This window comes from Flavobacterium sp. ACN2, assembly GCF_002303885.1.
GTDB lineage: Bacteria > Bacteroidota > Bacteroidia > Flavobacteriales > Flavobacteriaceae > Flavobacterium.
Genome location: NZ_MRCM01000002.1, coordinates 57,672 through 115,342, shown reverse-complemented (window position 1 = coordinate 115,342; position 57,671 = coordinate 57,672). Strand labels below are relative to the sequence as shown.

The following is a 57,671-nucleotide window of genomic DNA, read 5'->3' as shown; positions in this document are numbered from 1 at the left end:
ATTTTTGTGCAAGTTTTAAAAGAGGGTATAGGTTTTTACTGGATTTACTACAGAAAAAATCATACCAAAAATTAGTAGACAATTATTTATACTATATGAAAAAGGTGGGTAACCATAATTCGATCTCAAGAAAATTGCTGTTTGGCTTATCGCTAACGTTAATTTTCTCCCTAACTTCATTTGCTCAAGAAGCTGCTGCTCCGGCGGCGCCTGAGGCTGCTGCGGCTGCTCCAGCTGCAGGAGGCGGTGATCCAGCAAAAGGGAAAGAACTTTTTAATGCAAATTGCGCTGCATGTCACAAATTAGATGCTAAATCAACAGGTCCGGCCTTACGTGGAGTTGCTGATAAACATGATAAAGCTTGGCTTTACAAGTGGGTGCATAACAGTTCTGACATGATTAAGTCAGGTGATCCTGTTGCTGTTAAACTTTTTGAGGAAAATAATAAAGCGGTAATGACTTCTTTTCCTCAATTATCTGAAGGTGATATTGATAATATTATAGCTTATACTTCTCAGCCTAAAGCTGAACCAGCTGCGACTGTGGGAGGTGCTGCGACTCCTCCTGGAACAAATGTTCAGGATGGCGCTATTTCAAATAACATTATTTTAGGGGCTCTTGCTCTTGTAATGGCTATTTTAGTTGTGATGTTGTTTATGGTAAACAAGGTTTTAACTAAAGTTGCAAACAAAAACGGTATTGAAATTGCTCCAAAAGAAGCAAGACTTCCAATTTGGAAAGCTTTCGTTAAAAACCAATTTTTGGTTTTAGTAACTTCAATCTTCTTGCTTTTGGCTAGTGGTTATTTTGTTTACGGATACTTAATGCAAGTAGGTGTAGATCAGAATTATGAGCCAATTCAGCCAATTCACTACTCTCACAAGATTCACGCTGGTGATAACGAAATCAATTGTAAATATTGCCACTCTGCTGCTCGTGTAAGCAAAACAGCTGGTATACCTTCATTAAATGTTTGTATGAACTGTCATAAAAATATTTCTGAGGTTGCTGAAACAACTGCGACTCCTGAGTACAGTAAAGCATTCTACGATGCTCAAATTCAAAAATTATATGATGCTGTTGGGTGGGATAAGACGAAACAAGCTTATACTGGAAAAACACAGCCTGTAAAATGGGTTCGTATTCATAACTTACCTGACTTTGTTTACTTCAACCACTCTCAACACGTTTCTGTTGCAGGTATTGAATGTCAAACTTGTCACGGTCCAGTACAAGAATTTGAAATCATGAAGCAGTACTCTAAATTAACAATGGGATGGTGTGTTGATTGCCATAGAAAAACTGATGTTAAGATGGAAGGTAACGCTTACTATGACAAAATTCATGCTGAACTTTCTAAAAAATACGGTGTAGAGAAATTAACTGCAGCGCAAATGGGAGGTTTAGAGTGTGGTAAATGCCACTATTAATCGATTTATTAAGATTTTAATATATATATACAATGTCATCAAACAAAAAATACTGGAAAAGTGTTGAAGAGCTAGAAAATAGCTCTATTGTTGAGGCGCTTAGAAATAACGAATTTGTTGAAGAGATTCCTACTGATGAGTTTTTGGGTAACGCTGAGGCTTTATCTACATCTGGGACTTCACGTCGTGACTTTTTAAAGTACGTAGGGTTTAGTACAGCGGCTGTAACATTAGCTGCTTGCGAAGGTCCTGTTCACAAGTCTATCCCTTATGTATTACAACCAGAACAAATCATTCCTGGTGTTGCAGATTATTATGCAACTACAGTTTTTGACGGATTCGATTTTGCTAATCTTTTGGTGAAAACTCGTGAGGGTCGTCCAATTAAAATTGAAAACAATACAATTGCAGGAGCTAAATTTTCTGCGAATGCTAGAATTCATGCATCTATCTTAGGGCTTTATGACAGTACTCGTTTGAAAGAGCCAAAAGTAGATGGTAAAGATTCTTCTTGGTCAGCTGTTGATTTAAAAATTAAATCAAGTTTGGCAGATGCAAAAACTAAAGGTGGGCAGGTAGTATTATTGACTAATACTTTAGCTAGTCCATCTACAGAGAAATTAATTGCTGAGTTTATTGCAAAAAATCCAAACGCTAAGCACGTTGTGTATGATGCAGTTTCTTCATCTGAGGCTTTAGATGCTTTTGAATCTGCTTATGGTCAAAGAGCTTTAGTTGATTATGATTTTTCAAAAGCTTCTTTAATCGTTTCTGTTGGTGCTGATTTCTTAGGAGACTGGCAAGGTGGAGGATATGATACAGGATATGCACAAGGACGTATTCCTCAAAACGGAAAAATGTCTCGTCATTTTCAGTTTGAATCAAACATGACATTATCTGGAGCTGCTGCTGATAAGCGTGTTCCGATGACTGTAGCTGCTCAAAAGCAAGCTTTAGTTCAAATTTATAATATTGTTGTAGGTGCTTCTATTCCTGTGGCTTTAGAAGGAAACTTTAAAACTGAAGTAGTAAAAGCTGCGCAACAGCTTAAAGCTGCTGGTTCAAAAGGAGTTTTAGTATCTGGAATCGAAGATAAAAATGCTCAATTATTAGTTTTAGCTATCAATCAAATATTGGCTAGTGAAGCTTTTAGTACTGCTGGAGCGAGACAAATTAGAAAAGGTTCTAATGTTGCAGTTGCACAGTTGATTAAAGATTTGAATGCTGGAAGTGTTCATACTTTAATTATGAGTGGAGTTAATCCTGTTTACACTTTAGCTGATTCAGCTTCTTTTGTATCTGGATTGAAAAAAGTTAAAACGTCTGTTGCTTTTTCATTAAAAGAAGACGAAACTGCATCAATTGTTTCAATTGCTGCGCCAGCTCCTCACTACTTAGAATCTTGGGGAGATCTTGAGCTTACAAGCGGAACATATAGCTTAACTCAGCCAACAATTCGCCCAATCTTTAATACAAAACAATTTCAAGATGTTTTATTGTCAGTAAATGGTACTGCTGGTACTTTTTATGACTACTTAAAAACAAATTCTGGAGCTTACACTGCAGGAGCTTCTTGGAATAAAGTATTGCATGATGGTGTAGCTATTCTTGGAACTTCAGCTTTGTCTGGAGGTGCTATTGATGCTGCTACTGCTGCAAATGCTGTTGCAAGATCTAAATCTGCTGGTGATTTTGAATTAGTATTATATACTAAAACAGGATTAGGGGATGGGCAACACGCTAATAACCCATGGTTACAAGAGTTCCCAGATCCAATTACAAGAGTTTCTTGGGATAACTATGTTACAGTATCTAATGCTGATGCTAAGAAACTTGGTTTATCAAACGAAATTGTTGCAAACGGAGGTTTAAATGGTAGTTATGCTACTATTACGGTTGATGGAGTTAAATTGGAAAATGTTCCAGTTATCGTTCAGCCAGGTCAAGCAGTTGGTACTTTAGGTCTAGCTCTTGGATACGGACGTAAAGCAGCTCTAAAAGAAGAAATGCAAGTAGGTTTAAATGCTTACGCTTTATATAAAGGTTTCAATAATGTTCAATCAGTATCTATTGCTAAAGCTGGTGGTGTACATGAGTTTGCTTGTGTTCAAGGTCAGAAAACTTTAATGGGTAGAGGAGATATTATTAAAGAAACTACTTTAGAAATATTCAATACTAAAGATGCTGAACATTGGAATGAAAAACCAATGGTATCTTTAGATCACCAAGAAGTTGAGGCTACTACTGTAGATCTTTGGGAATCATTTGATCGTACAACAGGGCACCACTTCAACCTTTCAATTGACTTAAATGCTTGTACTGGTTGTGGAGCTTGCGTTATTGCTTGTCACGCAGAAAACAACGTTCCAGTTGTTGGTAAAGCAGAGGTAAGAAGAAGCCGTGATATGCACTGGTTACGTATCGATAGATATTATTCTTCTGAAAGCACTTTTGAAGGTGATAACGAAAGAAAAGAAGGAATTGCTGGTTTATCTAGTTCATTATCTACATTTAATGAAATGGAAAAAGCAGGAGATAATCCTCAAGTAGCATTCCAACCTGTAATGTGTCAACACTGTAACCACGCACCTTGTGAAACAGTTTGTCCGGTTGCAGCAACTTCTCACGGTCGTGAGGGGCAAAACCATATGGCTTACAACAGATGTGTTGGTACTCGTTACTGTGCTAACAACTGTCCATATAAAGTACGTCGTTTTAACTGGTTCTTATACAACAAAAACAGCGAGTTCGATTATCATATGAACGATGATTTAGGCCGTATGGTATTAAATCCTGACGTTAACGTACGTTCTCGTGGTGTTATGGAGAAATGTTCTATGTGTATCCAAATGACACAAGCTACTAAATTAAAAGCTAAAAACGAAGGCCGTCCAGTAAGAGATGGTGAATTCCAAACAGCTTGTTCTAGTGCTTGTTCTTCAGGAGCGATGATATTTGGTGATGTAAATGATAAAGAAAGTAAAGTTGCTAAATTAGCTGCTGACGAAAGATCATACCACTTATTAGAGCATGTAGGTACAAAACCTAATGTGGTTTACCATGTTAAAGTTAGAAATACTTAGTAAAATTATTAATTAAGAAACAATATAAAGGATTATGTCGTCTCACTACGAAGCACCCATTAGAAAACCTTTAGTTATTGGTGATAAATCTTATCACGATGTAACTGTAGATGTAGCTGCACCTGTTGAGGGGCCTGCAAACAAGCAATGGTGGATTGTATTTTCAATCGCATTAATAGCCTTCCTTTGGGGGTTAGGTTGTATAATTTACACCGTATCTACCGGTATCGGAACATGGGGATTAAATAAAACAGTTGGCTGGGCTTGGGATATTACTAACTTCGTTTGGTGGGTTGGTATTGGTCACGCTGGAACATTAATTTCTGCGGTATTATTACTTTTCCGTCAACGTTGGAGAATGGCCATCAACCGTTCTGCTGAAGCTATGACTATCTTCTCTGTAGTACAAGCAGGTTTATTTCCAATTATTCACATGGGACGTCCATGGTTAGCATACTGGGTATTACCTATTCCAAACCAATTTGGATCTTTGTGGGTAAACTTTAACTCACCTTTACTTTGGGACGTATTCGCGATTTCAACGTATCTTTCAGTATCATTAGTTTTCTGGTGGACTGGTTTGTTGCCTGACTTTGCAATGCTTCGTGATAGAGCTATTACTCCATTTAACAAAAGAGTATATTCTATCTTAAGTTTTGGTTGGAGCGGTAGAGCAAAAGACTGGCAGCGTTTTGAAGAAGTATCTTTAGTATTAGCTGGTTTAGCTACTCCACTTGTACTTTCTGTACACACAATTGTATCTATGGACTTTGCTACTTCTGTAATTCCAGGATGGCATACAACAATTTTCCCTCCATACTTCGTTGCTGGAGCGGTTTTCTCAGGATTCGCAATGGTAAATACATTGTTGATCGTTATGAGAAAAGTATCTAACCTTGAAGCATACATCACATTACAGCATATCGAGTTAATGAACATCATTATCATGATTACTGGATCTATCGTAGGTGTGGCTTATATCACTGAGTTATTCGTAGCTTGGTATTCTGGTGTAGAGTATGAGCAATATGCATTCTTAAACAGAGCTACTGGACCTTACTGGTGGGCATATTGGTCGATGATGACATGTAACGTGTTCTCTCCTCAGTTTATGTGGTTCAAAAAATTAAGAACAAGTATCATGTTCTCATTCATTATTTCGATTGTAGTAAACATCGGTATGTGGTTTGAAAGATTCGTAATTATTGTTACTTCTTTACATAGAGATTACCTTCCATCTTCTTGGACAATGTTCTCACCAACATTTGTTGATATTGGAATTTTCATTGGAACAATTGGTTTCTTCTTTGTATTGTTTTTATTATACTCTAGAACATTCCCTGTAATTGCTCAGGCAGAGGTTAAAACAATTTTGAAAGGAACAGGAGATAATTATATTAGAGAAAGAGCAAACAGTAAAGATTCACATCATGAGTAATAAAGTTATATACGCCATTTATAATGACGATGACGTTTTGATGAATGCAGTAAAGAAAACTAGAGCTGCTCATCATCATATTGAAGAGGTTTTTACTCCATTCCCGGTTCACGGATTGGATAAAGCCATGGGATTAGCACCAACAAGATTAGCAATATGTGCTTTTTTATATGGTTGTGTTGGTATTTCTGTTGCAACAACTATGATGAGTTATATCATGATTCATGACTGGCCACAGGATATTGGAGGTAAACCAAGTTTTAGTTTCATCCAAAACATGCCTTCTTTCGTGCCAATTATGTTTGAAATGACTGTGTTTTTTGCAGCTCACTTAATGGTAATCACTTTTTATATGAGAAGTAGATTATGGCCATTTAAAGAAGCTGAAAACCCAGACGTAAGAACAACTGATGACCACTTTTTAATGGAGGTTGCTGTAAATGATAACGAAGCTGAACTAGTTTCTTTCTTTGAAGGAACTGGAGCTGTTGAAGTTAAAGTAATAGAAAAGAATTAATTGTAGCTATGAAAAGGATATATAAAATAACACTTTTAGTTGGTATAACTATTTTAGTTTCATCTTGCCACAATAATTCGGCACCGAACTATCAGTATTTCCCTAATATGTATGAATCTGTTGCTTACGAGCCATATTCAGAAGCAAAAATATTTAAGGGAGGAAAAGAAGGACAGCTTCCTGTTGAAGGAACTGTCAATAGAGGTTTTGAACCTTATGAATATGAAAACTCAACTGCTGGTTATGAATTAGCAAAAGCTAATTTAAAATCACCTTTGACAGAAGAAGAGAAAAACTCTGGAAAAGGTAAAGAGCTTTTTGATATTTATTGTATCAGCTGCCATGGTGCAACTGGTAACGGTAAAGGTAAATTGGTTGAAAGAGAGAAATTTCTTGGAGTACCTAGCTATAAAGACAGAGAGATCACTGAAGGAAGTATCTTTCATGTTGAGACTTATGGTTTAAATGCAATGGGTTCACATGCAAATCAATTAAGTGCTCACGAACGTTGGTTAGTTGCTGACTATGTTCTGAAACTAAGAAGCCAATTATAATTGTTGAACAAACTGATCGTAATAGATATGTATACATTTTCAAGTAAATTAAAAACTTTTTCTATCATCTTAATGGCCGTTGGTTTATTAGGAATTGGGTATGGTTTTTTAAGCGCACCAAAAGATATTCAAGAAGTTGAAAAAATACTTGCTGCAGATGAACATGGTTCTCATGGCGCTGCGCATGAAGAAAAAGCGGAGGCATCTCACAAAGAAGCAGGTCATCATGAGGCTGCTGAAGTTGCACATGACTCTCACAAAGGAGCTGAGCATGCAGAAGTTTCTGGTGCAAATGAGCACGAAAAACATTTAGAGCACGTATTGCACCAATTGCAAAATAAGCCTTGGTCTGCTGTATATGTGGCTTGTATTTTCTTTTTACTTCTTTCAATGGGGGTTTTAGCTTTCTATGCAATTCAACAAGTTGCTCAAGCAGGTTGGTCTCCAGTTTTGTTTAGAGTTATGCAAGGTATAACAGCTTATTTGCCAGCTGGTTCTATAATCTTCTTTATACTTTTAGTATTATGTGGATTACATTTTAATCATATCTTCGTATGGTTAGGAGAAGGAGTAACTGATCCTAAAAGCCCAAATTACGATGCTATCATTGCTGGAAAATCAGGATATTTAAACTTTCCTTTCTGGATTGCTAGAGCATTTATCTTTTTATTAGGATGGAATATCTACCGTCATATTTCTAGAAAAAACTGTTTGGCACAAGATGAAGCAAATGATGATCTTTACTACAAAAAGAATTTCAAAGCGTCTGCTGGATTCTTAGTATTCTTTATAGTTTCTGAGTCTATTATGTCTTGGGACTGGATTATGTCTTTTGATCCACATTGGTTTAGTACTTTATTTGGATGGTATGTATTTGCTTCTTTCTTTGTAAGTGGTATTACAGCTATTGCATTAGTAACTATCTATTTAAAATCTAAAGGATATTTGGAGTATGTAAATACAAGTCATATCCATGATTTAGCTAAGTTCATGTTTGGTATTAGTGTATTCTGGACTTATTTATGGTTCTCTCAATTCATGTTGATTTGGTACGCTAACATTCCAGAAGAGGTAACTTATTTTGTAACAAGAATTCAGTTATATAACCTTCCTTTCTTTGGAGCGGTTGTTATGAACTTTGTTTTCCCATTATTAATATTAATCAATACTGACTTTAAACGTCTTAACTGGGTTATTGTTATGGCTGGTGTTGTGATATTATTAGGTCATTATGTTGATTTCTTTAATATGATCATGCCTGGTACAGTAGGAGACAAATGGTTTATTGGAGTTCCTGAAATTGCGTCGATTCTTTTCTTCTTAGGTCTATTTATATTTGTTGTATTTACTGCATTAACTAAATCTCCTTTGCTTGCAAAAAGAAATCCTTTCATCGAAGAAAGTAAACATTTTCATTATTAATATTTAAAGAAGTAAACAGATGACAAGTTTGTTGGTAATTATAGTTTTAGTTTTATTAGCAGTTGCATTATGGCAATTGACCAAGATATTTGATCTTACACAGGTTGGAGCATCTTCGGACGATTCTCAAGTTGCATCAGATAATGATAATAATATTCAAGGGTATGTTATGTTTGGCTTCTTGGCATTCATATACATATTTACGATTTACGGTTTACTAAAATGGGGAGGTTTAGCACTTCACACTCCTGCTTCGGAGCATGGACTTTTAGTGGATAATTTAATGAATATTACTTGGGTTTTAATTTTTTTAGTTCAATTTATTACACAAGGTTTATTATACTGGTTTTCTTTTAAAAATAGAGGACATAAGGATAAAAAAGCATTATTTTTTGCTGATAGTAATAAATTAGAAGCGATCTGGAGTATTATTCCATCTGTAGTTTTAGCTTGTTTAATTCTTTATGGATTGTACGCTTGGAATAACATTATGTTCGTTGATAAAGATGAAGATGTAATCGAAATCGAATTATATGCTCAACAGTTTAAATGGACTGCAAGATATGCTGGACAGGATAATGTTTTAGGAAAAGCTAACGTGCGTTTAATCGAAGGAATCAATACATTAGGAGTTGATATGTCAGATCCAAATGCTCAAGATGATATCGTAGTTTCAGAATTGCACATTCCTAAAGGTAAAAAAGTTCACTTTAAAATGCGTTCTCAGGATGTATTGCACTCAGCTTACTTTCCTCACTTTAGAGCACAAATGAACTGTGTTCCAGGTATGGTTACTGAATTTGCTTTCGTTCCAACATATACTACTTCGGAATATAGAGAATTACCATTTATGGTTGAAAAAGTTGCTAACATTAACAAACTTAGAGCTGAAAAAAGCATTGAGTTAGTTGCAAAAGGTGGTACAGCTTTAGATCCTTATACATTTGATTACCTATTATTGTGTAATAAAATTTGTGGAGCATCTCACTATAATATGCAAATGAAAGTTGTTGTAGATTCTCCAGAAGACTATAAAAAATGGTTAAGTGAGAAAACTACTTTGGCTCAGGATATTGCTGCTGCAAAAGCGGCTGAAAAACCAGCTGAAGGAACTGCTCCAACTGCAGATTCTACTGCAAAAGTAATTGACACTGTTAAAGCTGTTGTTGATACTGTTAAAGCAGCTGTAGCTAAAGTTGCATTGAAATAATATTATTTAGAAAATTTAAAGTACACATATATGTCAGCAGAAGCGCACGATCACGATCACGGACACGATCACGAGCACGAACATCATCATAAAGACACGTTCATTACTAAATATATTTTTAGTATTGATCACAAAATGATTGCTAAACAATACTTGATTACTGGTATTATTATGGGAATCATTGGTATTGCAATGTCCTTGCTTTTTAGAATGCAATTGGCGTGGCCAGAAGAGTCTTTTAAGATATTTAATGTTTTATTAGGAGATAAATTTGCACCTGATGGTGTAATGGCAAATGATATTTATTTAGCTTTAGTGACAATTCACGGTACCATCATGGTATTCTTTGTACTGACGGCTGGTTTAAGTGGAACTTTTAGTAATTTACTTATTCCACTTCAAATTGGAGCAAGAGATATGGCATCTGGATTTATGAATATGATTTCATACTGGTTGTTTTTCTTATCAGCTGTTGTAATGTTATGTTCTTTATTTGTTGAAGCTGGTCCAGCATCTGCAGGATGGACAATTTATCCACCTTTGAGTGCATTGCCACAAGCAATTCCAGGATCAGGAACAGGTATGACATTATGGTTAGTATCTATGGCTATTTTCATCGCATCTTCTTTGATGGGATCTTTAAATTACATTGTTACTGTACTTAACTTAAGAACTAAAGGAATGTCTATGACTAGACTTCCTCTTACAATCTGGACATTTTTCGTAACAGCTATTATTGGTGTTATTTCATTCCCAGTATTATTGTCTGCTGCTTTATTATTGATTTTCGATAGAAGTTTTGGTACTTCATTCTTCTTGTCTGATATCTATATTGCAGGAGAGGTTTTACATTACCAAGGAGGTTCTCCAGTATTGTTTGAGCACTTATTCTGGTTCTTAGGTCACCCTGAGGTTTACATCGTAATCTTACCAGCGATGGGTCTTGTTTCTGAAATTATGGCTACAAATTCTCGTAAACCAATTTTTGGATACAGAGCGATGATTATGTCAGTTCTTGCAATTGCATTCTTATCTACAATTGTTTGGGGTCACCACATGTTTATTTCAGGTATGAATCCTTTCTTAGGATCTGTATTTACCTTTACAACTTTATTGATTGCAATTCCTTCTGCTGTAAAAGCATTTAACTGGATTACAACTTTATGGAAAGGTAACTTACAATTTAACCCTGCAATGTTATTCTCTATTGGAATGGTTTCTACTTTCATCACTGGAGGTTTAACAGGAATCATTTTAGGAGATAGTACTTTAGATATTAACGTTCACGATACTTACTTCGTAATTGCTCACTTTCACTTAGTAATGGGTATCTCTGCACTTTACGGAATGTTTGCTGGTATTTACCACTGGTTCCCTAAAATGTACGGAAGAATGTTAAACAAAAACTTAGGTTATATTCACTTCTGGATTACTGCTGTTTGTGCTTATGGAGTTTTCTTCCCAATGCACTTTATCGGATTAGCTGGTTTACCAAGACGTTACTATACAAATACTAACTTCCCATTATTTGATGATTTACAAAATGTGAATGTTTTAATTACAACATTTGCTCTTGTAGGAGGTGCATTCCAGTTAGTATTCTTATACAACTTCTTTAGCAGTATTTTCTACGGTAAGAAAGCGGTTCAAAACCCATGGAAATCTACAACTTTAGAGTGGACTACTCCAGTTGAACATATCCACGGAAACTGGCCAGGAGAAATTCCTCACGTATATCGTTGGCCGTATGACTACAGTAACCCTAATCATGATGTAGATTTTGTTCCTCAAAATGTACCAATGAAAGAAGGTGAAGAAGTTTTACACCACTAAAAATAATCAAAGGCTGTCAGAAATGACAGCCTTTTTTGTTTAGTTAAAGTTTTAATCGTTCAGTATTGCTATTTTACAAACTGATTACTTTGTATATCTTTGTGGGATGAATGAAAATCTAGATCCTACTACTAAAGGATATAACTCAGAAGAGTTAGATCTTGAAAAAAGATTGCGTCCGCTGTCATTTGATGATTTTGCCGGACAAGATCAAGTTTTGGAAAATTTGAAAGTCTTTGTTGCCGCTGCTAATCAGCGTGGTGAAGCGCTTGATCATGCGCTTTTTCATGGACCTCCTGGTTTAGGAAAAACTACTTTGGCAAATATATTGGCTAACGAACTGCAAGTTGGTATCAAAATTACTTCAGGACCAGTTTTGGATAAACCTGGAGACTTGGCTGGTTTGCTAACGAATTTAGACGAAAGAGATGTTTTATTTATTGATGAAATTCATCGATTAAGTCCAGTTGTTGAAGAATACCTGTATTCTGCAATGGAAGATTTCAAGATTGATATTATGATTGAATCGGGACCAAATGCTAGAACAGTGCAAATCAATCTGAATCCCTTTACTTTAATCGGAGCAACAACGAGATCTGGATTATTAACGGCTCCAATGCGTGCGCGTTTTGGAATATCTTCGCGTTTGCAATATTATACTACAGAACTTTTGACAACAATTGTTGAAAGAAGTGCCTCTATTCTAAAAATGCCTATTGATTTGGAAGCAGCAATTGAAATTGCTGGAAGAAGCCGCGGAACTCCTCGTATTGCAAATGCATTATTAAGACGTGTTCGTGATTTTGCTCAAATTAAAGGAAATGGTAGAATTGATATCGAAATTTCAAGATATGCTTTAAAAGCCTTAAATGTAGATGCTCATGGTCTAGATGAAATGGACAATAAAATATTATTAACTATTATCAATAAATTTAAAGGTGGTCCAGTAGGGCTTTCAACTTTGGCTACAGCTGTTAGTGAAAGCAGTGAAACTATAGAAGAAGTTTACGAGCCTTTCTTAATTCAGGAAGGATTTATCATGCGAACGCCTCGAGGCAGAGAAGTTACAGATAAAGCATATAAGCATCTTGGGAAAATAAACACAAATATACAAGGAGGTTTGTTTTAATTGTATGTCCGACAAGTTTAAATATAATTATCCTCAGAAACTATCTTTACTTAGATTTTTCAAGGATGCTGAAGGTGTTCGTAGAAATCCGATTCCCTTTCATAAAAGATATTTTGAGAAATTCGGAGATTCTTTTTCTATACGAATTGGCTTTTCTAAGTATATAATCTTGTCGCGAGATAATGAAATTGCACAGCATATTTTAGTTAAGAATCAAAAGAATTATAATAAATCTAAATTTCAATCGGTTTATCTTTCCAAATATTTAGGAAAGGGACTTTTAACTAGTGATGGTGATTTTTGGTTAAAACAGAGACGACTTATTCAGCCGGCTTTTCATAAACAAAAAATGAATCAGCTGGTTGATAATATGAATGGGACTATTGCTTCAGAAGTAAATAATTTAGTTGAAGAAAGACCAATAGATCTTTTTCCGGTTATGAGTAATCTTGCGTTTAATGTTGTCGCAAAATCTTTATTTCAGCTTTCAAATGCTGAGGATAAATTTCATCGCATTAAATTTATTATAGAAGAAGTGCAAAACTTCTTGATTAAGGAAATCAGACTTCCGCATAAAGCTTGGTGGTTTTCAGTGAGTGGCCAGGTCAAGAAACATCTTAAGTTAGCGGAGGAAAATAATGCTATTATTAAGGAAATCATCGAGGAAAGAAAAGCTTCGAATGAGGAAATTAATGATTTATTGAACATGCTTCTAGAAACCAGATATGAAGATACGGGAGAAAGCATGTCTATTGAACAATTGATTGATGAAATTAAAGTTCTTTTTATTGCGGGACATGAAACTACGGCAAACGCATTAACTTTTACACTTTATCTTTTAGGAAGAAATCCGGAAGTCCAACAAAAGGTTTTTAAGGAAATCATTGAGGTTGAATCGCAAACAAGCAATAGTATCGAACAGCTTCAAAAAATGGTCTATACGAATGCCGTTTTGAACGAGTCTATGCGTTTATATCCGCCAGCTTGGATTACTGACAGACAAAATCTTGAGGACGATGCTTTGGCTGAATTTAAAATTAAAAAAGACACTTTAATTGGAGTTTCTTTTTACGAATTGCACCGTAATCCAAAATATTGGAATAATCCTAATGAATTCATTCCAGAACGATTTCTTGGAGAACAAAAAAAGGTATCAATGCAATATTTTTATCCTTTTGGAGCTGGTCCGAGAATGTGTATCGGAACTGGATTTGCCATTTATGAAATGTGTTTAACGATATCTCAGATTGTTAAAAAATATACTATTAAAGCCGACAATGATATCGTTCAGTTTAACCCATTAATTACTTTAAAACCTATTAACGTTGAAGTTTCATTTTCTAAACGATGAGTATCAATTCTAAAGAAATATATTCAAAATTTATAAAAGAAGAAGCCAAAAGACTTGGGTTTATTTCTTGTGGAATTTCTAAGGCTGGTTTTTTAGAACAGGAAGCTCCTCGACTTGAAAATTGGTTAAAGAACAATCGAAACGGTCAAATGGCTTATATGGAAAACCATTTTGATAAGCGTCTCGATCCAACTTTGTTGGTTGATAATGGAAAAAGTGTTGTGTCGCTTTTGCTTAATTATTACCCAGATTCTAAGCAAAACGATGAAAGTTTTAAGATTTCTAAATATGCTTACGGACAAGATTATCATTTTGTAATAAAGGATAAGTTAAAGGAGTTTTTACACTCAATCCAAGAAAATATTGGAGAAGTGTCAGGACGAGCTTTTGTCGATTCGGCACCTGTTTTAGATAAAGCGTGGGCTGCCAAAAGTGGGTTGGGCTGGATTGGAAAAAACAGTAACCTGATTACTCAAAAAGTTGGTTCTTTTTACTTCATTGCTGAACTTATTATTGATTTAGAATTAGAATATGATTATGCAGTCACAGACCACTGTGGTTCTTGTACGGCTTGTATAGATGCCTGTCCCACACAGGCAATTGTAGCACCTTATATTGTAGATGGAAGTAAATGTATTTCTTATTACACCATCGAATTAAAAGAAAATCTTCCTGAAGAAATGAAGGGGAAATTTGATGAATGGATGTTTGGCTGTGATACCTGTCAAGATGTTTGTCCATGGAACCGATTTTCCAAACCCCATTCAGAACCTTTATTTAATCCTAATCCAGAGTTGCTTTCCTTTGCTAAAAAAGACTGGATAGAGATTACAGAAGAAACCTTTAAGCTAGTTTTTAAAAACTCTCCTATTAAAAGAACCAAATTTGATGGTTTAAAACGTAATATTAAATTTTTACAGTAACAACTAAATGTGGATTGTTATTTTATCTTTTTGATTATCAGTTTTTTATTTTAAAAGGCTCTTTCTCCTTTGTACTATTTTTTTTCCTACGTTTTTTTGCCTATTTATCAATAAATTCTGTAGGAATTGAATATCTCTTCAATTATTTAAGAAAATTCCGCTGTTTTATTATCAAATATTTATAGAAATTAGATTTTCAATAGATGAACAATTGTTAAAAAATGTTGTTTAACGACTTTATGTGCACTTTGTCGGAATAATGTTGATTGATTTCATTCCTCGATATACTTTCGCACTTTCCAAATCTACTTAATTTAAAACCAGTGAGACTTTTATAGTCTTAAATTACTATATGACAATGGTCTGCATAATGTCTTTTTTATATGTATATCTTGAAAAAGCTGTTCTAAGTTTTTTTAAATCCATTTTATATTTTTTCTCGTATCTCATCAATATGCTAAAAACAATCATCTGTTTTTTAGTATCCGAAATTTCTGTTCCACAAACTCAAGTTGTCTATGCGTAACTCTACTTTTTGTAAGTCTGGATTTTACAGGCTAATTCTTTTGATTTTATTCTTTCTATTAACAAGTTATCATGCTTCTGCTCAGTTTTTTACTAAACATTACATAGCACCAGCACCTTGGCAGTATTTTAGTAATGCAAATGAAATTATAATTGCGACTAATTCTGCTGCTCCTGTAACCTTTACTATAACAAAAAGTGATGGAAGTGCTGTGGCTTTCACAAAACCTGATGGTACAGCTGCAGGTGCTCTAACGACAGTAAAGGGAAGTCCTGCTGTTTATAGATTTGTGGGAAATCCAAATAGTGCTGCTTTAGGTTATAATGTAGCAGGTACAATCTATAATGATAGAGGGATAATAGTTACCAGTACAGGGGGGGCTGTTTCTGTAAATTTAAGAAATATTGCGTCTGATGCCATAGGAGATGGTGGAGATAACTATATAAAAGGAAATGCTTCATTAACTAGTTTTGGGGATGCTGGTATTGGTGTGGAATTTAGAGTTGGATATTATCGTAATGTTGGATCAAGTGATAAAGATCGACCTTTCTATAGTGTTATGGCAATTAATAATAACACACAAGTAAAAGTAAATGGAAGTGTAGTAACAACATTAGGAGCAGGGCAAAGTTATTTATTTAATGCTGCAATTGGCTCTTTAGTGGAAACATCAGGGCGCGTTGTAATGAATACAGGAGTGCGAATAGACACTCCAGTTGCATGCGGGGATGGAACTTTTGATCAATTACCTCCAATATCTGTTTTAGGTACAGAATATTTCCTTGAAAGAGGGAAAGGCAATGACACTGCGGAGCAAACTACAGTTGTAGTGACGAAAGATAATACAGTACTGACAATAACCACTTATGGAACTAATGGGAGTGTGGTAGGTTCACCAGTAGTTACTTCGCCATTAAATGCGGGACAGTTTTACACTTTTAAAAATGGTGTTTCGGGCACGGCACTTACATCATCAAGAATTTCTGCAACTAATAATGTTGCGGTTTATTCTGGTACAGCTGATGGTTGCGAGGTTGATATTTCGACAATTGCACCAGTTTCGGCTTGTGGGGGATCTAATTTTATTGAAACTTCGACTTTTAAAGGATATAATAGAGAATCATTAGATTATTTTGGTTATGTATTATTAAGAAGTGCTACAGATTTGGTGATGCTAAATTCTGCGAATCTAGAAGAAACTATGAAGACTAGTAGACGTCAATTAGGGACTACAGGTTGGTATATAATTGATTTTAATAGAGATAAAATAGGAAATCCTAATACAATTTCTCTTAGTAGTGATTCAAAACTTACGGTTTCTATAGCGCAACAAGGTAACGGTTATTCGATGGCTGCATTTTTTTCAAATTTTGCACAACAGCCATCAGCTCCTAAAGAAACTTATATTGGCGGAAGTAGTTGTTTAAAACAATCAGCAACATTAACCACAGATGCCAACTTTGCACCATATGTATGGCGTTATAATGGAACAGTTATTCCAGGAGAAGCTTCAAATACTATAACAGTTACCAAGACAGGCTCATACACAGTAACATCAACATTATCTTGTGGTGTTAGTTCACAATCAACTCCTATTGCGGTTACACTTTGTAGTGATGTTGCTGTAGAAAATACAGTTAATGTTTCTCGTCAATGTGTAGGATCAAATGTTGTTTTCACATTAACTGCTAAAAATTTAGGACCTTCCAATGCGGAAGGTGTTTCGGTAACAGACAAATTGCCTTCAGGATATACATATGTTTCTTCTACAGCCCCAACAGGAACTTCTTATGATAACTCTACTGGGATATGGACGATTTCTAGTTTAGATAGTGGCGCAAGTGCTGTATTGACAATAACTGCTACGGTTAAAGATACAGGAACTTATTCTAATACTGCGACTATTACATCATCTAATGTGGATGATCCTACGGGCAATAATACTGCTACAGCTTCAATAACACCAAATGCTTTACCAGTTGCAGCTACCCTCGGTACAAATAGTCCAGTCTGCTCTGGATCAAATGCTGTTTTTACAATATCAGGAACATCGGGAAATGTTGTTACTTATACAGGAGCGGCTTCTGGAACGGCTACAATAGGATCTGATGGAAAAGCTACAGTTACAGTATCAAATGTAACTTCAAATGGCACCTTAAATTTAACTAATGTAAGTAATGGAACCTGTAGTCGAGCATTAACAGTTAGTGCTACAGTAACAGTAAATTCTGTGCCTGCGACGCCAACAATTTCTGTTGCTGCAACAGGGACAACATTCTGTTCAGGAGGCAGTGTTGTACTAACATCATCTGCAGGATCTGGAAACCAGTGGTATAAAGATGGAGTTGCGATTCCAAGTGCAACGAGTAAAACCTACAGTGCAACAGCGAGCGGTTCATATACAGTTACAACCAATAACGGAAACTGCACAAGTGCAGTTTCTGCAGGCACAACGGTAACGGTAAATTCATTACCAGTTGCTTTATCGTTAACTGGAAGTACAATTTGTGTTTCGCCAGGAGGAAATGGTACAATTTCTTCCTCAACTTCGGTGAGCGGAGTTAATTATCAATTATATGATTCTAGTAATACAGCGATTCAATCAGCAAAAGCTGGAAATGGGTCTGCATTAGAATGGACCAATCTGTCTGCAGCAAATGGATATTATGTGATTGCTACCAATGCATCGAGCTGTACTTCAAAGAGTAATGTAGTTAACATAACAACTAATCCTAATCCAACTATTTCAATTGGAGGTACGTTAACAGCTTGCTTAACAACTACTTTGACCACAACAACAAACGCGAGTTCACCTAATTATGTTTGGTATAAAAATAATGTCGTGATTTCTGATGAAACATCATCTTCATTAGTGGTAAATTCAGATGGAGATTATAAAGTGAAAGTTAAAAATACAGTAACAGGTTGCGAACAGACTTCTGCTGCTTCTACAGTAAAAGTTAGTGATACAGAAAAACCTGTAAAACCAACATTGGCAGATATTACAGGAGAATGTTCTGCAACAGCAACTGTTCCGACAACCACAGACAACTGTGCAGGAACAGTGACTGGAACAACAGCAGATCCATTGACATATAATGCTCAGGGAACTTATACGATCAACTGGAGTTTTAGCGACGGGAACGGAAACGTAGAAACGGCGACTCAAAAAGTAATCATTAAAGACACTCAGAAACCTGTAAAGCCAACATTGGCGGATATTACAGGAGAATGTTCAGCAACTGCAACTGCTCCGACAACAACTGATAATTGCAAAGGAACAGTTACGGGAACAACAACAGATCCATTGACATATAATGCTCAGGGAACTTATACGATTAATTGGAGTTTTAGCGATGGAAACGGAAACGTAGAAACTGCGACTCAAAAAGTAATTATTAAAGACACTCAGAAACCTGTAAAACCTGTTTTAGCAGATATTACAGCAGAATGTTCGGTGACAGTAACGGCTCCGACAACAACTGATAATTGCAAAGGAACAGTTACGGGAACAACAACAGATCCTTTGACATATAATGCTCAGGGAACTTATACCATTAACTGGAGTTTTAGCGACGAAAATGGAAACGTAGAAACTGCGACTCAAAAAGTTATTATTAAAGATACCCAGAAGCCGTCAATCACTTGTCCGTTGGGAGTTTCAGTTTCAGCAGATGCGAATTCATGCACTGCAACTGGAGTTGCTTTAGGTGCTCCGACAGTATCGGATAATTGCTCTGGAACTGTAACAGTGACAAATGATGCACCTTCAAGTTTTCCAATCGGAAACACAACGGTGACATGGACAGCAACAGATGCAGGAGGAAATACAGAGACTTGCACGCAAATCGTTAACGTAATTGGTGAAATTACAGCAAATGATGATAGTGTTTCTTCATCAAATGGAGTAGCTGGAGGAGTTGTTATTACTAATGTTTTTGATAATGATGTTTTAAATTGTAATAAAGTAAATAGAGGAGATATTGATGTTACAGTAAATGGTACTGTACCTTCAGTGTTAATTTTTAATACTGCAAATGGTGCTCTTTCAGTAAAACCGAATACACCAACAGGTACTTATACTTTTGATTATTCAATTTGTGAAATTGCTAATAGTGGAAATTGCAATACAGCTACAGTTAAAGTTGAAATTGTAAATGATTTAGTAGCCGTTAAAGATGATTTCGGAACAAAAACTTCTGGATCAGCAGCTGCAGTTATTGGCAATGTTAAATCAAATGACACTTTAGACGGAGCATCTGTTACGTCTGCAAATACGGTTGTTACAATTGGCAGCGACGGACCATTAAGCGTTGATGCAAACGGAGACGTTACTCTGGCAGCAAAAACGCCAAGCGGAAGCTACAGCATTACATACGAGATCTGCGAGAAAAACGCAAATCCTTCAAACTGCAAGACAGCAACAGCAGAGGTTAAAGTTGAAAATGGCTTAATTGCGGTTAAAGATGATTTCGGAACAAAAACTTCTGGATCAACAGCTGCAATTGTCGGAAATGTTAAATCAAACGACACTTTAGACGGAGCATCTGTTACGTCTGTAAATACTGTTGTTACAATTGACAGCAACGTAGCATTGAGCGTTGATGCAAATGGAGATGTTACTCTTGCGGCAAACACGCCAAGCGGAAGCTACAGCATTACATACGAAATCTGCGAGAAGGGTGCGAATCCATCAAACTGCAAGACAGCTACAGCAGAGGTTAAAGTTGAAAATGGTTTAATTGCAGTTAAAGATGATTTTGGAACAAAAACTTCTGGATCTACAGCTGCAATTGTCGGAAATGTTAAATCAAATGACACTTTAGACGGAGCGTCTGTTACATCTGCAAACACGGTTATTGCAATTGACAGCGACGGACCATTAAGCGTTGATGCAAACGGAGACGTTACTCTGGCAGCAAACACGCCAAGCGGAACGTACAGCATTACATACGAAATCTGCGAGAAAGATGCGAATCCTTCAAACTGCAAGACAGCGATTGCAGAAGTTAAAGTTGAAAATGGTTTAATTGCGGTTAAAGATGACTTCGGAACAAACACTTCTGGATCTACAGCTGCAGTTATTGGCAATGTTAAATCAAACGACACTTTAGACGGAGCATCTGTTACGTCTGCAAACACGGTTGTTACAATTGACAGCGACGGACCATTAAGCGTTGATGCAAACGGAGACGTTACTCTGGCAGCCAACACGCCAAGCGGAACCTACAGCATTACATACGAAATCTGCGAGAAATCTGCTAATCCATCGAACTGCAAGACAGCTACAGCAGAGGTTAAAGTTGAAAATACAATTGACGCAGTACTAGATATTATTACTCCAATTAATGGAAACATTGGCGGAACAACAGTATCTCTAATAGGAAACGATACGCTAAATGGAGAAAAAGCAGTAATTGGAATCAATTCAGGAGAAGTTACAATAAGTATTGTAGGCACTTTACCATCAGGATTGACATTAAATACAAATGGAACTATTACAGTAGCTTCAGGAACTCCAAAAGGAGATTATAAAGTAGAATATACAATATGTGAAGTAGGTGCAGTCCCTGCAAACTGCGACTCGGTAACTATAACTGTACCAGTTACAGCAGGAAATCTTGTGGCAAATGCTGATGAAATTCTATCAGTTTTAGGATCGAATGTTCCTCAGACATTAGGAAAAAATGTATTTGACAATGACACTAAAAATGCACAGCGATTAGACCCAGCAGATGTTACGCTGAAAACTACAGCGGCAGATCCAAAAGGATATCTGACTGTAGATGCAGACGGAAAAATTATTTTAGGCGCAAATCCTCCGGCAGGAGATTATGAGCTAACGTATGAAATCTGCGAGAAATTAAATCTGGACAACTGCAGTTCAAACACTGTGAAGGTAACAGTTGGATTGCCAGTAATTGATGCAGTTGAAGACGTGATCGCTTCGATAAACGGAAATATCGGCGGAAAAACGATTTCATTAACTGCAAACGATAAATTAAACGGAAATCCAATCACAGTTGGAACGGCAGCAGGAGAAGTTAAGTTTGAAATTATCGGAACGCTTCCAACAGGATTGACGCTGAATTCAGATTACACCATAACTGTTGCGCCGAATACTCCAAAAGGAGATTACAAAGTAGAATATAAAATCTGCGAAAACACGAATCCACTAAACTGCGACTCGGTTACTATTACCGTACCGGTAACAGCAGGAAATCTTGTGGCAAATGCTGATGAAATTCTATCAGTTTTAGGATCGAATGTTCCTCAGACATTAGGGAAAAATATATATGACAATGACACTAAAAACGCGCAGCCATTAGATCCTTCAGATGTTACGCTGAAAACTACAGCGGCAGATCCGAAAGGATATCTGACTGTAGATGCAGACGGAAAAATTATCTTGGGAGCAAATCCTCCAGCAGGAGATTATGAACTGACATATGAAATCTGCGAGAAATTAAATCTAGACAACTGCAGTTCAAATACTGTGAAGGTAACAGTAGTATTGCCAGTAATTGATGCAGTTGAAGATGTGATCGCTTCGATAAACGGAAACATTGGCGGAAAAACAATTTCATTGACTGCAAACGATAAATTAAACGGAAATCCAATCACAGTTGGAACGGCAGCAGGAGAAGTTAAATTTGAAATTATCGGAACGCTTCCATCAGGATTGACTCTGAATTCAGATTACACGATAAGTGTTGCGCCAAATACGCCGGCAGCAGATTATAAAGTCGAATACAAAATCTGTGAAATTACAAATCCATTAAATTGTGATTCGGTAATTACAGTAGTAAAAGTTACAGGGGGAAATCTTGTAGCAAATGAAGACCTTATGGCATCGGCAATTGGAGTAAACATTCCGCAGAAACTAATCAATGTTTTTGAGAACGATACTAAAGATGGAAATAAATTAGTGCCTTCAGATGTAGATCTTAAAGTAACTAAAGATGATCCAAAAGGATATTTAACGGTGGATGCAGACGGAAATGTTGTACTAGCTCCTAATGCACCTGCAGGAGAATATGAATTGACATACACAATATGCGAGAAATTAAATCCGAATAACTGTGATTCAAATGTTGTAAAAGTTACGGTAACAGAACCAAAAATGGCAGTAACTGCAAATAGTTATTGTTCAAATAATGTTCCTTATGTTAACTATTCTGTTTCGCCAGAAAATTTCACAACAAATAATCTATTAACAGTAAAATGGATTGATAGTAATAATAATGTAGTGGCAACTCAAACCAATCTGCCATTAAGCGGAGATATTTTATGGCCAGGAGCAGAGATTGACAGCAACAAAAATGGAACAGATTGGCCAGGATGGATTTTAAATAACGGAATATGGTCAGAAGGTGCCGACGGATTTGAAGCTACCAGAAATGGAGTGAAAATTGAGTTTTCATTAAATCCAACGGTTACAGTTTCTGTTGCTTATCCACCAGCTACGCCAGATTGTAATGCACATCCAACATTCTCAATAAAAGCAAATAATGATGAAACGGGACCTGTAAATGTGAAAAAAGGAGCAAACGCTACGGTTAATATTTTTGAAAATGACTTATTGAATGGAGCACAAATTAAGCCTTCAGATGTTATTTTATCAATACCTGTAGTAAATCCAAACTTCTCATTAAATGCAAATGGTTCAGTCAATATTGCTGCAAATACGCCAGATGGAATTTACGAATTGACTTATCAGATCTGTGAAGCTGCAAATACATCAAATTGCAGTCAAGCAGTAATTAAAATTACAGTTGATAATGTTGCAGACCCAGCTCCGCCAACAGAAAATCAAATTACTTTAAATAATGATAATGATGTTAGTGCAGATGGAATTAATGGTTCATTAGAATTTGTAAATGTTTTAGAAAATGATTTAATAAACGGAAAACCAATAAATCCTGCAGATGTTACAATTAAGCCTTTAACAGAAAGTCCCTATTTTGAATGGAATGCTGACGGAACGGTAAATGTTAAGCCAAACACGCCAGGAGGAAATTATCCGTTGACTTATCAGGTTTGCGAAAAGGCAAATTCGTCAAATTGTTCTATTGCGACATTAAATGTTTTTGTAGAAGTGCCTGCTATTTCTGTGATTAAAACAGCAGTTTTCAATGACGAAAATAAGAGCGGTTTTGCAAATGCAGGAGAAACAATTACGTACAAATTTACTGTAACCAATACAGGAAATGTACCACTTGTTGGAATCACTATAAACGATCCGTTGCCAGGAGTAGTAGTTTCTGGACAATCAATTAATTTGGGTGTCAACGAATCTAACGAAACTAATTTTACAGCGGTTTACAAAATCACTCAAGAAGATATTAACCGTGGCAGTGTGAGTAATCAGGCAACAGTTAAAGGAAGCAGTATAAGAGGAGTTGTAGTTGAAGATCAGTCAGACGATGCAAGCAATAGCGGAGATAGTCCAACAGTCTTAGACCTAAACGGATGTTCTATTAAAGTAATGAATGCTTTCTCTCCAAATGGAGACAGCAAGAATGCAAGATTTTATATTAGAGGAATTGAATGTTATCCAGATAATACGGTTGAAATTTATAACCGTTGGGGAGTTTTGGTTTTCAGTATAGATCAGTACAATAATAACGACCGAGTTTTTGAAGGATATTCTAACGGACGTTCTACAATCAAACAAACAGATGGTCTTCCGGTTGGAACGTATTTCTATATCTTAAAATACAAAGATAGTGCTCAGAAATCTCACCAAGAATCTGGTTACTTATACCTTAATAAATAAAATGGATTACGGCTTAGTTAACCCTAGGCCGTTCTAAAACTTAATAAATGAAAAAATTAATTTTAGTTTTTATGTTTTTTTCGATTGTGTCAAATGCGCAGCAAGATGCGCAATATACACAATACATGTATAACACAATCGAAGTCAATCCAGCCTATGCAGGCTCACGTGGAGCATTAAGCGTTTTTGGTTTATATCGTACACAATGGATTGGATTAGATGGAGCGCCAGAAACGAGTACATTTTCTGTTAATACACCTTTGAATAATAGTGATTTAGGACTTGGAGTTTCTTTGGTAAATGATAAAATCGGACCAACTGTAGAGAATACTTTATCGGCAGATTTGTCGTATACAATTCCAACTTCAGATACATGGAATTTGTCTTTCGGTATAAAAGGAACAGCTAATCTTTTTAACATCGATATCAATAAATTGAGTTATGAAGATCAAGATGATCCCCAGTTTCAGAACCTTAAGAATAAATTTTCGCCCAATGTTGGAGCGGGACTTTATTTTCATTCAGACAGAGCATATGTCGGGTTATCGGTTCCTAATTTTATAGAAACAAATCGTTATGACTCAGACGATGTAGCTATTTTCAAAGAAAAAATCAATTATTATTTAATTGCAGGTTATGTATTTAATCTAGATCATTTAGAGTACATAAAGTTCAAGCCAGCTTTAATGACCAAAATGGTAGAAGGAGCTCCTTTGCAAGTTGATGTTTCAGGAAATTTTATGTTTAATGACAAATTCGTTTTAGGACTTGCTTATCGTTGGAGTGCATCTGTTAGTGCAATGGCAGGATTTCAAGTTACAAAAGGAATGTACATAGGTTATGGTTACGATCATGAAACGACACGATTAAGAAAATACAATTCTGGATCTCATGAGGTTTTCCTAAGATTCGAATTCTTTAATAATTACAATAAAATGATATCCCCAAGATTCTTTTAATACAACCTATGAAAGCTAGAAATTTAATATTGATTATTTTACTGTTTTGTTTTTTTTCAAATGTAAATGCACAAAATCCATTTACTACGATGAATATAAAATATGCAGATAAAAAATACGAAGAGTACGCTTACGCGGATGCCATAAAAGTATACGAGACTTTAGTAAATGCTGAAACTACCAACGAAGGTGTAATTCAGCGTTTGGCAAATTCATACTATTTTAATGGTGAATTAAAGAAAGCCTTAAAATGGTATGAACAACTGTTTATAATAAACGAAAACCAAGATGCTGAATATTTGTATCGATACGCACAATCATTAAAATCGGGAGGAGATTATCGTAGATCTGATGAGATTTTGCAGAAATTCAATCAAAAAGCAACTGCAGAAAAGAGAGCAGATCTTATTAGAAGTGACAAGAATTATTTAGAAGATATAAAAGAAAACTCAGGCCGATTCCAAATTGCCGACGCTGGCGTTAATTCTCGATATTCAGATTACGGAAGTGCTGTTTACAATAATAAAATCGTTTTTACTTCTGCACGCGATACAGGCGGAGTTGTTAAAGCTAATTTTCAATGGACAAACCGATCTTTCTCTAGATTATACACAGCAGATCTGCTTCCAGACGGAAGCGTTGGAAAACCAGAACTTTTAGTAAAAAGGAAAAAAGATAATTTCAATGAGTCGAGTCCGATTTTTACTAAAGATGGACGAACGATGTATTTTACTAGAAATAATTTTACAGATGGTAAAAGAAGAAGCAACGACAAAAATGTAACGCTATTAAAATTGTACAAAGCAGAATTGATCGATAACGAATGGAAAAATGTTGCAGAACTTCCGTTCAATAGCGATCAATACAGTACGGCGCATCCCGCTTTAAGCGTAGACGAAAAAACACTTTATTTTGCATCAGATATGCCAGGAGCTTTAGGACAATCTGATATTTATAAAGTTGCAATTAATAATGATGGAACTTTTGGTACACCCGAAAACTTAGGCCCAACTATTAATACAGAAGGAAGAGAAACCTTTCCTTTTATTTCTGGAGAAAATGAATTGTATTTTGCTACAGACGGACGTCCAGGTTTAGGTGGATTAGACATTTTTGCTTCTCGTATTAAAGCTAACGGAACTTATGATGACGTTTTAAATGTTGGAGAACCTGTAAATAGTAAACAAGACGATTTTGCCTTCAGTATTGACAGTAAAAGCAGAAGCGGTTATTTTTCTTCAAACAGAGAAAACGGACTGGGGATGGATGATATTTACAGATTTACAGAAACAAGAAGATTAATCTGCGAACAAAATTTATCGGGAACAGTAACAGACGCAGAGACAAAGGAAATATTGTCTAATACTTCTCTGACTTTGTTTAATGAAAAATTTGATCCAGTTGGAACAATCACTACAGATGAAAAAGGAAATTACATTTTTCCTGATCTAAGATGTGGTAAAAAATACACCATTAGGACTGCTAAAAACGATTATAATGCCAAAGAAGTTGTAGTAACAATCCTTAAAGAAAAAGGAGAAACTACTGAAATGATTGCATTAAATAAAGTCTTTAAACCACTTGCAGCAAAAACGGTAGCGATCAAAAAAGTGGCAATTAGTCCAGTAAAATTGAGTTCTATGCGTGTAGGTGTAGACATTGCAAAACTGTTAAACCTGCCTATGAATTTCTTTGATTTGGGTAAAGCAACTATTAAAAAGACATCAGAGCCACAATTAATGAAAGTGGTTAATCTTTTAAATGATTATCCAAATATGAGACTTGATATTCGTTCGCATACTGATAGCCGTTCTTCTTCAGAAAGCAATCAGATTCTTTCAGAAAAAAGGGCACAATCAACCAAAAACTGGTTAGTTCAAAAAGGAATCAGCGAAGATCGATTAAGTGCAAAAGGCTATGGAGAAACGCAATTAGTTAATAAATGTGCAGACGGAGTAAAATGTACAGAAAAACAGCACATGCAAAATAGACGAAGCGAGTTTATTATTGTATCGATGTAAAACATTTTCTTTATAAATTATAAAACCCCTTTTCTAAATTCTAGAAAAGGGTTTTTATTTATGAATTAATGCAGTTTGAATCGTTCATTATTATTTCATTAATCTCACTTAAAAATTCAAATTCATCCAAAGGAATTAATTGCAATATAGTTTCTAATATTAAACTTACATTTATAGACTGTTTTTTATTATTCTCTAAAAAATTATGAGCGTTTTGATCTAAAGCCAAAATGCACATTTTCAGCATGTCGGAAATGAAATAACCCATTTCAGAATAATTTTGAAATTTAATCTGAGCAAAGTTTGAGTCGGTTTTATCATTTATTGGTTTTAAAGTATGAAAATATAAAGAGGTTAGTTTTTTTAGATGATCTAAATTTTTGATTTCAGTCGCTTCCATTGTAAGATTTTTTTAAGCAAAAATAATATTAAATTTTAATACGACATATATGTCGTGTTGTTTTTTAACACAGTTTGATAGATTTGATTTGTGGAAAAGAATAAATACGAGTTAGAAATTGTTAGATTAGGTATATTAATCAAGGAACTCAGACAAAAAGAAAGCATTACGCAAGAACAATTATCAACATTATGTAATGTTGATGTGCGGACTATTCAACGAATTGAAAAGGGAGAACAAAATATTTCCATCAGTTTACTTTTTTCAATAGCAGATGCATTAAAGATAGAATCGGCAGCTTTAATCAGTAAAATATTTTCGGAAAATTCATAACTAAAATTATTATTTCCTAAGTCCCAGCGGGACGAAATATTTATAGAAAATATATTAAGCACCTACCTAAAAGCCCCAGAGGGGTGATATGTCGCTCCTCTGGAGCTTTTTTCTTTTGGTATATTTTTTCAGCTATAAATATTATGCTCCGCTGGAGCCTTTTTCTTTACTATAATTTTTACCTAAATTAATATTATGTTCCGCTGGAGCATTGTTAATAGTCAAAAAAAATGAAAAAACCTCGCTAGGGCTTTCTGGTCGGCAAACGTTAAAAAATCTAATTTTCTTCAAAAAACAATTCTAAACAAATTCATTCTTTACACTATAATTTTTAAAATATAAATTCTGATGTATTATGTTTAAAATGAATTGTTTATGTTTTTAAAAAATCGATTTCGCTGTAGATCGTGTTGGTTTTTGTTTTAACTTTATAAACCTAAAAATTTTTCATTATGACTGTAGATCAAATACTTAAAGCAAAAGGAAGGAATGTGTATTCTATCTTCTCCAATTTAACGGTTTATGATGCGTTAAAAGTTATGGGAGAAAAAAACATTGGAGCAATTTTAGTTATGGATGATACTATTTTAAAAGGAATATTGTCGGAAAGGGATTATGCCAGAAAAATTGTTCTGAAGGATAAATCTTCTAAAGAAACTTTTGTTCATGAGATTATGGAAAGTAATGTTTTTACGGTAAAACTTTCAGATAATCTTGAAGATTGTATGGAACTTATGAGCGAAAAAAGAATAAGACACCTGCCTGTTTTAGAAGACGGAACAGTGGTTGGAGTAATTTCAATCAGTGATGTGGTAAAGGCAATTATAGAAATTCAAAAAGACACAATCAATCATTTGAATTCTTATATTTCTCAATAAACAGTAGCTAAAAACGATAAAAATTCAAACGAGTCCAATTTCTATTGGACTTTTTTTATTTATTCGAATAGAATTTAAGAAAAGAAAACGCTAAAAAGACGCCATTTTAAAACAAGACTTATATCTTTGTAAGCTAGAATAAATGCTAAAAAAATGAACAAAGAGAGTAAAAGAAGAGAGGCGTTACTGTACCATGCAGAACCAACTCCAGGAAAAATTCAGGTAGTTCCAACAAAAAAATATGCAACCCAGAGAGACTTATCATTGGCTTATTCGCCAGGAGTTGCAGAACCATGTTTAGAAATCGCAGCAAACAAAGAAGACGTTTATAAATATACAGCCAAAGGAAATTTAGTAGCCGTAATCTCAAACGGTACAGCTGTTTTAGGTCTTGGAAATATTGGTCCAGAAGCAGGAAAACCTGTAATGGAAGGAAAAGGTTTATTATTTAAAATATTTTCTGATATAGACGTTTTTGATATCGAAATCGATACTGAAAATGTGGAAGAATTTATTCAAACTGTAAAAAATATTGCTCCAACTTTTGGTGGTATCAATTTGGAAGATATTAAAGCTCCAGAATCTTTCGAAATAGAAAGAAGATTGATCGAAGAATTGGATATTCCGGTAATGCACGACGACCAGCACGGAACAGCAATTATCTCTTCTGCAGCTTTAATCAATGCACTTGAATTGGCAGGTAAAAAAGCAGAAGACGTAAAAGTAGTAGTTTCTGGAGCAGGATCTGCGGCGATTGCGTGTACAGATTTATATGTTTTACTTGGAGTAAAAGTTGAAAACGTTTTAATGTACAATAGTAAAGGACTTTTAACTAAAGATAATCCTGCACTTTCAGATTTACAATTAAAATATGCGATTGACGGACCTCAGATTCCTTTGGCAGAAGCGGTAAAAGACGCTGACGTTTTCATCGGATTATCTTCTGGAGATATTCTTTCGCCAGAAATGTTATTGACAATGTCTAAAAATCCGATCGTTTTTGCAATGGCAAACCCGAACCCGGAAATCGATTATAATTTAGCTACAGAAACTCGTAAAGATGTTATTATGGCTACGGGACGTTCAGATTTTCCTAATCAGGTAAATAACGTTTTAGGTTTTCCTTATATCTTTAGAGGAGCGCTAGACGTAAGAGCGACAAAAATTAACGAAGAAATGAAAATGGCGGCTGTAAAAGCTTTAGCTATTTTGGCAAAAGAACCAGTTCCAGAACAAGTTAACGTAGCATACGGTGCAACAAAACTTGGTTTTGGTCAAGAATATATTATTCCTAAACCATTCGATCCTAGATTGATTACAGTTGTAGCTCCAGCGGTTGCAAAAGCAGCAATGGAATCTGGAGTAGCAAAAAATCCTATTACAGACTGGGCAGCTTACGAAGATGTTCTTCGCGAACGTATGGGTAACGATAACAAAATGGTGCGTTTGATTACAAACCGTGCAAAATTAAATCCAAAGAAAATTGTTTTTGCCGAAGCAGATCAATTAAACGTTTTAAAAGCAGCACAAATTGTTTACGAAGACGGAATCGGATTCCCAATCTTATTAGGAAACAAAGAGCAGATTTTGGAATTAAAAGCAGAATTAGGTTTTGATGCCGATTTAGAAATTATCGATCCAAAAACAGATGAGGAAGCCGTAAGACGTAACAAGTTTGCAAAATCTTTCTGGGAAGCTAGAGGAAGAAGAGGTGTTTCTAAATTGGATGCTGAAAAATTCATGCGCGAAAGAAACTACTTTGCTGCTATGATGGTTAACGAAGGAGAAGCAGATGCAGTGGTAACAGGGCATTCTAGAAGCTATCCTTCAGTAGTTAAGCCAATGCTTCAGTTGATCGAAAAAGCGCCTAACGCTTCTTTGGTAGCAACTGCAAATATGATGCTTACTTCTCGTGGGCCAATGTTTTTATCAGATACTGCAATAAACATTAATCCGTCTGCACAAGATTTGATTAACATTGCAATTATGACCGCAAAAACGGCAAAAATGTTTGGTATTGAGCCCGTTATAGCAATGGTTTCATTCTCAAACTTTGGTTCTTCAACTAGCGAAAGCGCTTCAAAAGTTAGAGAAGCGGTAGCTTACTTGCATAAAAATCATCCAGAATTAATTGTTGATGGAGAAATTCAAGCAGATTTTGCATTAAATCCAGAAATGCTTCAAGAGAAATTCCCATTCTCTAAATTAGCAGGAAAAAAAGTGAATACATTGGTTTTCCCTAACTTAGAGTCAGCAAATATCACTTACAAATTATTGAAAGAATTGTATAAAGTGAATTCAATAGGACCAATTATGATGGGTATGGGCAAACCAGTTCACATTTTCCAATTGGGTGCTAGCGTTGAAGAAATGGTAAATATGGCAGCTATTGCTGTTATTGATGCACAGGAAAAAGAAAGTAAAAAGAATAAAATAACACAATAAACGTTCTAACAAGGATTGAACAAATTTGTCGTAGTTTTATGGCATTTTTGTTATATTTGATACTAATAAATTACATTTATGATAGCACATTTGCAGGGAAGATTAGTAGAAAAGAATCCTACAGAGGTTGTAATTGATTGTGGAGGGGTTGGTTATCAGGTAAATATATCGCTACATACTTTCTCCTTAATTCCAAATTCTGAAAATATAAAATTGTATACGCATCTTCAAATTAAAGAAGATGCGCATACTTTATATGGTTTTGCCGAAAAATCGGAGCGCGAAATTTTTAGAATGCTGCTTTCTGTTTCAGGAATCGGAGCTGGAATCGCGAGAACGATGCTTTCGTCTATAGAGCCAAAACAAATTATAAACGCTATTGCATCGGGAGATGTTGGCGTAATCCAATCTATCAAAGGGATTGGAAACAAAACGGCACAAAGAGTTATACTTGATTTAAAGGAAAAAGTTGTTAAATTGTACGATATTGACGAAGTTTTTGCTGTTCAAAACAATAGAAACCGAGATGAAGCGTTATCTGCTCTAGAAGTGTTAGGTTTTGTCCGAAAAGCTTCAGAAAAAGTGGTAGAAAGAATCGTAAAAGAAGATCCAGAAGCTACCGTTGAAACAATTATCAAAAAGGCTTTAAAAAGCTTATAAATTTCATTTTATATAAAAGAATTCTATGCGTAAAATTTGTATTTTGTTGCTGGTATTGCTCTGCGGTAATGTTTTACGGGCACAGGTTACACCGGCGGCACAAGATACAACTAAAACTCAGTTTTCAGTAGGTAAGATAGAGCTCGAAGATCCTCCGAGCGTACTTTCGGCATATAGATACGATCCTATTACGGATCGTTATATCTATACCAATTCGGTAGATGGTTTCTCCATCAATTACCCTTTAATTCTAACTCCAAAAGAATACGAAGATTTAGTTCTGAAAGAAGCAAGAAGAGATTATTTTAGAAAAAAATCTGATGCTATTGATGGTAAAAAAGCGGGAGCCGAGGCAGCCAAAAAAGATTTATTGCCAAGATATTATATCAATTCGAGTTTGTTCGAAAGCATTTTTGGAAGTAATACCATAGATGTAAAGCCCACAGGGTCAGTAGAAATGGACTTGGGTATGCGTTATACTAAACAAGACAACCCTTCATTTTCGCCAAGAAACAGATCCTCTCTAACTTTTGATTTTGATCAAAGAATCAGTATGAGTTTAATGGGAAAAATTGGAACTCGTTTGGAGGTAAATGCCAACTACGATACACAATCTACATTTGCTTTTCAGAATTTATTTAAACTAGCTTACACGCCTTCGGAAGACGATATTGTTCAGAAAGTTGAGGTCGGTAATGTGAGCATGCCTTTAAATAGTACCTTAATTCGAGGCGCACAAAGTTTATTTGGGGTCAAAGCACAACTGCAATTTGGTAAGACAACTGTTACGGGAGTTTTCTCAGAACAAAAGTCTCAAACCAAAAGTATAGTCGCAGAGGGTGGTGGTACCGTACAAAACTTCGATTTGTTTGCCTTAGATTATGATAATGACCGACATTTCTTCTTATCACAATACTTTAGAAATAAATATGATTCTTCTCTTAAAAACTACCCATTAATTGACAGCCGTGTTCAAGTTACCAGAATCGAAGTATGGGTAACGAATAAACAAAATAGGGTAACAACAACCAGTAACAACTTAAGAAACGTTATTGCGCTTCAGGATTTAGGGGAAGGACAGGTTTCTGGTGTTCCAGATAACCAAGTTGTTGTAATTACAAATCCTGCGGGATTCTTTAATAACCCAATAGATTCCCCTACAGATAATACAAATAACAAATACGATCCAGCTTCAATTGGAAAAGCAGGAAGTTATTTAAACTCTAATATTAGAGAAATTGTAACAGCAAAATCTGGATTTAATAATACCAACGTAAACGAGGGAACTGATTATTCTGTTCTGGAAAATGCTAGAAAATTAACTACAAACGAATATACTTTTAATGCACAGTTGGGTTACATCTCGTTACAGCAGCGATTGGCCAATGACGAAATTCTAGCGGTTGCGTTTGAATATACAGTTGGTGGAAAAACATACCAAGTAGGGGAGTTTGGTAGTGATGGTGTAGATGCAACTGTAGTTACAGGAAACAACAATGCCAATCAGGCAATTGTAACACAGAGTTTGGTTTTAAAAATGCTGAAAAGTAGTTTGACAAACGTTCAAAATCCGGTTTGGAACTTGATGATGAAAAACGTTTATCAAATTCCTCAAGCCTATCAAATCAAACAAGAAGATTTTAGACTTAATATTCTTTATACCGATCCTTCGCCAATAAATTATATTACGCCAGTAACAGGAAGTACTTTTCCGGCAAATCCAGCTCCAGACGATAAAGTAGACCAAACGCCATTATTGAATGTTTTTAATCTTGACCGTTTAAATTACAACAACGATCCGCAAATGGGAGGAGACGGATTCTTTGATTATGTTCCAGGGGTTACGGTTGATGTGCAGAATGCCCGAATTATTTTCACCACTAAAGAGCCTTTTGGAGAACTTTTATTTAGAAAATTGAATACCAACTCTGGGGAAAGTTATAATGATCCAGCTACCTATAATGCAAATCAGAGAAAGTATGTCTTTAGAAACATGTACAGAAATACTCAGGCTGGTGCATTGCAGGATAGTGATAAAAACAAATTCTTATTAAGAGGAAAATATAAATCTTCGGGAAGCAATGGTATTCCTATCGGAGCCTTTAATGTTCCGCAAGGGTCTGTTGTGGTAACTGCTGCAGGACGAGTTTTAGTAGAGGGCATAGATTATAGTGTCGATTATCAATTAGGACGTGTGCAGATATTAGATCCTTCGCTTCAAGCTTCTAATACACCGATTGAAGTTTCGTTGGAGAACAATTCAATCTTTGGGCAGCAGACAAGAAGATTTATGGGATTCAATGTTGAACATAAAATTTCTGAAAAGTTTGTGGTTGGAGGTACATTCTTAAAAATGACAGAACGTCCTTTCACTCAAAAATCAAGCTACGGACAAGAATCTGTAAATAATACCATTTTTGGTTTTAATGGAAATTATGCGACAGAAGTTCCGTTTTTGACAAGATTGGCTAATAAATTACCTAATATAGATACCGATGTTCCGTCTAATCTTTCGATTCGTGGAGAAGTCGCATTTTTGAAACCAGATGCTCCAAAAGCAAGTGATTTTGAAGGCGAAGCAACCATTTATATTGATGATTTTGAAGGTACTCAGACTACAATCGATATGAGATCTGCTTATGCATGGAGTTTGGCTTCTACACCATTTATTACTTCTGCAACAGACAATACTTTCAATGCCAACTCCAATACGCTTGAGTATGGTTTTAAACGTGCAAAATTGGCTTGGTATACTATCGATCCAATTTTCTACACCTCAAAACCATCAGGAGTCTCAAATGATGATTTATCATTAAACTCAACAAGAAGAATTTATAGCAGAGAGCTTTATCCAAATACAGATATTGCACAAGGGCAGATTCAGGTTGTTAATACATTAGACTTAACATATTATCCATCAGATAGAGGGCCTTACAATAATAACCCTAATTTTAGTTCAAGCAGTCCTTCATCTAATTTTGGTGGAATTATGCGTGCGCTGAATTCTACAAACTTTGAGCAAGGAAATGTTGAATACATTCAGTTCTGGGTACTTGATCCTTATGTTGGAACGGGGCAGGCTCAAGGAACTAATAATGGGAAAATTTACTTCAATTTAGGAGAAGTTTCAGAAGATGTTCTAAAAGACGGAAGAAAACAATATGAAAATGGTTTAGGACCAGATCAGATTATGGTAAATCCACAACCGATTTGGGGAGACGTGCCAGCATCTCAATCATTGATTTATGCATTTGATACTAATCCAGACAATCGTAAAAATCAGGATGTTGGTTTAGATGGTTTGCCAGACGCAAAAGAGGGATCAATCTATACCAACTATGCAGGAGAAGAAGATCCCGCAGCAGATAACTATAAATACTTCTTAAATACAGAAGGAGGCATTTTACAGCGTTATAAAAGATACAATGGAACAGAGGGGAACTCTGCCGTAAGCGTTGATGATCCAAATCGTGGTTCTACAACTCTTCCAGACGTTGAAGACATCAATCGTGATAATACCATGAGTACAATCAATGCGTATTATGAATATAGTATTGATGTAAGACCAGGAATGCAAGTTGGAGAAAATTATATTACGGATATTAGAGAGGTTCAAAACGTAGATCTTCCTAATGGTAGTACTACCAATGCAAGATGGATTCAGTTTAAAATTCCGGTTTCGAAACCTCAAAATACTATTGGAAATATTACCGATTTTAGATCTATTCGTTTCATGCGTATGTTTATGACTGGGTTTAATGATCAAATGACAGTTCGTTTTGGAGCATTAGATTTAGTTAGAGGAGAATGGAGAAAGTATACAGGAACACTTGATGCAAATGATACAAATCCTGATGATGACGGAACTCAATTTGATGTTGCGGCTGTAAATATTCAGGAAAACGGAACTAAATGTCCTGTAAACTATGTTATTCCGCCAGGAGTTCAAAGAGAGCAATTGTACAACAACAATACAATTATCAATCAGAACGAACAGTCTTTAGCATTGCGAATTGCAGGTTCAGGATTAGAATATCAAGATTCTAGAGCAGTTTTCAAAAATGTAAGTGTTGATATGCGTCAGTACAAAAAACTGAAAATGTTCCTTCACGCAGAATCTCTTCCAAATGAAACTCAGCTTTTAGACGATGAGATGATCGGATTTATTCGTTTTGGTAATGACTTTACACAAAACTTTTATCAAATTGAGATTCCATTAAAAGTAACGAGAACTGGAGGAAGTTGTACTATAAGTCCAGATCAAGTGTGGCTTGAAGAAAATAATATTGATGTAGCACTTTCATTACTTACTAGAATGAAAATCTTGGGAATGAATATCGATATTAATTCGCCAAAAAGAGATATAAATGGTATTTATTATCCAGACCGAGATCCAGATGTAGACGGTGGTGACCAGGATGGTAAATTGACTTTAGGTATTAAAGGAAATCCGAATTTCGGTTTAGTTCGAAATTTAATGGTCGGGGTAAAAAGCGCGGCAAACCATAAGGATATTATGGGAGAAGTATGGTTTAACGAACTTCGTATGTCCGATTTGGAAAACAAAGGTGGTATGGCTGCTTTACTGAATGTAGATACCAATATGGCCGATTTAATGACATTATCTGCTTCTGGAAAAAAGAGCACAATCGGTTTTGGTTCTCTTGAGCAGGGAGCCAACGAGAGAGATCGTGAAGATATTCAGCAGTACAACATTGTAACCAATATAAATTTAGGAAAGTTATTGCCACCGAAATGGGGTATTAATCTTCCATTCAATTATGCTATTGGAGAAGAAGTTATTACGCCAGAATACGATCCGTTTAATCAGGATATTAAGTTAGATCAATTAATAGCAGAAACTACAGATCCGACAGAAAAAGAAAATATTAGAACCCGTGCGGTTGATTACACGAAGCGTAAAAGCATCAATTTTATTGGGGTAAGAAAAGATAGAGCGCCAGAACAGAAGCCGCATGTTTATGATGTAGAAAACTTTACGTTCTCGCAGTCTTATAATCAGGTAGAGCGACATGATTATGAAGTTGAAAGTTATAATGATGAGCAGTCTAATACTTCTGTCAATTATGCTTACACTTTTCAGCCTAAAGAAGTAGTTCCGTTTAAGCAAACCAAATTCATGAAAACAAGTGAATATTGGAAATTGCTAAGCGACTTTAATATCAATTATCTTCCTTCGAACGTTTCATTTAATACCAATATTTTAAGGCAAAGTAATCGCCAGCAATACAGACAAGTTGATGTAGAAGGTATTGGTTTAGATCCTCTTTACAGAAGAAACTTTGCATTTAATTATCAGTATGGTTTCGGATTTAATTTGACAAAATCGTTAAAATTAAATTACACAGCAGCGTCTAACAATATTGTAAGAAACTTTTTGAACGACGATAATACGCCAAAAGAAGATTTTAATATCTGGGATGATTATTTTGATATTGGTATACCAAATCAGCATTTACAACAATTGGTTCTAAACTATGATATTCCAATTAATAAAATTCCAATATTTAGTTTCATAAAAGCAAACTACTCTTATACGGCAGATTACAATTGGCAAAGATCGTCTACAGCACTTTCTCAATACGTTGACGACAGTGGAGTATCTTGGGATTTAGGAAATACGGTTCAAAATGCCAATTCGAATACTTTCTCTACGACATTAAATATGAATACGCTGTATAAATATTTAGGTTTGACACCAGGGGGTAAACCAGCAAAACCAAAACCTGTTGCACCACCAAAACCGGGAGAGAAAATTGTAAATACGGCTAAACCAGTTACCAGCAGTAATCCTTTTTATGATGGTTTGATAGGGGTTTTGACAAGTATTAAAAATGTTCAAATCAACTATACAAAAAATAGCGGAACCGTTTTGCCAGGATATATTCCAGGAGTTGGTTTCTTTGGTACATCTAAACCTTCGTTAGGGTTTGTTTTTGGTAGTCAGGATGATGTACGTTTTGAAGCTGCTAAAAATGGATGGCTTACTAATTACCAGAATTTTAATCAAAACTTTACGCAAGTAAGTAATAAGCTTTTGAAAGTAATGGCAAACGTAGATTTACTGCCTGATTTGAAAATCGATTTGGCTATGGATCGTGCTTATTCTGAAAATTCATCAGAGCAATACAGTGTAGACCAAAATACAGGTGAGTATATCGCATTGTCACCATACAGTTATGGAATGTTTTCAATTTCTACAGTATTGATTAAGACTGCTTTCTCAACAAGTTCAGAAACGGAGTCTTCTGCTTTTGATGATTTTAGAAGCAATCGTTTAGTTATTGCAAATCGTTTGGCAGAACAGCATTATGGAGGAGGGGAGATTCCTAGATATGGAGATGCAAATAATCCTATTCCAGATGAATCAGATCCGAATTATAAAATTTATGTAGCCAATCAAGGTTATCCTATTGGTTTCTCAAAAAGTAATCAAGCCGTATTATTACCTTCATTTATGGCGGCATATACAGGAGCAGATGCTTCAAAGAGTTCAACAGGGATTTTTAGAAGTTTCCCTATTCCGAACTGGAATGTGAAGTATAATGGTTTAATGCGTTATAAGTATTTCAAAGATCATTTTAGACGTTTTTCGTTACAACATAATTATAGAGCATCATATACAATAAGTCAATTTAGGTCAAATTTTGATTATTTGGAAACCCCTGGAGGGCAAGACGTAAATACGAACTTCTTCAATAAAACAATCATGTCTAATGTTAACTTAGTGGAGCAATTTAGCCCGCTGATGAGAATTGATTTTGAGTTGAAAAATTCATTCCGTTTATTGACAGAAGTTAAAAAGGACCGTGCATTGTCTATGAGTTTTGATAATAATTTATTGACAGAGGTTAAAGGAATAGAGTATGTTGTTGGAGTAGGATATCGTTTTAAAGATGTTATTATTTCATCAAGATTGGCAGATAATCCAACCGGAATTATTAAGAGTGATATCAATATAAAAGCTGATTTTTCATATAGAAATAATGAAACTTTAGTTCGATATTTAGATTACGATAATAATCAGCTGGCAGCGGGACAGAACATCTGGACTTTAAAATTAACGGCCGATTATGCGTTTAGTAAAAACTTAACAGCAATATTTTATTACGATCATTCGTTCTCGAAAGCAGTTATTTCGACTTCTTTCCCTTTAACGAATATCAGATCAGGTTTCACACTTCGTTATAATTTTGGAAATTAAATTTTAGTTTCTAAACTAGATTTTATTAGAAGATTATTACATTTGTGGCTTAAATTTTAAACAATCAATTTTCAAACACAACGATTATGAGCATACCAGCAAATTTAAAGTACACAAAAGATCACGAATGGGTTAGCATCGAAGGAGATGTTGCAACTGTAGGAATTACTCATTTTGCACAAAAAGAGTTAGGAGATATCGTGTATGTTGAGGTAGAAACTTTAGATCAGACACTTTCAAAAGATGAAGTTTTTGGAACTGTTGAGGCTGTAAAAACAGTTTCTGATTTATTTTTACCATTAACAGGTGAGATCATTGCTTTTAATGAAGACTTAGAAAGTGCTCCAGAAACTGTAAATTCAGATCCTTATGGGGCTGGATGGATGATTAAAATAAAAATTGCTGATGCTTCAGAAATTGACACTTTATTGTCTGATCAAGCTTATAAAGAATTAATCGGTGCCTAAACAACTATTATTAATTTGGGCAATTATCTGCTCTGGAATCATTACTTATTTTTGTCTTACAGATTCTAGTAATATACCAGCGGTTAGTTTTCCAAGCATTGATAAAATTGTACATTTCTGTTTTCATTTTGGATTTACAATTTCATGGATTTTGTTTTTCAAAAAAGAATTAAAAGGAAAAGAAGCAGACGCTTATAAAGCGTATTTGATTTCTTTTATATTCTCTGTTTTTTTCGGAATTACGATAGAAATTCTCCAAAGTGCTCTTACAGTAACAAGAGCTTCAGATGTTACAGATGTTTTAGCAAATGCACTAGGAGCGTTTGTGGCAGTTTTTTCTGCAATAGCTTTTAAGAGTCAAATCGATAAAATATAATTTCAAAACCCACTTCGGTGGGTTTTTTATTACAAGAAAATCAAGCAGTTAAAAGCTATGTTTTTTCAATATAAAATGTACTTTTGTGCTGGTTTCCTGCAACTTCAATCAAAATGAATGTAAAGCAATATTTAGACTCCACGTATTTGAAAACTGCATCGCAAGCTGGTCTTTCGGAAGCAGAAAATACTGTTGTGGTTAAAAATGCAATTAAGGAAGCAATTCTAGAAGGTTTTAAGCTAATTATGATTCGTCCAGAGTATGTTTCTTTGGCAAAAAACATGATTGTTGAAGCCAATTCTGTTTTATTGGTTGGAACTGTAATTGATTTTCCAGAAGGAAAGTCAAGTTTGGAAACCAAAATTAAAGAAGCAAACGAAGCAATTGCAAATGGAGCTGACGATTTAGATTTTGTTTGTAATTATGAAGCGTTCAAGAATGGAGATCTCGATTTGGTTAAAAAAGAAATTTTAATTGGAACGCAGATTGGATTGGCAAATGATAAAACAGTAAAATGGATTATTGAAGTTGCGGCCTTAACAGATAAAGAAATTATCCAGTTATCTTCTTTAATAAAACATGTTGTAGTGTCTAATTTTAAAGAAGAAGATTTTGATTCTGTTTTTGTGAAATCCTCTACAGGTTTTTATAAAACAGAGAATGATCTTCCAAATGGAGCAACAGTTCCAGCAATAATTATGATGCTAGAAAATGCTTCGCCGCTTTCAGTAAAGGCAGCTGGTGGAGTTCGTTCATTTGAAGAAGCGGCAGAAATGATTCGTTTAGGAGTAAAACGTATCGGAACTTCGGCAGCAAAAGCAATTGTAAACGGAGAAATTTCCCCAAATCAATATTAAATAAATACCCAAATTTTAAGTGAATAAGTTTTTTTTGTCCCTTGTTTTAATTTCTTCGTTCTTTATTGTTTCTGCTCAGCAAAATGGTAATTCTTCTGTTCAGCCAGGTTTTGCAGCAGAAATGTTTCCAGTTTTTCCTAACTGCGAAAATTTAGAAGGCAAAAAATTAGAAAATTGTTTTTATAAAGAAGTTCAAGATTTTGTGTTTAGCAATTTTCAAGTTCCTCAAAAATTAAAAGAAAACAATTATAAAGGAGTGGTAAAAGTACTTTTTGAGGTAAATGCAGAAGGCGAATTTAAAGTAATTTATGTTTCTGCAGAAACGGAAGAATTGTCGGAAGAAGCAAAAAGAGTTTTTGGCACATTTCCAAAAATAAAACCCTCAACTTACAATGGAAAACCGACATATTCTAAATATACGATTTCTATTGATATACCACTAAAAAACGCTTCACAGCTTGCAGCAGAAGCTCAGGCAGCGGCAGAAATATTAAAGCCAACACAAAAACCAATGACTGAGCTGGATAGTATTGTATACAAAAAATACAATAACCCAGAATTTGATAGTCATTTAAATATTCCTTTTTCACATAGTTATTATGCGCAGTTTGATGCAGAAATGAATCAAGTTGGGATTAATAATCATACAGCATCTAAACCTTATACTTACGCTGAGGTTTCAAAATATTATAATTTGAGAGCGGTAAATGAATCCTTGCAGAAAAAAACATCGACTTGGCTGGGGAGAAAATGGTGGAATGAAAATCTAGTGCAGATTCAAGGAGAAGATTATTGGTTTGCCTTAAATCCGATTGTAGATTTACAAATGGGTAAGGCTTCAGATCTTGATGCATCTTACACTTATGTGAATACTAGAGCGCTAAACTTTAGAGGAGGTTTAGGGAAACAAATTAACTTTACGACTACATTTTTTGAAAGTCAGGGAAGATTTGCGGGGTATTTTAACGATTATGCGGAATCTATTAAACCATCTGGAGGAAATCCGGCAATAATTCCAGGGATTGGAATTGCAAAAGGATTCAAAACCGATGCTTATGATTTTCCTTTAGCGGAAGCGAATATTACTTTCGCACCAGGAAAAATATTTGATTTTCAATTGGGTTACGGAAGAAATTTCATAGGTGATGGTTATCGTTCTTTGTTAGAAAGCGATGGAGCAAGTCCGTACCCGTACTTTAAAATCAACACTAAATTTTGGAAAATTAAATATACCAACACGTATATGTGGATGAAAGATGTTCGTCCAGAAGTAACAGCAGAGAGAACTTACGCAACAAAATTCATGGCGAACCATTATTTAAGCTGGAACGTTTCAAATAGGGTAAACTTAGGTTTTTTTGAATCTGTAGTTTGGACAGACACCAATAACAGAGGTTTTGATGCTAATTTTGTTAATCCGATTATTTTTTACCGTGCAGTAGAATTTGGATCTTCATCTAAAAGTGGAAATGCACTTTTGGGGATAACAGGTAAATACAAATGGAATAATAGCATAAATCTGTATTCGCAGTTCTTGATTGATGAGTTTTCTGTTTCAGATGTTGGAGCGGGAAATCAAAGCTGGAAAAATAAATTCGGATTTCAGCTTGGAGCAAAATACTTCAATGCATTTAATGTAAAAGATCTTTTGTTGCAGGTTGAATTAAATAGTGTTCGACCTTATGTGTACTCGCACAGTGCTGTTATTACAAACTACGGACACAATAATCAGAGTGTAGGACATCAATGGGGTGGTAATTTTAAAGAACTTATTGCAATTGCGAGATACCACAAAGGGCGTTGGCTTGCCGATGCAAAATTGACTGTTGGAACTAGAGGTTTGGATTTTGATACCGCAGCAGACTCATATAACTACGGAGGAAATATTTATAAAAGTTACGATTTAAAACGTCCGTATGATACGGGTGTGAAAATCGGACAAGGAAATAAAACCAGTGTTTTTATTGCAGATGTTCAAGGAGGATATTTAATTAACCCGATGACAAACTTGAAACTATTTGGAAGTTTGATCTACAGAAATTTTGATCCGACTCAAGAAACGGCAGCAACTTTTAAACAAAGTACTACTTGGTTTAGTATCGGATTACGTTCAGATATTTTTAATTGGTATTTTGATTACTAGTTTTTAATAAGATTTTTCGAAATAATAGTGTTAAAGAATGCTGAGATCTTAATTTCTATAGGGTTTATTGAAAAAAATCTAAAATTATAGGTTTAAATTCTACAATCTAATTTGTACATTTGCACCACTCAAAAAAAATACACAAAATACAACGGTATTGAACGCTGCAAAAAACACATTATCACTCAAATCAATATTTCTAGATTTTAAAGAGATTACTAAAGCTGGTTTAGCTATTAGTGTATTGTTCTCTTCTATTGCTGGATATTTATTAGGCGTAGATTCTGAACATCCTTTTAAATGGAGTGTTTTGGCTGTTTTGGCAGTTGGAGGCTATTGTATGGTAGGAGCTTCAAATGCTTTTAATCAAGTAATAGAAAAAGATATCGATTCTTTAATGGATCGTACCAAAAACCGTCCAGTTCCTTCAGGACGCATGTCTCCTAAAGTCGCTTTATTAGTAGCAAGTTTGCTTACTGTTATTGGTATTGCACTTCTTTATACGATAAATGCAAAGTCAGCAATGTTTGCTGCGATTTCTATATTTCTGTATACAAGTGTTTATACACCATTAAAAACAGTAACTTCGTTGTCTGTTTTTGTTGGGGCATTTCCAGGAGCGATTCCGTTTATGTTGGGCTGGGTAGCAGCAACGGGCGAATTTGGCATCGAGGCAGGGACTTTATTCTTAATTCAATTTTTTTGGCAGTTCCCACATTTTTGGTCTATTGGATGGTTTTTGTATGAAGACTATGAGAAAGCAGGAATTTTTATGCTTCCGACAGGTAAAAAAGATAAAGGAACAGCATTACAGATAATATTGTATACAATTTGGCTTATTATAGCATCGTTATTACCTGTGTTAGGTTTTACGGGTCAGTTGTTTATTTCTCCAATTGCGGCAGTTTTAGTGTTTCTATTAGGGATTTGGATGCTTTTTTATGCGGTTCGTTTGTATAAGTTAAGAACTGCAAAGGCAGCGAGAACATTAATGCTAGTGAGTGTTTCTTATATCTCGCTTTTGCAAATTGTATTTATAGTAGATAAATTTTTAAGATAGTTGTTATGGAAATGACATTGAAAACAAATGAAGAGCAAGTAAGGAAATCAAAATCGGCAAAACTGATTCTGCTTTTCGCGATGGTTAGTATGACTATGATGTTTGCTGGTTTAACTAGTGCATTTGTAGTTAGTAAATCAAGAGCAGACTGGTTGAAGAATTTTGAACTTCCTTCAGCTTTCTATTGGAGTACAGCGGTAATTATTGCATGCAGTGTTACTTTTTACTTGGCAAAAAAAGCCATTCAAAAAGACAATAGAAGTGCGGTTACTGGATTGCTTCTTGGAACTTTAGCTTTAGGGATTTTATTTGTGGTATTACAATTCAAAGGATTTGGACAAATCGTTTCAGAAGGGTATTACTTTACAGGAGAAGGTAGTTCAATTACTACAACTTTTCTTTATGTGGTAACAGTTACACACTTGTTACACTTAGCTGGCGGATTAATTTCACTTTTAATTATAATTTATAATCATTTTAAACAAAAATACAATTCGACTCAAACTCTTGGGATAGAGCTAGGTGCGATGTATTGGCACTTTTTGGATTTATTATGGGTATATTTATTTTTATTTTTATATTTCTTTAAATAAGAAAAAAACGTAAATTTGGGAACTTTTTAACGAATATCTTTTATGGGAGCGACAGTTACTACTGCAAACAACGACGAAAAAACTTGGGGAGGCGGTCACAATGAGCCTTTAGGAGCAAGTTATGGTAAAATGATGATGTGGTTTTTTATCGTATCAGATGCCTTAACATTCTCTGGATTTCTAGGAGCTTATGGTTTTTCTAGATTCAAATTTATTGAAACTTGGCCTTTGGCTGATGAAGTGTTCACTCACTTCCCATTTATGCATGGTGTTGCGGCTCCAATGTATTATGTAGCATTAATGACTTTTATTTTGATCTTTTCTTCTGTAACAATGGTATTAGCTGTTGATGCAGGACACCAATTGAAAAAGACAAAAGTTGCTGTTTACATGTTCTTAACTATTATTGGAGGTTTAATTTTCGTTGGTTCTCAAGCTTGGGAATGGAAAAACTTCATTAAAGGAGAATATGGTGCAGTTGAAACTGCTGGAGGTAGTTTACTTCAGTTTGTGGATAAAGATGGTAAAAGAGTAGCTTTAGCTGATTTTGCTGTTAAATTGCCAGAACAAAGAGAAGCTTTAACAAGAAGCCACTCAACTTGGTTTATGGAAGACGCTCAGTCTCTTCCAACTTACACAGTTGCTGAAGTTCAGGCTGGTTTTAAAGCACACCCTGAAGTTTTAATCAGAACAGAAAAACTTACAGATAAAAAGAAAAAGACAATCTTGTCAAGAGAAGAATCTGAAAAACATTTAGCAACAGCTAAATATGTGGTAGAAGGTGCTAACTTGATCAGAAATGAGTACGGTAATAAATTATTTGCTGATTTCTTCTTCTTTATTACAGGTTTCCACGGATTCCACGTATTCTCTGGAGTTATTATCAATATCATTATTTTCTTTAATGTATTATTAGGTACTTATGAGAAGAGAAGAAGCTACGAAATGGTAGAAAAAGTTGGTTTATACTGGCACTTCGTAGATTTAGTTTGGGTATTTGTATTTACAGTTTTCTACCTAGTTTAATTTTAGCATTTAATTATTATGTCACACGAGCACGTATCAAATACAAAAAGAATCTGGTTTGTTTTCGCATTACTTTCAGTAGTAACTACAGTTGAAGTTATTTTGGGTATCTACAAACCTGCATCATTAGAATTTACTCATTTTATTGGTTTGAATCTGTTAAACTGGATTTTCTATATCCTTACAATTTTCAAAGCGTACTATATTGTATGGGCATTTATGCACATGGAAGGTGAAAAAAGCAGCCTTAGATGGTCTGTAGTTTCTCCTGTTATCTTCCTAGTTTTATATTTATTGTTTATTCTATTGACAGAAGGACATTATATTTATGGGGTTTTTAAAGATTCTACTATTAAATGGAATTTTTAACATGATATTAATTCGAAAAGAAGCTCCGATTTACGGAGCTTTTTTTATTTTTGTACCTCAATAATTCTCCGTTTATACAATGAAAAAAAATATAGTTCTCTTTGTACTTTTTGTATTGCCAATTGTAGCGTATTTGTTTTTCGCTTCAGGTGTAAATAGTTTTACAACACTTCCTGTAATAACACCAAAAGTGTCCGACTTTGGAAATTGGAATTCATTAAACGGAAAAAAAATCTCCCTTGATAAAAAGATTACTGTGCTAGGTTTTGCTGGTACAAATATTTTAGAAAATAGAGGTAATTATTTTAATCTAAATGAAAAGATCTACAAACGTTATAACGGTTTTGAAGATCTTCAGTTTGTAGTGTTGTGTCCGATAGGAACTGAAAAAGAAGCTCAAAAAATTGTTGATGCTTTATCTCCTTTCACAGATGTTAAGAATTGGAATTTTGTTTTTGCTTCAAAAGAAGAGATCCAGAAATTTTATGACGGACTGCATTTAAAAGAAAAACTGAATGAAAACCTTGGAACTTCTAATGTGTATATTGTCGATAAAGAACGCAATCTGAGAGGAAGAAAAGATCAGAAAGAATACAAAGAAGGTTATGATACTTTTCATCCGTCTGAGTTGAGTAATGAAATGCTTGATGACTTCAAGATTATTCTTTACGAATATCGCGCAGCTTTAAAGAAGAATCATAACGCTACAAAGCAACTTTAAAAAATCATTTATAATGTTTAAAAACAAATCATATATCGGAATCTCTTTTGTGATTCTAATTTTCGGGATTTATGCTATTCCTAAAATTGTCGATCGAGTTAAAAACGGTGACGTTGTAAAAGGAAACCGTTTGGATAATGTTGGGGTTAAAACTTCAAAAGATGCTAAGCTTTTGACAATTGGTCCGGCTCCAAAATTCGAATTGACCAATCAAGACAATGTGAAAATTTCGAATGAAACGTATAAAGGAAAAGTATATGTTTTGGAATTCTTCTTTACAACTTGTCCTTCAATTTGTCCAAAGATGAACATGAGCATGCTGGAGATTGAAAAGACTTTTTTTGGGAATCCTAATTTTGGAATTGTTTCTATTACAATCGATCCGAAACACGATACTCCACAAGTTTTAAAAGATCATGCTAAACTGTTAGGTGTTAAATCTTCAAACTGGAATTTCTTAACTGGAGACAGAAACGTAATTATGGATTTGTCTAATAAAGGATTTAATCTTTATGCAGGAGAAAATGATAAAGTAAGCGGCGGATTTGAGCATTCTGGTTTGTTTGCTTTAATTGACAAAGACGGAAACATTCGATGCAGAAAAGATGAATTCGGAAATCCGAGTATATACTACGACGGTTTAGATAAAAAAGGAGTAAGAGATATTCAGCAAGACATTAAAATTTTATTAGAAGAATAAAAATGGAAGATAATACTTTAGAGAAAAAATATAACAAGTTCATTATTGCGGTTTCAATTGTAATTCCGGTTGTCGTGGCAATTTTATTTGGTGTTAAATTAAAAGATTTTGGTTTTAATGTAGAACCTTTATCATTTTTACCTCCAATTTATGCAACTACAAATGGTATTACTGCTGTTGTGCTAATTTTGGCTGTTATGGCAATTAAGAAAGGAAATCAAAAATTACACGAAAGATTAATGACTTTTGCTATTGCATTGTCGGTTGCATTTTTGGTTATGTATGTAGCGTATCATATGACTTCAGATTCTACAAAATACGGAGGAGAAGGAGTATTACGTTATGTGTATTTCTTTATTCTTGTAACGCATATTTTATTGTCAATTGCTATTATTCCACTTGTTTTGATTACTTATGTAAGAGCGCTTGCAAAACGTTTTGACAGACATAGAAAAATAGCTAAAATCACTTTCCCGCTTTGGTTATATGTAGCAGTAACGGGAGTGGTGGTTTACTTAATGATTTCTCCATATTATGTACATTAAAAAAAATAATATTCAAATCGTGAAATTCAAATTTCAAGCGCTGTTTTTTGGAATTTGTTTTTTCTTTATTGGAATTTCTGCTAATGCGCAATGCGCAATGTGCCGTGCGGCTTTAGGAGGAGATTCTAATACCAAAAAAGCTGAAGCTGTAAATGATGGAATTGTTTACTTAATGGTAATTCCGTATTTACTTGTATTAATAATTGGATATTTGATTTATCGAATGTATTCTAAAAAGAAAAAAGCAGTGTAATTTACACTGCTTTTTGTTTTTGTTTTTATTTCAATCCGTTAACCGAAACATTAACCGTTCCGTTTATTTTGATGAAGGCTATAATGGCTTGATTGGTCAACTGTATTTTATCAAACTGAATGTCTTCCATTTTTCCGTTAACAAATACTCCAGGCATCGGTGAATAGTTCTTTAAGTAACCTGCCATACTTTTTTTGCCTTCTTCCAAATTCGGTTGAATAGAATAACGGCAGCTTTCTTCCATTTTTCTAAGAATATATCCTTGCGCGAGCCAGTTTGCTGTACGCATCAATTTGCTTTTGGTGTCTAAGACGTAATCTAGTTTTTCAAAATAAATCTCTTTTGTTTGTGCGTTGTATGAAGGAAATCCATTTAAATAAAGTGTTCCGTTTATAGATCCTAAAACGTCTAAAGCAATGACCATTTTTCCGTCTTTATGCCAAATAGAAACATTTTTTACAGTTACTTTTTTGCTTCCGGAGCCAAACTCCTGACCTGCAAAATTCTTGGTCATAATCTTTGATGCATCTACATAACTCGAAATGGCAGCAATATTAGCAGAAATCTGATTTGGGATTTTAGCCACAGGTTTTAGAGCAATTTTGCTAGCATTATATTTTGATTCTGGCTGTTTTCCAACGATGGTTTCCATGTTGCATTTCATTCCCATATCAAGCAAGAAAGAATCGTTTTTCAGTTTTGCATTGGTAGAGTAAATTTCGATCGGAACAATTCGCAACCAGCTTTCATAGGTATCACTCATTTGAAAAGGAGTAGAGATTTTTTCAACAGCCTGAAGAACGTTTGGTTTGAAATCCATTGATTTTTCAATTGCTCCATCAATTTCCTTTTCCAGCTGGTTTTTAAAAATAGAAATAGCCGGATTTATTAAATAAGTAATCGGCATGTTTTTGCCAAATACGGTCATTGTTGGGCTTTCGTTCCAATTTAGAGACTTGAACTCTGTTTTTGTTGTTAGTTTCCAATTGGTAAGAGTGGTTTCGCTAGATAAAGTTATCACTCCGTTTAGATTAAATTCTCTAACGTCGTAGAGCTCTATCCCCATTTTTTTTGTTCCGATTCGATATTTGATATTCGCTTTAAGCGGTAAAATCGTTCTAATTCTTTTATTCGGATTTGAGGGATCGTTTTGAATTTTGATCGGAGCCTGTTTCCAGATTTTCATTTCAATATCATCATCTTGGATGTTATTATCCTCATAAATCAATCCGTTAAGGAGCGTGTTTGTCTGATTTTCGATATCACTTAATTTAATCGTAATAGGAAGATTGATAAAAGACGGGCTGCTATCATAAACTAGCGGGCTGGCATCATCGGGTTCAGGTTTTAATGTTTCTAATTTTGAAGTTGAAGAACAGCTTGTTAATACGGCAAGCACCGAAAACATTGTAATAATAGAAGTAAGCTTCATTTTAGTATGAATTTTTAGACAAGGTAAAATTACAAAAACAATCATATTTTCTGAAAAAAGTGTAACAATAACTAAAAAAGGTAGTCTAATAGAAAATAGGTAACATAATTATTAACTTTTTATTATCATAAATTACTTAATAAATACGTTATTATTGTCTAAAAAATTTAACAATACCATGATTGAAATTAAAGATTTACACAAATCCTATAAAATGGGAAGTTCACAATTACATGTATTAAAAGGGATTAATTTTAATATAGAGGAAGGAGAATTGGTTGCAATCATGGGATCGTCTGGTTCGGGTAAATCAACACTTCTTAACATTTTAGGAATTCTGGATGAAGCCGATTCAGGAAGTTATATTTTAGACAAAACACCAATTAAGAAATTAAACGAAACAATTGCTTCAAAATATCGTAACAAATTTTTAGGTTTTGTCTTTCAGTCTTTTAACTTAATAAATTACAAAACAGCATTAGACAATGTAGCGATGCCATTGTATTATCAAGGTGTTAAAAGGAAGGAACGTTACGAGATAGCAATGAAGTATTTGGAGAAAGTAGGTTTGGGTTCTCATGTTAACCACTTGCCAAATGAACTTTCTGGAGGTCAAAAACAGCGTGTTGCTATTGCAAGAGCATTAGCTTCGAATCCGAAAGTGTTACTTGCAGATGAACCAACGGGAGCTCTTGACACCAAAACTTCTTATGAAGTTATGGAGCTTATTCAAGGGATTAATGATGAGGGAAAAACAATTTTGATTGTGACACACGAACCTGATATTGCGGCAATGTGCAAAAGAAATGTAGTCCTAAAAGATGGATTAATTATCGATGATAAAAGAGTAGAACAAGTTAGAGCTTCGTCTTATGTTTAATATTGAACGTTGGCAGGAAATATTTGAAGCCATTTCTAAAAACCGTTTAAGAACATTCTTAACGGGAGTGTCTGTGGCTTCGGGAATTTTTATTTTGGTAATCTTGCTTGGTGCAGGAAAAGGTCTTCAGAACGGAATTGAAAAACAATTCGAACGCGATGCGGCTGGAATTATAGAGGTTTGGTCTGGAACTACTACTAAAGAATATAAAGGATTAAATCCGGGGAGACAAATTCAATTTCGCAATAGCGATTATAATCAATCGGTACAGAAATTCGAAGATAAATTAGATTTGAGAGCCTCAACAAATAATTATTGGGGGCAGTCTTTTGCTTATGGCAAAGAATCTGGTAATTATCAATTTAGAGGAGTAAATCCAGATTATGGCGGAATCGAGAATTTAACCATAGTTCAAGGCCGTTATGTAAATGCGAAGGATTTAGAAAGTAATGCAAAAGTGGCGGTTATCGGAATGAAATTAAAAACCGATTTGCTTAAAGACAAAGAGGCGATAGGAGAAGAAATTCTAATTAACAACATTAACTTTAAAGTAGTTGGAGTATTTACAGATCCAGGAGGAGAAAGAGAAGAGACTCGTGCTTATTTGCCCTTAACTACAGTTCAGAAAACATTTGGAGGTGGCGATAAAATTAGCAACTTGTTTTTTACCCTTAAAAAGACAAGCGATTATGATGAAGCGTTGGCTCAGTCAGAAAAATTTACCCAAGATTTAAAAAACTTATTAAAAAGTAAAAACGTAGTAGCTCCCGAAGATGATGGTGGAGTAGGAGTTTATAATTCAGTTAAAGACGCTAAACAGTTTTACGATTTAAATTTATATATCAGACTCTTTTTCTGGTGGGTTGGTATATGTACCATTATAGCAGGAGTTGTTGGAGTAAGTAATATCATGCTTATTATTGTAAAAGAACGTACAAAAGAAATCGGAATTAGAAAAGCACTGGGAGCTTCGCCTTTTTCTATTATCACGATGATTCTTCATGAATCAATTTTCATTACGACCATTGCAGGTTTTGTGGGGTTATTGGCTAGTCTTGCTTTATTGGAGTTCGTTGGTCCGATGGTTCAGAGTGAGTATTTCAGAAATCCTGAAGTAGATTTTAGTGTAGCTTTAACTACTTTGGTATTACTTGTTTTTGCCGGAGCAATGGCAGGATTTTTCCCAGCCTACAGAGCAGCCAAAATTAAACCTATTGTAGCACTTAGAGACGAATAATTATGTTTAAAAAAGATAATTGGGACGAGATTTTACAGGCATTAACCGCCAATCCTTTCAGGACTATCCTGACAGCTTTTGGTGTTTTTTGGGGTATTTTTATCTTGGTAATTTTACTTGCTGCAGGTAATGGTTTGGAAAATGGTATTAAAAAAGGTTTTGATGGAATTGCGACCAATACCATGTTTATGTGGAGCCAGACTACTTCTAAGGCGTATAAAGGTTTACCAAAAACAAGACGTTATGACTTTAGAAATAGTGATGTAACCGCTTTAAAAGCGGCATTGCCAGATTTGTTATATGTTTCTCCGAGAAATCAATTAGGTGATTTTAACGGAACAAATAACGTGGTAAGAGGCACAAAAACTTCTGCATTTACAATTTATGGAGATTACCCAGAGCTGATTAAACAACAGCCGATGGATATTATTAAAGGAAGATTTGTAAATCAGCAGGATATTGAGCAGAGAAGAAAAGTTTGTGTAATTGGTAAAGGAGTTATCAGTGAGCTTTATGGTAAAGAAGAGGAAGCGGTTGGAACTTATATAAAAATTAATAGCATTAATTTTATGGTTGTTGGAGTTTATAAATCGAAACAGCAGGGAGGAAATGCAGAACAGGAACAGAAGAATATTTTTATTCCTTTTACAACTTTTCAGCAAGCCTTTAATTATGGAGATAAAGTAGGATGGATGGCGCTTACCGCAAAAGATGAAACTTCTATAACCGATTTAAAACCTAAAATTTTAGAGATTATAAAAGCATTGCATTCTATAAATCCGACAGATGAAAGAGCGGTTGGAAATTTTGATTTGTATGAGCAGTTTAATAAAGTGCAAAGCTTATTTAATATCCTAAAAGTAATTGCCTATTTCGTAGGAACATTAGTTTTGATTTCGGGTGTAATCGGAATTTCGAATATCATGCTGATTGTGGTAAAAGAACGTACAAAAGAAATCGGAATTAGAAGAGCTTTGGGCGCAACTCCTGGAGCAATTAGAGGGCAGATATTATCGGAGTCTATATTTTTAACCATTATTTCAGGTATGCTCGGAATTGCTGTTGCAACAGGAATTATAGCACTTTTAAATATGGTACTAGATTCGATGCCTCCTGATCAAAATACTATGTTTGCCAATCCAACTGTAGATTTAGGAGTTGTATTTGTAGCATTAATTATATTGGTCGGATCTGGTTTGCTTGCTGGATTTATACCGGCACAGACCGCCATCAATGTGAAACCCGTAGATGCATTAAGGACAGAATAAATTATCAATCAAAATAAATCGATTAAACCAAGAACAAATGAAAAAAGGAGTAACCGTAACCATTTTAATATTTATTGCAGTTGTTTTTTTTGGCGCGCTTTACTATTTGTATGCTAAAAACCAAGAATCACCGATTGTATTTAAAACGGAAAAAGCAGAAATAAAAACTATCGTAAAAAATACTATTGCGACAGGAAATATTCAGCCTGATGAAGAAGTTTTAATCAAACCAAATATTTCAGGTATTATAGAAGAAGTGTACATCAAAGCTGGTGAAAAAATCAAAGCTGGCGATATGATTGCTAAGATTAGAGTTGTAGCAAACGTTTCGAATGTAAGTAGTTCTCAGAATCAGGTACAGACTGCTAAAATAGCGTTAGATAATCAGGAGAAAATCTACAAAAGACAGAAAACATTGTTTGAAAAAGATGTAATTTCTGCAAATGATTATGATGCTGCACAGCTGGCTTACAATCAGGCAAAACAAAATTATCTGGCTGCAAAACAAGGTTTGGATATTGTTAAAACAGGAACAACTTCATCTTTAGGAAATTATGCTAATACATTAATTCGTTCGACAGTGAACGGAATGGTATTAGACGTTCCAGTAAAAGTAGGTAACCAAGTTATCGAAAGTAATAACTTTAACGAAGGAACTACAATTGCTAGTGTTGCCGATGTTGGACGAATGATTTTTATAGGAAAAATTGATGAATCTGAGGTTGGAAAAATTAAAGAAAAAATGCCAATCGAGATTACAATTGGTGCAATCGAAAATAAAAAATTTGATGCAGTTTTAAACTATATTGCTCCAAAAGGAGTTACAGAAAATGGCGCAATCCAATTTGAAATAAAAGCACAAATGATCAACAGAGATGATACTTTTATTAGAGCTGGTTTAAGTGCCAATGCTTCTATTATTTTGGAGAAAGCAGAGAAAGTTTTAGCAATAAAAGAATCTTTGGTTCAATTTGACAAAAAAACACAAAAGCCTTATGTAGAAGTCGAAAATGCTCCACAGAAATTTCAAAGAAGGGATTTGGTTCTGGGGGTAAGCGACGGAATCTACGTTCAAGTTAAAAGCGGTATAAGTGATACAGATAAAATTAAAATCTGGAATCAGGGCTTGATTAACGAAGGAGACAAAGAAAAAAAATAAGCTAATTTGAAAGGTTAAGGATCTTTTTGGTTTTAAAAATGTTAAATTTGCGTAGTTCGGTTTACTGCGCCTTCATTAAAAGTATATGAAAATAAATAAATATAATAGTCTGGTTTTTGCAGTGTTATTCGGATTCGGATTAACTGGGCAGGCGCAATCAAAACAATGGACTTTGGAAGAGTGTGTGAGATATGCACTCGAAAATAATATCACGGTAAAACTATCTGAATTAGATGTGAAAAATGCTGAGATCGATAAAAGAGGAGCTTTAGGAAATTATCTTCCATCTGTAAATGGAACCGCTTCTCACTCTTGGAATATCGGTTTGAACCAGGATGTTACAACAGGTATTTTACGTAACCAAACTACACAATATTCTTCAGTTGGGATAAACGCAGGAGTTGACATCTACAAAGGTCTGCAGAATCAAAACACGATGAGAAAGGCAAAATTAAGTATTATTGCCTCACATTATCAGCTGTTAAAAATGCAGGAAGATATTTCGTTGAATGTCGCTAGTGCCTTTTTGCAGATTTTATCTAATAAAGAAGATTTAAAGGTTAAAAAAGAGCAATTGTTAATCGACGAAAAACGATATGCTCGTTCTGAAGAAATGGTAAATGCAGGAACTATTCCGCGTGGAGATTTGTTTGATTTGAAAGCTACTGTTGCAACAGACAAACAAAACATTGCGGTTTCTGAAAATAATTTATTGATTTCTAAATTGAGTTTGGCTCAGCTTTTACAATTAAAAGAGTTTGCAGATTTTGATGTAGTTGATGATACTAATGTAGCGGATGAAAATAATATCCTAGCTCAGAGTCCAATTGAAATTTATAACAAAGCGAAAGAAACTAGAACAGAGTTAAAATTAGCACAAACCAATTTGGAGATTGCTGAAAAAAATGTTTCTATAGCCAAAGGAGCTTATCAGCCAACACTTTCTGGTTTCTATGGGTTTAATACCAGAGCAAGTTATAGCGATCAAGTTAGGTTAGATGCAAACGGTAATCCTTATACTGTAGGTCCAGATCCTATATTCCAGCAGTTTAGCGATAATAAAGGTCATAATTTTGGTTTGCAGTTAAATGTTCCTATTTTCAATGGTTTCTCAGTTAAGAATAATGTAGAACGTAATAAAGTAAGTTTAGAAAAATCTAAAATAGATTTAGAACAAAAAAGTTTAGATTTGCAACGTAACGTGTACACCGCTTTTACAGATGCAAGAGGAGCTTTAAATACATACGAATCTTCTACTGTAACTTTAGAGGCAAGACAGCAGGCTTACAATTATGCAAAAGAAAAATATGATGTTGGTTTAATGAATTCATTTGATTTCACTCAAGCCCAAACATTATTGACTAATGCGCAGTCTGATGTTATTCGAACAAAATACGATTACATGTTTAAAATTAAAATATTAGAGTTTTATTTCGGAATTCCAATTGTTCCAATTATTACAAAATAATTCATTATGTCAAAAAAAACTGTTTATTTCTTATTAGGTGGTGCAATAGTTATTATTGCAGCTTTGGTCGGTCTTTCTAAGGCTGGAGTTATAGGGAATAAGGACGAAGGAAAAGAAGTAGAAATTGCAAAAGTAACCGCTTCAACAATTGTTGAAACTGTTTCTGCAACAGGTAAAATTCAGCCTGAAATTGAAATTAAAATTGCTTCGATGGTTTCGGGCGAGATTATTTCATTAAACGTAAAAGAAGGGCAAGTGGTTAAAAAAGGAGATTTATTAGTAAAAATAAATCCCGATTTATATACCTCAGGATTAGAAAGATCTGTAGCAAATTTAGCTGGAACAAAAGCAAGTCTAACTCAGTCTGACGCAAGTTTTAAAGAAGCAAAAGCAAATTATGAGCGTAATAAAATATTGTATGATAAAGGTGTAATTTCGAAATCAGATTGGGATAAAGCCATTTCTTCTTTTGAAGTGGCCAAAGCAACAAAACAAAGTGCTTATTACAATGTTCAAAGCGCTTCGGCATCTGTTACCGAAGCCAAAGACAATTTAGGCCGCACCACAATTTATTCTCCTGCAGATGGAACCATTTCGGTATTAAATGTAGAATTGGGAGAAAGAGTTTTAGGAACACAGCAAATGGCCGGAACGGAGCTTTTACGTGTGGCAAACCTAAACAATATGGAGGTTGAAGTTGATGTAAATGAAAATGACATTGTGAAAATTAAAATTGGAGACGAAGCAAATGTTGAAGTTGATGCTTATTTAAAAAAGAAATTTAAGGGCGTTGTAACCAGTATTTCTAATTCTGCAAGCACAACATTAACTTCAGATCAGGTAACGAATTTTAAAGTTAAAGTTCGTATTCTGAAAGATTCTTATCAAGATTTGTTAGAAGGAAAACCAAGTACATATTCTCCTTTTAGACCAGGAATGACTGCTACTGTAGATATTATTACAACGACAAAAAACAATGTTTTGGCAGTGCCAATTAGTTCTGTTGTCGTAAAGTCGGATACTACTGCTGTAAAAGATTTTAAGGTTGAAGATCCTAATGAAGATAAAAAAGCAGCTCCAAAAAGCGATAAAAAATTCGAATGTGTTTTTGTGAAAGTTGGAGATAAGGCCAAGATTAGAGTTATTAAAACTGGAATTCAGGATGATACTAATATTGAAGTAATGTCTGGTCTTAAACCTGGGGATGTCGTAATTACAGGGCCTTATACAACAGTTTCTAAAGATCTTAATTCTGGAGACAAGGTAAAGCTTAAGAAAGCTGAGGCTCCAAAAAAATAACAATATAAGCATATTGTCATCCTGAGCGAATTCGAAGTTGCAACTTCGCTCAGCCTGACATCAATAATTAATTTTTAAAACTACATATTTTGTCTTTTATTCTCAATATCGAAACGGCTACTAAAAATTGTTCTGTATCTATTGCAAAAGATGGTCAAGCAATTGTTTGCAATGAATTGGCAGATGAAGGCTATTCGCATGCCGAAAAACTTCATGTTTTTATTGAAGAGGTAATAGCAAAAGCTGGAATTTCGGCGCAGGATTTAAATGCTGTTGCGGTTAGTCAAGGTCCAGGATCTTACACAGGTTTAAGAATTGGGGTTTCAGCAGCAAAAGGGTTGTGTTATGCTTTAAATATTCCGTTAATTGCAGTCGACACTTTACAGGCTCTAGCTTCTCAGGCTGGAGTTACAGACGGAAAAATTATACCCATGTTAGATGCGCGCCGTATGGAAGTTTACAGCGCTATTTTTAATTCAGATTTGACAGTCGAAAGGGCGATTCAAGCTGAAATTATTGACGAAAATTCATTTCAAGAATATACAGAGAAAGTTTATTTTGTTGGTGATTGTGCTGATAAATGTAAATCTGTTTTGACTAAAGATAATTTTGTGTTTTTAGAAGACATAAAATATCCTTCAGCGCAAGCAATGAGCAAAATCAGTTTTGATAAGTATCAAAAAAGCGACACTGTAGATGTCG

The 57,671-nt window shown here is 34.8% G+C and carries 40 protein-coding genes (1 of these 40 only partly in view); 38 read left to right on the top strand and 2 right to left on the bottom strand.

The genetic code is table 11. The features are described from left to right. Window positions 1-95: 95 nt before the first annotated feature. The 14 genes from BSF41_RS02415 (at window position 96) to BSF41_RS02350 (ending at window position 27,175) form a co-directional block, all read left to right on the top strand. Window positions 96-1,430: a c-type cytochrome gene (locus BSF41_RS02415; RefSeq protein ID WP_095927932.1), complete on the top strand. Its 1,335-nt coding sequence runs from the start codon at window positions 96-98 to the stop codon at window positions 1,428-1,430. Between the two features lie 32 nt (window positions 1,431-1,462). Beyond that, entirely contained in the window at window positions 1,463-4,513 is a 3,051-nt protein-coding gene (locus BSF41_RS02410; RefSeq protein WP_095927931.1) for a TAT-variant-translocated molybdopterin oxidoreductase, read from the top strand. Window positions 4,514-4,547: 34 nt separating this feature from the next. Then, complete coding sequence (nrfD, locus tag BSF41_RS02405; protein ID WP_008466839.1) at window positions 4,548-5,951, top strand: NrfD/PsrC family molybdoenzyme membrane anchor subunit; 1,404 nt, start codon at window positions 4,548-4,550, stop codon at window positions 5,949-5,951. Next, window positions 5,944-6,468, top strand: a complete 525-nt coding sequence (locus tag BSF41_RS02400; RefSeq protein ID WP_095927930.1) for a DUF3341 domain-containing protein — start codon at window positions 5,944-5,946, stop codon at window positions 6,466-6,468. Before nrfD ends, BSF41_RS02400 begins: the two co-directional genes overlap by 8 nt. Window positions 6,469-6,476: 8 nt before the next feature. Continuing rightward, window positions 6,477-7,022, top strand: coding sequence for a cytochrome c (locus BSF41_RS02395; RefSeq protein ID WP_095927929.1), 546 nt, complete (start codon window positions 6,477-6,479; stop codon window positions 7,020-7,022). Between the two features lie 27 nt (window positions 7,023-7,049). After that, window positions 7,050-8,444, top strand: a complete 1,395-nt coding sequence (locus BSF41_RS02390; RefSeq protein WP_095928198.1) for a quinol:cytochrome C oxidoreductase — start codon at window positions 7,050-7,052, stop codon at window positions 8,442-8,444. A gap of 19 nt (window positions 8,445-8,463) precedes the next feature. Next, window positions 8,464-9,654, top strand: a complete 1,191-nt coding sequence (locus BSF41_RS02385; RefSeq protein ID WP_095927928.1) for a cytochrome c oxidase subunit II — start codon at window positions 8,464-8,466, stop codon at window positions 9,652-9,654. A 30-nt stretch (window positions 9,655-9,684) separates the two neighbouring features. Further along, a complete protein-coding gene (locus BSF41_RS02380) occupies window positions 9,685-11,487 on the top strand; it encodes a cbb3-type cytochrome c oxidase subunit I (protein WP_095927927.1) in 1,803 nt (600 codons plus the stop codon). A gap of 106 nt (window positions 11,488-11,593) precedes the next feature. Beyond that, window positions 11,594-12,616, top strand: a complete 1,023-nt coding sequence (gene ruvB / locus BSF41_RS02375) for a Holliday junction branch migration DNA helicase RuvB (RefSeq protein WP_095927926.1) — start codon at window positions 11,594-11,596, stop codon at window positions 12,614-12,616. A gap of 4 nt (window positions 12,617-12,620) precedes the next feature. Then, complete coding sequence (locus tag BSF41_RS02370) at window positions 12,621-13,967, top strand: cytochrome P450 (RefSeq protein ID WP_095927925.1); 1,347 nt, start codon at window positions 12,621-12,623, stop codon at window positions 13,965-13,967. Then, window positions 13,964-14,890: a tRNA epoxyqueuosine(34) reductase QueG gene (gene queG, locus BSF41_RS02365; protein WP_095927924.1), complete on the top strand. Its 927-nt coding sequence runs from the start codon at window positions 13,964-13,966 to the stop codon at window positions 14,888-14,890. Before BSF41_RS02370 ends, queG begins: the two co-directional genes overlap by 4 nt. Window positions 14,891-15,408: 518 nt before the next feature. Beyond that, window positions 15,409-24,195 (top strand): gliding motility-associated C-terminal domain-containing protein, encoded by an 8,787-nt coding sequence (locus BSF41_RS02360; RefSeq protein WP_095927923.1) that lies wholly within the window; start codon window positions 15,409-15,411, stop codon window positions 24,193-24,195. A gap of 47 nt (window positions 24,196-24,242) precedes the next feature. Next, window positions 24,243-25,154, top strand: coding sequence for a type IX secretion system membrane protein PorP/SprF (locus tag BSF41_RS02355; protein ID WP_095927922.1), 912 nt, complete (start codon window positions 24,243-24,245; stop codon window positions 25,152-25,154). A gap of 8 nt (window positions 25,155-25,162) precedes the next feature. Beyond that, the gene (locus tag BSF41_RS02350; RefSeq protein ID WP_095927921.1) at window positions 25,163-27,175 is read left to right on the top strand and encodes an OmpA family protein; all 2,013 of its coding nucleotides are present in this window, start codon (window positions 25,163-25,165) and stop codon (window positions 27,173-27,175) included. 58 nt (window positions 27,176-27,233) lie between these two features. On the opposite strand, the gene BSF41_RS02345 is transcribed toward BSF41_RS02350, so the two are convergent. Then, on the bottom strand, window positions 27,234-27,575 hold the full coding sequence (locus BSF41_RS02345) for a hypothetical protein (RefSeq protein WP_095927920.1): 342 nt from the start codon (window positions 27,573-27,575) through the stop codon (window positions 27,234-27,236). Between the two features lie 90 nt (window positions 27,576-27,665). On the opposite strand from BSF41_RS02345, the gene BSF41_RS02340 reads away from it, so the two are divergent. From BSF41_RS02340 to BSF41_RS02260, 17 genes are all read left to right on the top strand, one after another. Then, window positions 27,666-27,908, top strand: coding sequence for a helix-turn-helix domain-containing protein (locus BSF41_RS02340; protein ID WP_095927919.1), 243 nt, complete (start codon window positions 27,666-27,668; stop codon window positions 27,906-27,908). Between the two features lie 452 nt (window positions 27,909-28,360). After that, window positions 28,361-28,786: a CBS domain-containing protein gene (locus BSF41_RS02335; protein WP_095927918.1), complete on the top strand. Its 426-nt coding sequence runs from the start codon at window positions 28,361-28,363 to the stop codon at window positions 28,784-28,786. A 153-nt stretch (window positions 28,787-28,939) separates the two neighbouring features. After that, on the top strand, window positions 28,940-31,231 hold the full coding sequence (locus BSF41_RS02330; protein WP_095927917.1) for an NADP-dependent malic enzyme: 2,292 nt from the start codon (window positions 28,940-28,942) through the stop codon (window positions 31,229-31,231). 78 nt (window positions 31,232-31,309) lie between these two features. Next, window positions 31,310-31,891, top strand: coding sequence for a Holliday junction branch migration protein RuvA (ruvA, locus tag BSF41_RS02325; RefSeq protein WP_095927916.1), 582 nt, complete (start codon window positions 31,310-31,312; stop codon window positions 31,889-31,891). Window positions 31,892-31,916: 25 nt separating this feature from the next. After that, window positions 31,917-39,116: a cell surface protein SprA gene (gene sprA, locus BSF41_RS02320; RefSeq protein WP_095927915.1), complete on the top strand. Its 7,200-nt coding sequence runs from the start codon at window positions 31,917-31,919 to the stop codon at window positions 39,114-39,116. A gap of 86 nt (window positions 39,117-39,202) precedes the next feature. Continuing rightward, a complete protein-coding gene (gene gcvH, locus BSF41_RS02315; protein ID WP_095927914.1) occupies window positions 39,203-39,583 on the top strand; it encodes a glycine cleavage system protein GcvH in 381 nt (126 codons plus the stop codon). Further along, window positions 39,576-39,959 carry a VanZ family protein gene (locus BSF41_RS02310; RefSeq protein ID WP_095927913.1) on the top strand — a complete coding sequence of 128 codons (384 nt, stop codon included), beginning with the start codon at window positions 39,576-39,578 and terminating at the stop codon, window positions 39,957-39,959. Before gcvH ends, BSF41_RS02310 begins: the two co-directional genes overlap by 8 nt. A 113-nt stretch (window positions 39,960-40,072) precedes the next feature. After that, entirely contained in the window at window positions 40,073-40,816 is a 744-nt protein-coding gene (gene deoC / locus BSF41_RS02305; RefSeq protein ID WP_095927912.1) for a deoxyribose-phosphate aldolase, read from the top strand. A gap of 19 nt (window positions 40,817-40,835) precedes the next feature. Further along, window positions 40,836-42,959 carry an energy transducer TonB gene (locus BSF41_RS02300; RefSeq protein ID WP_095927911.1) on the top strand — a complete coding sequence of 708 codons (2,124 nt, stop codon included), beginning with the start codon at window positions 40,836-40,838 and terminating at the stop codon, window positions 42,957-42,959. Window positions 42,960-43,116: 157 nt separating this feature from the next. After that, entirely contained in the window at window positions 43,117-44,019 is a 903-nt protein-coding gene (gene cyoE, locus BSF41_RS02295; protein WP_095927910.1) for a heme o synthase, read from the top strand. Window positions 44,020-44,024: 5 nt separating this feature from the next. Then, window positions 44,025-44,612, top strand: coding sequence for a cytochrome c oxidase subunit 3 (locus BSF41_RS02290; protein WP_095927909.1), 588 nt, complete (start codon window positions 44,025-44,027; stop codon window positions 44,610-44,612). A gap of 42 nt (window positions 44,613-44,654) precedes the next feature. Further along, window positions 44,655-45,638 carry a cytochrome c oxidase subunit 3 gene (locus BSF41_RS02285; protein ID WP_095927908.1) on the top strand — a complete coding sequence of 328 codons (984 nt, stop codon included), beginning with the start codon at window positions 44,655-44,657 and terminating at the stop codon, window positions 45,636-45,638. An 18-nt stretch (window positions 45,639-45,656) separates the two neighbouring features. Continuing rightward, the gene (locus tag BSF41_RS02280; RefSeq protein ID WP_095927907.1) at window positions 45,657-46,007 is read left to right on the top strand and encodes a cytochrome C oxidase subunit IV family protein; all 351 of its coding nucleotides are present in this window, start codon (window positions 45,657-45,659) and stop codon (window positions 46,005-46,007) included. A gap of 79 nt (window positions 46,008-46,086) precedes the next feature. Then, the gene (locus tag BSF41_RS02275; RefSeq protein WP_095927906.1) at window positions 46,087-46,728 is read left to right on the top strand and encodes a hypothetical protein; all 642 of its coding nucleotides are present in this window, start codon (window positions 46,087-46,089) and stop codon (window positions 46,726-46,728) included. A gap of 13 nt (window positions 46,729-46,741) precedes the next feature. Further along, complete coding sequence (locus BSF41_RS02270; protein WP_095927905.1) at window positions 46,742-47,428, top strand: SCO family protein; 687 nt, start codon at window positions 46,742-46,744, stop codon at window positions 47,426-47,428. Window positions 47,429-47,430: 2 nt separating this feature from the next. Further along, window positions 47,431-47,973 (top strand): DUF420 domain-containing protein, encoded by a 543-nt coding sequence (locus BSF41_RS02265; RefSeq protein ID WP_095927904.1) that lies wholly within the window; start codon window positions 47,431-47,433, stop codon window positions 47,971-47,973. Continuing rightward, the gene (locus BSF41_RS02260) at window positions 47,963-48,226 is read left to right on the top strand and encodes a hypothetical protein (protein ID WP_095927903.1); all 264 of its coding nucleotides are present in this window, start codon (window positions 47,963-47,965) and stop codon (window positions 48,224-48,226) included. The genes BSF41_RS02265 and BSF41_RS02260 overlap by 11 nt, the downstream gene beginning before the upstream one ends. 25 nt (window positions 48,227-48,251) lie before the next feature. Here the strand turns inward: BSF41_RS02260 and BSF41_RS02255 are convergent, their stop codons facing one another. Next, a complete protein-coding gene (locus BSF41_RS02255) occupies window positions 48,252-49,658 on the bottom strand; it encodes a DUF4403 family protein (protein WP_095928197.1) in 1,407 nt (468 codons plus the stop codon). Window positions 49,659-49,836: 178 nt separating this feature from the next. Between BSF41_RS02255 and BSF41_RS02250 the strand changes: the two genes are divergently transcribed. The 7 genes from BSF41_RS02250 to tsaB all read left to right on the top strand — a co-directional run. Then, the gene (locus tag BSF41_RS02250) at window positions 49,837-50,538 is read left to right on the top strand and encodes an ABC transporter ATP-binding protein (protein ID WP_095928196.1); all 702 of its coding nucleotides are present in this window, start codon (window positions 49,837-49,839) and stop codon (window positions 50,536-50,538) included. Beyond that, window positions 50,531-51,775: an ABC transporter permease gene (locus BSF41_RS02245; RefSeq protein WP_095927902.1), complete on the top strand. Its 1,245-nt coding sequence runs from the start codon at window positions 50,531-50,533 to the stop codon at window positions 51,773-51,775. Before BSF41_RS02250 ends, BSF41_RS02245 begins: the two co-directional genes overlap by 8 nt. A gap of 2 nt (window positions 51,776-51,777) precedes the next feature. Continuing rightward, window positions 51,778-53,043, top strand: a complete 1,266-nt coding sequence (locus BSF41_RS02240; RefSeq protein ID WP_095927901.1) for an ABC transporter permease — start codon at window positions 51,778-51,780, stop codon at window positions 53,041-53,043. 37 nt (window positions 53,044-53,080) lie between these two features. Then, window positions 53,081-54,202, top strand: coding sequence for an efflux RND transporter periplasmic adaptor subunit (locus BSF41_RS02235; RefSeq protein ID WP_095927900.1), 1,122 nt, complete (start codon window positions 53,081-53,083; stop codon window positions 54,200-54,202). A gap of 85 nt (window positions 54,203-54,287) precedes the next feature. Then, a complete protein-coding gene (locus BSF41_RS02230) occupies window positions 54,288-55,670 on the top strand; it encodes a TolC family protein (RefSeq protein ID WP_095927899.1) in 1,383 nt (460 codons plus the stop codon). Window positions 55,671-55,676: 6 nt separating this feature from the next. Beyond that, the gene (locus BSF41_RS02225; protein WP_095927898.1) at window positions 55,677-56,969 is read left to right on the top strand and encodes an efflux RND transporter periplasmic adaptor subunit; all 1,293 of its coding nucleotides are present in this window, start codon (window positions 55,677-55,679) and stop codon (window positions 56,967-56,969) included. 89 nt (window positions 56,970-57,058) lie between these two features. Continuing rightward, a protein-coding gene (gene tsaB / locus BSF41_RS02220; RefSeq protein ID WP_095927897.1) for a tRNA (adenosine(37)-N6)-threonylcarbamoyltransferase complex dimerization subunit type 1 TsaB crosses the window boundary here: on the top strand, window positions 57,059-57,671 show its 5' portion. 59 nt of this gene lie beyond the right edge of the window; only the first 613 of its 672 coding nucleotides appear in the window; it begins with the start codon at window positions 57,059-57,061; its stop codon lies off the right edge, out of view.

What these genes read in the sequence shown, in the direction of transcription:
- BSF41_RS02415 (WP_095927932.1), top strand. Translation starts at nt 96, where the DNA reads ATGAAAAAGGTGGGTAACCATAATTCGATCTCAAGAAAATTGCTGTTT.
- BSF41_RS02410 (WP_095927931.1), top strand. Translation starts at nt 1,463, where the DNA reads ATGTCATCAAACAAAAAATACTGGAAAAGTGTTGAAGAGCTAGAAAAT.
- nrfD (WP_008466839.1), top strand. Translation starts at nt 4,548, where the DNA reads ATGTCGTCTCACTACGAAGCACCCATTAGAAAACCTTTAGTTATTGGT.
- BSF41_RS02400 (WP_095927930.1), top strand. Translation starts at nt 5,944, where the DNA reads ATGAGTAATAAAGTTATATACGCCATTTATAATGACGATGACGTTTTG.
- BSF41_RS02395 (WP_095927929.1), top strand. Translation starts at nt 6,477, where the DNA reads ATGAAAAGGATATATAAAATAACACTTTTAGTTGGTATAACTATTTTA.
- BSF41_RS02390 (WP_095928198.1), top strand. Translation starts at nt 7,050, where the DNA reads ATGTATACATTTTCAAGTAAATTAAAAACTTTTTCTATCATCTTAATG.
- BSF41_RS02385 (WP_095927928.1), top strand. Translation starts at nt 8,464, where the DNA reads ATGACAAGTTTGTTGGTAATTATAGTTTTAGTTTTATTAGCAGTTGCA.
- BSF41_RS02380 (WP_095927927.1), top strand. Translation starts at nt 9,685, where the DNA reads ATGTCAGCAGAAGCGCACGATCACGATCACGGACACGATCACGAGCAC.
- ruvB (WP_095927926.1), top strand. Translation starts at nt 11,594, where the DNA reads ATGAATGAAAATCTAGATCCTACTACTAAAGGATATAACTCAGAAGAG.
- BSF41_RS02370 (WP_095927925.1), top strand. Translation starts at nt 12,621, where the DNA reads ATGTCCGACAAGTTTAAATATAATTATCCTCAGAAACTATCTTTACTT.
- queG (WP_095927924.1), top strand. Translation starts at nt 13,964, where the DNA reads ATGAGTATCAATTCTAAAGAAATATATTCAAAATTTATAAAAGAAGAA.
- BSF41_RS02360 (WP_095927923.1), top strand. Translation starts at nt 15,409, where the DNA reads ATGCGTAACTCTACTTTTTGTAAGTCTGGATTTTACAGGCTAATTCTT.
- BSF41_RS02355 (WP_095927922.1), top strand. Translation starts at nt 24,243, where the DNA reads ATGAAAAAATTAATTTTAGTTTTTATGTTTTTTTCGATTGTGTCAAAT.
- BSF41_RS02350 (WP_095927921.1), top strand. Translation starts at nt 25,163, where the DNA reads ATGAAAGCTAGAAATTTAATATTGATTATTTTACTGTTTTGTTTTTTT.
- BSF41_RS02345 (WP_095927920.1), bottom strand. Translation starts at nt 27,575, where the DNA reads ATGGAAGCGACTGAAATCAAAAATTTAGATCATCTAAAAAAACTAACC.
- BSF41_RS02335 (WP_095927918.1), top strand. Translation starts at nt 28,361, where the DNA reads ATGACTGTAGATCAAATACTTAAAGCAAAAGGAAGGAATGTGTATTCT.
- BSF41_RS02330 (WP_095927917.1), top strand. Translation starts at nt 28,940, where the DNA reads ATGAACAAAGAGAGTAAAAGAAGAGAGGCGTTACTGTACCATGCAGAA.
- ruvA (WP_095927916.1), top strand. Translation starts at nt 31,310, where the DNA reads ATGATAGCACATTTGCAGGGAAGATTAGTAGAAAAGAATCCTACAGAG.
- sprA (WP_095927915.1), top strand. Translation starts at nt 31,917, where the DNA reads ATGCGTAAAATTTGTATTTTGTTGCTGGTATTGCTCTGCGGTAATGTT.
- gcvH (WP_095927914.1), top strand. Translation starts at nt 39,203, where the DNA reads ATGAGCATACCAGCAAATTTAAAGTACACAAAAGATCACGAATGGGTT.
- deoC (WP_095927912.1), top strand. Translation starts at nt 40,073, where the DNA reads ATGAATGTAAAGCAATATTTAGACTCCACGTATTTGAAAACTGCATCG.
- BSF41_RS02290 (WP_095927909.1), top strand. Translation starts at nt 44,025, where the DNA reads ATGGAAATGACATTGAAAACAAATGAAGAGCAAGTAAGGAAATCAAAA.
- BSF41_RS02285 (WP_095927908.1), top strand. Translation starts at nt 44,655, where the DNA reads ATGGGAGCGACAGTTACTACTGCAAACAACGACGAAAAAACTTGGGGA.
- BSF41_RS02280 (WP_095927907.1), top strand. Translation starts at nt 45,657, where the DNA reads ATGTCACACGAGCACGTATCAAATACAAAAAGAATCTGGTTTGTTTTC.
- BSF41_RS02275 (WP_095927906.1), top strand. Translation starts at nt 46,087, where the DNA reads ATGAAAAAAAATATAGTTCTCTTTGTACTTTTTGTATTGCCAATTGTA.
- BSF41_RS02270 (WP_095927905.1), top strand. Translation starts at nt 46,742, where the DNA reads ATGTTTAAAAACAAATCATATATCGGAATCTCTTTTGTGATTCTAATT.
- BSF41_RS02265 (WP_095927904.1), top strand. Translation starts at nt 47,431, where the DNA reads ATGGAAGATAATACTTTAGAGAAAAAATATAACAAGTTCATTATTGCG.
- BSF41_RS02260 (WP_095927903.1), top strand. Translation starts at nt 47,963, where the DNA reads ATGTACATTAAAAAAAATAATATTCAAATCGTGAAATTCAAATTTCAA.
- BSF41_RS02255 (WP_095928197.1), bottom strand. Translation starts at nt 49,658, where the DNA reads ATGAAGCTTACTTCTATTATTACAATGTTTTCGGTGCTTGCCGTATTA.
- BSF41_RS02250 (WP_095928196.1), top strand. Translation starts at nt 49,837, where the DNA reads ATGATTGAAATTAAAGATTTACACAAATCCTATAAAATGGGAAGTTCA.
- BSF41_RS02245 (WP_095927902.1), top strand. Translation starts at nt 50,531, where the DNA reads ATGTTTAATATTGAACGTTGGCAGGAAATATTTGAAGCCATTTCTAAA.
- BSF41_RS02240 (WP_095927901.1), top strand. Translation starts at nt 51,778, where the DNA reads ATGTTTAAAAAAGATAATTGGGACGAGATTTTACAGGCATTAACCGCC.
- BSF41_RS02235 (WP_095927900.1), top strand. Translation starts at nt 53,081, where the DNA reads ATGAAAAAAGGAGTAACCGTAACCATTTTAATATTTATTGCAGTTGTT.
- BSF41_RS02230 (WP_095927899.1), top strand. Translation starts at nt 54,288, where the DNA reads ATGAAAATAAATAAATATAATAGTCTGGTTTTTGCAGTGTTATTCGGA.
- BSF41_RS02225 (WP_095927898.1), top strand. Translation starts at nt 55,677, where the DNA reads ATGTCAAAAAAAACTGTTTATTTCTTATTAGGTGGTGCAATAGTTATT.